Below are 53,729 nucleotides of genomic sequence, written 5' to 3' on the forward strand. Positions count from 1 at the left end.
GCTTACTTCTGGATGCTGGCCACCACGCCGGCGCCGACGGTGCGGCCGCCCTCGCGGATGGCGAAGCGCAGACCCTCGTCCATCGCGATCGGCGCGATCAGCTCCACCTCCATCGAGATGTTGTCCCCGGGCATCACCATCTCAACGCCCTCAGGCAGCTTCACCACGCCCGTCACGTCCGTCGTCCGGAAGTAGAACTGAGGACGGTAGTTCGTGAAGAACGGCGTGTGACGACCACCCTCCTCCTTCGTGAGAATGTACGCCTCAGCCTTGAACTTCGTGTGCGGCGTGATCGAGCCAGGCGCCGCAAGAACCTGACCGCGCTCCACGTCCTCGCGCTTCGTCCCGCGCAGCAGCGCCCCGATGTTGTCGCCAGCCTGCCCCTGGTCCAGCAGCTTGCGGAACATCTCCACGCCCGTCACCACCGTCTTCTGCGTGTCGCGAAGGCCAACGATCTCCACCTCGTCGCCCACCTTCACCACGCCGCGCTCCACCCGGCCCGTCACCACAGTGCCGCGGCCGGAAATCGAGAACACGTCCTCCACAGGCATCAGGAACGGACGGTCAATCGCACGCTCGGGCTGCGGAATGTAGCTGTCCACAGCATCCATCAGGGCAAGGATCGCCTGCTCCCCGATCTCGGGGTTCCGGTCCTCCAGCGCGCACAGCGCAGAACCCTTGATGATCGGAATGTCGTCCCCAGGGAACTGATAGGAGGACAGAAGCTCGCGAACCTCCATCTCCACCAGCTCGACCAGGTCGGGGTCCGCCATGTCCATCTTGTTCAGGAACACCACCAGCGCAGGAACGCCCACCTGACGCGCCAGCAGAATATGCTCCCGCGTCTGCGGCATCGGACCATCCGCCGCAGACACCACGAGAATGGCGCCGTCCATCTGCGCCGCACCCGTGATCATGTTCTTCACATAGTCCGCGTGGCCAGGGCAGTCCACATGCGCATAGTGACGGTTCGCCGTCTCGTACTCCACATGCGCCGTCGAAATCGTAATGCCCCGCGCACGCTCCTCAGGCGCCTTGTCAATCTGGTCGTACGCCGTGAACGTCGCACCACCCTTCTTCGCCAGCACCTTCGTGATCGCCGCAGTCAGCGACGTCTTGCCATGGTCCACATGGCCGATCGTCCCAATGTTGCAGTGCGGCTTGGTGCGCTCAAACTTCGCCTTGGCCATCGTGGTCCCGCTCCAAGAATGATCTGTTCCGAAGCCGCACCGTCGGGAGCGCAGCGCAAGGGAGCTTCCACCCTGGAGCGGGTGAGGGGAATCGAACCCCCATAGCCAGCTTGGAAGGCTGGAGCTCTACCATTGAGCTACACCCGCGCCGAGGCGGACGCTGCTTGCAGGAGCGCCACCCGCCTGGGCGGCACCCGCTTCCTGCACCGGAGATATGGAGGGGGTTGGATTCGAACCAACGTAGGCTCGCGCCAACAGATTTACAGTCTGTCCCCTTTAGCCACTCGGGCACCCCTCCGCACGCGGCCGGAAGCGCGGGCCGTAAAGCGGTTTCGCCCCGCCCTGTCAATCGCGCCCGGCGCGCACCGCGCATGGGCTCATGCCGTGGCGCGCGGCGCCGCCCGCGCGCGCCCTCGGCGGCCCGAGCAGGCCCCGGAGCGGCGCGCCGCGCGGGATGCCAGCCAGCCGGCGCGCGCCCGCGATCCGGCGTCTCCGCCGGCCGTGTCGACACCATTCGATTGTCAGGGACTGGTGCGGTCGAGAAGATTCGAACTTCCACGGGGTTGCCCCCACTAGCACCTCAAGCTAGCGCGTCTACCATTCCGCCACGACCGCGACGCGGCGAGGGCATTAGCGCATGATCCCGCCCGGTTCAACCGACCCTGTCACGAATCTCGAATGGGCCGTCTCCGAGGGGCTGACGCCCTATCCGGCCGCCCTGGAGGCGATGCAGGCGCGGGTGGCGGCCATCCGGGCGGGCGAGGCCCCGGAATGCGTCTGGCTGCTGGAGCATCCGCCGAGCTACACCGCCGGCACCAGCGCGAAACCCGAGGAGCTGGTCGAGCGCCGCTTCCCGGCCTACGCCGCCGGCCGCGGCGGGCAATGGACCTATCACGGCCCCGGCCAGCGCACCGCCTATGTGATGCTCGACCTCGCCCGCCCGCATGGGCGCGTGCCGGCCCGCGACATCCGCGCCTATGTCCATGCGCTGGAGGAATGGATGATCCGCGCGCTGGACCGATTCAACATCCGCGGCGAGCGGCGGGAGGGGCGCGTGGGCATCTGGGTCGCGCGGCGCGCGCCGGGGGGCGGGCTGCGCGAGGACAAGATCGGCGCCATCGGCGTGCGCGTGACGCGCTGGGTCTCCTGGCACGGAATCGCGCTCAACCTGGAGCCCGATCTCTCGCATTTCTCCGGCATCGTGCCCTGCGGCATCCGCGAGCATGGCGTGACCAGCCTGCACGACCTCGGCGTGCTCGCCAGCATGGAGGAGCTGGATTCGGCGCTGATGGCCGCCTGGGCCGAAGTCTTTCAGTAGCCCAGGGCCCGGTCCACCGCCTCGCGCAGCGGCTCTCCGGCCAGGAAGCGCCGCGCATTCTCCGCCAGCAGCGCCGCCACCGCCTCGTCGCGCTGCGGGTGCAGCCCGCCGATATGCGGCAGCACCACGCAGTTGGGCGCGGTCCAGAAGGGGTGGTCGGGGGGCAGCGGCTCCTCTCGGAACACATCGAGCACCGCGCCCGCGATGGTCCCGGCCTGCAGCGCCGCCACGAGATCCGCATCCACGATCGCGCCCCCGCGGCCGAAATTGATCAGCCAGGCCGTGGGCTTCATCCGCGCGAGCCGCGCGGCGTTGATCAGGTTGTCCGTCTCGGGCGTGGAGGGCAGCAGCAGCACCACGAAGTCGGACTGCGCGAGCACCTCCTCCGTCTCCCCGGGGCCGAAGACCCGCTCCACATGCGGCAGGGGCGCGGGGCCGCGCTTCGTGCCGATCACGCGCATCTCCAGCGCCGCGGCCTTGCGCGCGAGCTCCTGCCCGATGGCGCCGAGGCCGAGGATGCCGAGCGTCGTCCCCGCCAGGCTGCGCGAGACGCGCCGCGTCCAGCGCGCCTCGCGCTGGTCCAGCGCCGCCTGGTGATAGGGCTTGGTGATGTGGAACAGCGCGCCCAGGATGTTCTCGGGCATCTGCACGCGATGCGTCCCGCGCGCGCAGGCGAGCGCGATGCCCTCGCGCAGGTCGGGCCGGCCGAGCCAATGCTCCACCCCGGCCGTCATGGACTGGATCCAGCGCAGCCGCGGCATCGCCTCGAGCAGCCCGGGCGGCGCGCCCCAGCACATCATCGCCTCCGCCTCGGCGAGCTGCTCCACGCTCGGACGCTCGGCGCGCTTCACCTCCGCGATGCGGAACGCGTCCGCGACGCCCGCCGCCTCCAGCGCGCGCCGGTAGGGGCCGTTCTGGTCGTTCCAGAGGATCAGCAGCGGGGCGGGGGGCGTGGCGGCGGGCATGCGCTCTCGTCCTGTCTCGCCGCCAGCGTAACGGCCCCCTCAGCGCCGGTCGAGCAGCGCCACGCCGAAGCCGAGCGCGGCGAGCAGCCCCGCCGCCGCGAGCATCCAGATCGCCGCGTCGTAGCCGCCCGACCATTGCCAGGCGAGTGCGACGATCACGGGCGCGAAGGCGCGCATCGGCGCGGAGGCGAGGGCGAGCGCGCCCGTCACCGCGCCATAGCCCTCGCGCCCCAGGATCTCGGCCGGCGCGCCGGCCCGCACGATGGAGAGCAGCCCATCCGCCACCGCCCAGCCCAGGGTGAACACCAGCACCCAGCCGAAAAGCGGCGGCGCGAGCGCGAGCCAGGCGATGGCGAGCGGCATCAGCGTCACGCAGAACACCCCCACCGCGGCGAGCGGCGCGCGCGGCCCCGCGACGAAGAGCAGGCCGCGCGCCGCCACCTGGAAAGGCCCGTGCAGCGCGGCGAGCCAGATCACGCTGGCCTCGTCGAGGCCCCTCTCGCGCAGCAGCGGCACGAGATGCGCCGCGAGCCCCACCCCCACGAAGGAATGGGCCGAGAGCAGCAGCGCGAGCCCCCAGAAGGCCGGGCGGCGCAGCGCCTCGGCGAGCGGCGCGCGCCGCGCCCCCTCTCTCGGCGGCGGCGGGCGGGCCTCGGCGAACTGCCAGAGCGCGAGCAGCCCCGCCGCGCATTGCAGCGTGGCGAGCGCCCAGAGCGCGCCGCGCCAGCCGAGCGCGAGGATCAGCGCCTCGGTCAGCGGGATGAAGACGGTGGCGGTGAAGCCGGTGATGAAGGTGATGCCCGTGATCACCCGCATGGGCTGGCGCGCCAGCGCCACGACCACGGCCATGGCGGGGCTCCAGAGCGCCGTGGCGTGCACGAGGCCCATCAGGAACCAGAGCCCGTAGAACACCCGCAGGTCGGACACCATCGCCCAGGCGCCGAGCAGCGCCGCCCCCGCGAGCCCGCCCAGGCCCAGCGGCCAGCGCCCGCCGCGCGCGTCCACGAAACGCCCCACATGCACGGCGGCGAGGCCCGAGACGAGCAGCCCCAGCGTGAAGGCCGCGCTGATCTCGGCCCGGCTCCAGCCCAGCTCGCGCTCCATGGGCTGGATCAGCAGGGTGAAGGGCGTGAAGAGCGTGCCCCAGCCGATGAGCTGGTTCGCCGCGATGCCGAGGACGAGCCCCCGGTCGCTGGTGCGGGCCAGCGGCACGGCCTCAGCGGCCGTGCATCATCATGCCGCTGACGCTGCCGCCGATGGAGAGGCTGGGCCCCGAGGCGGCCGCGGGCGCGCTGCGCCCCCCCTCCGCGCGGGCGGCGAGCAGCAGCAGCGCCAAGATCGGAACCCATCGCCGCATGGACGCCTCCTCCGCTTCAGCCGATCAGGATGCCGCGCCCGGCATGGTAGCGCGCGAACTCCTCGGGGCGAAGGCGGGCGTCCCGCCGCGTCTCGGGCGAGTGGCCGGAGGGGTTGTGGAAGCGAAGCCGCCCCTCCCCGTCCCTTCCGAAGAGCAGGACGAGATGCCCCCCGCGGTGCGGCGGCGCGAGATCGGGCGTGCGGATGCGCGCATGCACCGAGGCGATGTAGAGCTGCCCCGGCGCCAGCGCGGGCAGCGGCGCATCGAGCAGGATGCGCGCGGGTATGCCCCGCCCGCGCAGCCAGGCCACCGCGCCGGCGTAGATCAGGCCGCGGATCGCCCCGTCCGGCTCCTCCACATAGCCGCCCAGCGCCTGCACGGCGCGGCGCAGCGCGTGGATGGTGAAATCCTCGCCGCGGGCCGCCATCGCCATGCGCAGGCAGGCCATGCCGCAGAGGTGATGCGCCCAGCGCGCGTATTCCTCCGCCGTCTCCGCGCCCGAATCCGCCCAGCGCGGGTCGCTCGCCGCGTCCCGCCCGGCCAGGAATTCGGGGATGAGCGCCTCGCTCTCCCACTGGGCGAAATAGGGCGGGGGCGGTTCGAGGCTCAGGCGCGCGGGCTCGGTGCGGGATGCGAGGAGGGGTGCGAGCATGGCGGCGCGCCACCGCAAGGCCAAGCCCCCGCCTGTTGCCGGCGGCCGCTGGCATGAGCCCCCCGCTCCCCGCAAGGGCGGCCAGCGCCCATGGCCACGCTTTCGCCGCGCGATCCGTGCTATGCAGCCCGCGATGACCGAGACCCCAGCGCCCCCGCCGCCGGGCGGGCCGGCTCCGGGCCCCGCGCCCTTCCAGCGCATGGCCGTGGACTCGCGCCCTGCCGAGAGGCCCCAGCGCCCCGCGAAGCCCGCGGCGCGGCGGCCCTTCCGCCTGTTCGGCGGCTTCCTGCGCAGCCTCGCCATCCTCGCCGCCGCCGGCCTGCTGGCCGCCGGGGTGGCGGGCTATGGCCTGTACCGGCAGCTCGCGGCCGATTTGCCGGATTATCGCTGGCTCGCGGACTACTCGCCGCCGCAGATGAGCCGCATCTACGCCGCGGATTCGCGGCTGATGGCCGAGCTCGCGCATGAGCGGCGCGTCTTCGTGCCCATCGAGGCCATCCCGCGCCGGCTGCAACAGGCCTTCATCTCGGCCGAGGACCAGAACTTCGAAAGCCACGCGGGGCTCGACCCGGCCGCCATCCTGCGCGCCGTGGTGACGAACCTGCAGAACTACGGCTCCGGCCGGCGGATGATCGGCGCCTCCACCATCACCCAGCAGGTGGCGAAGAACATGCTGGTGGGCAGCGACCGCACCGTGCTGCGCAAGGCGCGCGAGGCGCTGCTCGCGCTGCGCATCGAGCAGGCGCTGCCGAAATCCCGCATCCTCGAGATCTACCTGAACGAGATCTTCCTGGGCGCGCAGGCCTATGGCGTGGCCGCCGCCGCCCAGGCCTATTTCAACAAGGCGCTCGATGAGCTGACGCTCTCGGAGATGGCCTTCCTCGCCGCCCTGCCCAAGGCGCCCAACAACTACAACCCGCTGCGCTTCCCCGAGGCCGCGCGCGCCCGGCGCGACTGGGTGATCGAGCGCATGCTCGAGGACCGGGCGATCACCGCCGAGGAGGCCGCCGCCGCCCGCGCCGAGCCCCTCGTGGCCCGCCCCACCCGCCGGCCGGAGATGCTGCCCGTCGGCCAGTATTTCACCGAGGAGGTGCGGCGCGAGCTGCTCTCCCGTTTCGGGCAGGAGCAGACCCAGGGCGGCGGCCTCGTGGTGCGCACCTCGCTCGACCCGGGGCTGCAGGCGGCGGCGGATGCGGCGCTGCGCCGGGCGCTGCTCGATTTCGACCGGCGTCGCGGCGGCTGGCGCGGGCCCGTGGCGCGCATCGCGCATGGCCCGACCGAATGGCTGCCGGCGCTGGAGGCCACGCCCCGCCCGCCCGGCGCCCTGCCCGAATGGCGGCACGCCGTGGTGCTGGAGCTGCGCGAGCGCGAGGCGCGGGTGGCCTGGTTCGAGCGCGCCCATGCCCGCGCCCCGGCCGAGCCCCGCACGGGAACGCTGCTGCTCGAGGATCTCGGCTGGGCGCGTCCCCTCACCCCGGGGGCGAACCCGCAGCAGCCGCAGCGCCTGGGCGCCCCGCCGCGCCGCATGGCCGATGTGGTCCAGCCCGGCGATGTGGTGCTGATCGAGCCCGGCGCACCGCCCGCCCCGGTCGCCGCCGCCCCCGGCGCGCGCGCCCAGCCCGTCGCGCTGCGGGCGGACCGCGTGCAGCTCCGGCAATTGCCGGAGGTGGAGGGCGCGGTGGTGGCGCTCGACCCGCACACGGGCCGGGTGCTCGCCATGTCCGGCGGCTGGAGCTTCGAGCGGTCCTGGTTCAACCGCGCCACCCAGGCCCTGCGCCAGCCCGGCTCCTCCTTCAAGCCCTTCGTCTATGTCCCGGCGCTCGAGGCCGGCATCCCGCCCAACCAGCGTTTCCTGGACGCGGATGTGGAGGTGATGATCGGCAACCAGGTCTGGCGGCCGCAGAACAGCGACGGGCGCACCATGGGCTATGTCTCCATGCGCCGCGCCATGGAGCTCTCGCGCAACCTCGCCACCGTGCGCATCGCCCAGGAGGTGGGCATGGACCGGGTGAGCGAGACGGCCGCGCGCTTCGGCGTGATCGACAACATGCCGCGCTTCATGGCGATGAGCCTGGGCGCGGGCGAGACCACCGTGCTGCGCCAGGCCGCCGCCTACGCCGCCTTCGTCAATGGCGGCCGCCGCGTGGAGCCCACCCTAATAGACAGCGTGCAGGACCAGCGCGGCCGGGTGATCTGGCGCGCCTCGGCGCGAAGCTGCCAGGGCTGCGACGCCGGCCCCGAGGGCGGCCCGCCGCGCCTCACCGACAACCGCCGCCAGATCGTGGATCCCATCGTCGCCTACCAGATGACGTCGATCCTGCAGGGCGCGGTGGAACGCGGCACCGGCACCCGCGCGCGCGAAGGGCTGAACCGCCCCGTGGCGGGCAAGACCGGCACGACCAACGACTTCATGGACGCCTGGTTCGTCGGCTTCACGCCCGATGTCGTGATCGCCGTCTGGATCGGCTACGACGAGCCGCGCACGCTGCAGCGCGCCGGCGAGCAGGGCGTGGAGGTGACGGGCGGCCGCCTCGCCGCCCCCGTCTTCCGCGAGGTGCTGGCGGCGGCGCTGCAGGGCAGCCCGCCCGTGCCCTTCCGCGCCCCGCCCGGCGTGGCGCTGGTGCGCATCACCCACGACACGGGGCAGACCATCCTCGAGGCCTTCCGCCCCGGCACGGAGAACGCCGCCGTCGCGCCCGGCGAATGGGGCGCGGGCGGCGGGCCGGCCAATCCCGGCGCGGCGGCGCGCGTGGACAGCGGGCTGGGCGGGCTGTATTGAGCGCCTCCCATGCGTGCCGACGCCCTTTCGCTGCAAGAGCAGATCACCGCCTCGGTGTCCCTGCTGAGGAGGCATCTTTGACTGGGATGCCTCGACCGCCCGCCTCGCCGAGCTGAACGCCAGGGCCGAGGATCCGAACCTCTGGAACAACCCCGATGAGGCGCAGCGCGTGATGCGCGAGCGCACCCGCCTCGCCGACCAGATCGAGGGGGTGCGCAAGCTCGAACAGGCGGTGCGGGACGCGCTCGAGCTCATCGAGCTCGCCGAGGCCGAGGACGACACGGCCACCGCCGACGCCGCGGTCGCCGACCTGCAGCGCCTCGCCGCCGAGGCCAAGCGCCGCGAGATCGAGAGCCTGCTCTCCGGCGAGGCGGATGCGAACGACGCCTATGTGGAAGTGAACGCCGGCGCCGGCGGCACCGAGGCGCAGGACTGGGCGGAGATGCTGCTGCGCATGTACATGCGCTGGGCCGAGGCGCACGGCTACAAGGTGACGCTGACCGAGCAGAGCGACGGCGAGCAGGCGGGCATCAAATCCGCCACCATCCAGGTCTCCGGCCCCAACGCCTATGGCTGGCTCAAGACCGAGAGCGGCGTGCACCGCCTGGTGCGCATCTCGCCCTTCGACGCGGCGGCGCGGCGGCAAACGAGCTTCGCCTCGGTCTATGTCTATCCGGTGATCGACGACAAGATCGAGATCGAGATCAACCCGGCCGACCTCAAGGTGGACACTTTCCGCGCCTCCGGCGCCGGCGGGCAGCACGTGAACAAGACCGAGTCCGGGGTGCGCTTCACCCATATCCCGACCGGGATCGTGGCCGCCAGCACGCAGGACCGCTCGCAGCACCGCAACCGCGAGATCGCGCTGCGCATGCTCAAGGCCCGGCTCTACGAGCTCGAGCTGCAGAAGCGCGAGGCGGTGGCGGCGGCGACCGAGGCGGGCAAGACCGACATCGGCTGGGGCCACCAGATTCGCAGCTATGTGCTGCAGCCCTATCAGCTCGTGAAGGATCTCCGCACCGGCGTGGAGAAGGGCAACCCGGCCGCGGTGCTGGACGGCGATCTCGACGAGTTCATGGCCGCGGCGCTGGCCGCGCGCGTGGGCGCCACGCGCAGCGAGGCGAGCGCGGCGGCGCGATGATAGGGCTGGCGGTCACGCCGGACGGATCGCGCATGCCGGGTTGGCGGGCGGCGGCGCGCCGAAGCGAGGGCATGCCAGCGGCCGCGCCGTCTTCTCAGGGTTCGAATCAGCGGTCGCTGGCATGAGGTGGCTGCGCGCGCCGGCCAGCCTCCCGCCCGGCATGCGGGTCTACGCCATCGGCGACGTGCATGGCTGCGCCGATCGGCTGCGGGCGCTGCACGCCGCCATCGCCGAGGATCTGCGCGTCCACCCGCCGCGCGAGGCGCTGCTTGTCCATCTCGGCGACTACATCGACCGCGGGCCGGACAGCGCCGGGGCCATCGCGGCCGCGATGGGCTTCTCGGCCTGCCCCGTGGTGAACCTGATGGGCAACCACGAGGCCACGCTGCTCGCGGCGCTGGACGGCGACGCCCCTTCCGCGACCGACTGGCTCCATTATGGCGGGCGCGAGGCGCTGCGCTCCTGGGGCCTGCCGGACTGGACGCCGCGCGGCGAATGGGCGGCCGGGATTCCCGCCGCGCATCAGGGATTCCTGCGCGGCCTCGCGCTGTCGCACCGGGTGGGCCCCTATCTCTTCGTGCATGCCGGGGTACGGCCGGGCGTGCCGCTGGAGGCCCAGCGCGCCGATGACCTTCTGCGCATCCGCGGCGCCTTCCTCGACAGCGAGGCCGATCACGGCGCCGTCATCGTCCACGGCCACACCCCGGTGCGCGAGCGGGTGGCCGAGATCCGCGCGAACCGCGTGAACCTCGACACGGGCGCGGTCTATGGCGGCGTGCTGACCTGCGGCGTCTTCGAGGAGGACCGGATCGGGCTGCTCACAGCCTGACCCTCCCCCGCCCCGGATTGAGCCGCGTCGCGCGCGGGTCTATGCCGGCGCTCCATGAACATGGTGACGCGGTTGAGCGAAGGCCCCCTGCCCGCCTATCGGGCGCGCGTCGAGGCGGGCGCCTTGCGTCCCGACCCCGCGCAGGCCCATGCGGCGGAGCTGCTGCAGGGGCTGTGGCAGCGGCTGCGCGGCTATGCGCCCCCGCCCCTCGCCCCCGCCTCCGCCCGATCCGGGCTGCTCGGCAAGCTGTTCGGGCTGAAGAACGGCCCCGCCAAGCCGGCCCGCAAGGGCTCGGGCGACCTCGCTGCGCCGCCGCCGGGCACCCCGCAGGGCCTCTACCTCGTGGGCCAGGTGGGGCGGGGGAAGTCCATGCTCATGGACCTCTTCTTCGAGACGGCGGAGGTGCCGCGCAAGCGCCGCCTGCATTTCCACGCCTTCATGCAGGAGGCGCACCAGCGCATCCATGACTGGAAGCGCACCCACCCGGCGGGCGAGGATCCCATCCCGCCGCTCGCCGACTCCATCGCGGCCGAGGCCTCGCTGCTCTGCTTCGACGAGTTCCAGGTGCACGACATCGCGGACGCGATGATCCTGGGCCGGCTCTTCGAGGCGCTCTTCGCGCGCGGGGTGGTGGTGGTGGCGACCTCCAACACCGCGCCCAAGGATCTCTTCAAGGGCCGGCCGGGGCGCGACGCCTTCCTGCCCTTCATCGCGCTGATCGAGCGCCAGCTCGAGGTGATCGAGCTCGAATCCGCGCAGGACTACCGCCGCCACCGCATGCAGGGCGCCGCGCGCTGGCATGTCCCTGCCGATGGAAGGGCCGAACGCGCGCTGGACGCCGCCTTCCTCGAGCTCACCGGTACGGCGCATGGCGCGCCGGTGACGCTGACCGTGCATGGCCGCAACCTGGAGATTCCCGAGGCCGCGGGCGGGGTGGCGCGGATGGGCTTCGAGGCGCTCTGCGGCGCCCCTCTCGGCCCCGGCGACTATCTGGCGCTGGCGCGGCACTTCCACACGCTGATCCTGGACGGCATCCCCCGCCTCGGCCCGGAGAATTTCGACCGCGCGCGGCGTTTCATCACCCTGGTGGACGCGCTGTACGACCACCGCTGCCAGCTCTTCGCCTCGGCCGCCGCGCCGCCCGATCAGCTCTACGAGCGCGGCGAGAACGCGGCGATGTTCGAGCGCACCGCCTCGCGCCTCGTGGAAATGCAGAGCCTTGCGTATTTCGACTTGCCACACCTCCCCTGATTGTCATACGCCGTAACCTGTCGGGAGCGCGGCTCGCCCGGGAGGGGGCTGCCGCGGCGACCGTCCGGGATGGCCGAAGCGGGGCGATGAAGGACACCCGCGGGCGAGAGAGACAGACAAGGCAACGAGGGTGTTCGGCGCCGCGCGGCGGGGCCGTTGGGGAATGGGGGACAGGCGAATGGGCTTCTCGATGCGCGCGATCATGGCGGGGCTGCTCGGGCTCGGGCTGGCGGCGGCGGCGCCCGCGACGGCGGATGCCCGAAGCGAGGCGCGCCCCACCGCGCAATCCCAGCGCGCCACCGCGCCGGGCGCGCAGATGACGCGGCGCGGGGCCGCCCGGCCCGCCGCCCAGGCGCGCCGCCCGGCCTCCGCCGGCCAGCCGCGCGCCCAGGGGCAGGCGGCGCGCTCCGCCTCGGCCGTGCCCTATGCGACCGCCCGCGGCGGCGCGAACCCCGCCGCGTCAGGCGGCCAGCGCGTGGCGCAAAGCGCCATGGCCCATTGCGTGGTGCGCAACGGCCGCCGCGTCTGCGGCGCCCAGCCGCGCAACACGGCCTTCCGCTGGACCGGCGGCCTCGCGCCCGCCGCGATGAGCCAGACCTCCTGCCCCGACGGCACCATCGCGACCACCGCCATCGGGCACAGCAACGTCGTGCGCTGCATGCCGCTCTGATCCCGGCGGCGGCGACGCCGGGCGTCTCGCAGGGTCTCCGACGGGCGCGCGAGGGCGGGCGGGCCCGCCTTGCCGCACAACCGGGCGCGGGGTAACGATGCGCCGACCCGGAAGGCAAGCACAAAGGCACATCCATGGCCCGCAAGAAGATCGCCCTCGTCGGCGCCGGCAACATCGGCGGCACCCTCGCGCACCTCATCGGCCTGAAGGAGCTCGGCGACGTCGTGCTCTTCGACGTGTTCGGGGGCGTGGCCGCCGGCAAGGCGCTGGACATCATGCAGTCCGGCCCGGTGGACGGCTTCGATTCCCGCATGACGGGCGGGTCGGACTACGCGGCCATCGCGGGCGCGGATGTGGTGATCGTCACCGCCGGCTTCCCGCGCCAGCCGGGGATGAGCCGCGACGACCTGCTGACCAAGAACGCCGGCGTGATGGCGCAGGTGGCCGAGGGCATCCGCACCTACTGCCCCGACGCCTTCGTGATCTGCATCACCAACCCGCTCGACGTGATGGTCTGGGCGCTGCAGCAGAAGTCCGGCCTGCCGGCGCACAAGGTGGTGGGCATGGCGGGCGTGCTCGACTCCGCGCGCTTCCGCCTCTTCCTCGCGCAGGAGTTCAACGTCTCCGTCGAGGACGTGACGGCCTTCGTGCTCGGCGGCCATGGCGACACCATGGTGCCGCTGACGCGCTACTCCACCGTCGCCGGCATCCCGGTGCCCGACCTCGTGAAGATGGGCTGGACGACGCAGGAGAAGATCGACGCCATCGTGGCCCGCACGGCGAACGGCGGCGGCGAGATCGTGAAGCTGCTCGAGCGCGGTTCGGCCTATTACGCCCCGGCGGCGAGCGCGGTGCAGATGGCCGAGGCCTATCTCAAGGACAAGAAGCGCGTGCTGCCCTGCGCCGTGATGCTGAACGGCGAGTACGGGCTGCGCGACTTCTACGTGGGCGTGCCGGTGGTGATCGGCGCGGGCGGCGTGGAACGCATCGTCGAGGTGCAGTTCACCCCCGAGGAGAAGGCCGCCTTCGACAAGTCCTGCGACGCGGTGAAGAAGCTGATCGAGGACTTCAAGAAGCTCGGCGTCTGAGCGAAAGGCCCCGCCATGAACATCCACGAGTACCAGGGCAAGGAGTTGCTGCGCCGCTACGGCGTGGCGGTGCTCGACGGCCACCTGGCCACCACGCCGGAGGAGGCCGAGGCCGCGGCGCGCAGGCTGCCCGGGCCCGTGTATGTGGTGAAGAGCCAGATCCACGCGGGCGGCCGTGGGGCGGGGCGTTTCACGAACGACCCGAACGGCAAGGGCGGCGTGCGCCTCGCCCGCAGCCCGGAGGAGGTGAAGGCGGAGGCGGCGAAGATGCTCGGCTCCGTGCTCGTCACCAAGCAGACGGGCCCGGAGGGCAAGCAGGTGAACCGCCTCTACGTCGAGGCGGGCTGCGAGATCGCGCGCGAGCTCTACCTCGCCCTGCTGCTCGACCGCGACGTGGGGCGCATCGCCATCATGGCCTCCACCGAGGGCGGCATGGAGATCGAGGAGGTCGCGGAGAAGCACCCCGAGAAGATCCTGCGCGTGCATGTGGACCCGGCGACGGGCGTGCAGGGCTGGCACGGGCGCAAGCTGGCCTTCGGGCTCGGGCTCGAGGGGAAGCAGGTGCAGGCCTTCGTGGGCTTCGTCACCGCCCTCTACCGCGCCTACACGGAGCTCGACTGCGCCATCGTCGAGATCAACCCGCTGGTGGTGACGAAGGGCGGCGATGTGGTCGCGCTCGACGCCAAGGTCTCCTTCGACGACAACGCGCTGTTCCGCCACAAGGACCTGGAGGCGCTGCGCGACGACACCGAGATGGACCCGAAGGAGCTGGACGCCGTCCGCAACGACCTCAACTACGTGGCGCTGGACGGCGAGATCGGCTGCATGGTGAACGGCGCGGGCCTCGCCATGGCGACGATGGACATCATCAAGCTCTACGGCTCCTCGCCCGCCAACTTCCTGGACGTGGGCGGCACGGCCGACAGCGCGCGGGTGACGCAGGCCTTCCGCATCATCACCTCCGACCCGAACGTGAAGGCGATCCTGGTCAACATCTTCGGCGGCATCGCCAAGTGCGACATGATCGCGACCGGCATCGTCGAGGCGTCGAAGAACCTCTCCCTCTCCGTGCCGCTGGTGGTGCGGCTCGAGGGGACGAATGTGGAGCTGGGCAAGAAGATCCTCGCCGAGAGCGGGCTTGCGATCATCCCCGCCGACAACCTGGCCGACGCCGCGCAGAAGGCCGTCGCCGCCGTGAAGAAGGCCGCCTGACCATGGCGATCCTGGTGGACAAGAACACGCGGGTGATGACGCAGGGCTTCACCGGCGCGCAGGGCACCTTCCACGCGAGCCAGGGCATCGCCTACGGCTCGAACTACGTGGGCGGCGTGACGCCGGGCAAGGGCGGCACCATGCACCCCACGCTGAACCTGCCCGTGTTCAACACGGTGGCGGAGTGCAAGGCGGCGACGGGGGCGGACGCCTCCGTAATCTATGTGCCCGCGCCCTTCGCCGCGGATTCCATCCTCGAGGCGATCGACGCCGAAATCCCGCTCATCATCTGCATCACCGAGGGCATCCCGGTGCTGGACATGGTGAAGGTGAAGCGCGCGCTCGGCAGCTCGAAGTCCCGGCTCGTGGGCCCGAACTGCCCGGGCGTGATCACGCCAGAGGCGTGCAAGATCGGCATCATGCCCGGCCACATCCACCGGCGCGGATCGGTCGGCATCGTGTCGCGCTCGGGCACGCTGACCTATGAGGCGGTGGCGCAGACCACGGCGGCGGGCCTCGGGCAATCCACCTGCGTGGGCATCGGCGGCGATCCGGTGAAGGGGATGGACTTCATCGACGTGCTCGAACTGTTCCTCAAGGACGACGAGACGAAGTCCATCATCATGATCGGCGAGATCGGCGGCCAGTCCGAGGTGCAGGCGGCCGAGTTCCTGGCGCGCGAGAACTTCGCGCCCGGCAAGCCGAACAAGCCGGTGGTGGGCTTCATCGCGGGCGCCACCGCCCCGCCCGGCCGGCGCATGGGCCATGCGGGGGCGGTGATCTCGGGCGGCAAGGACACGGCGGCGGCGAAGATGGCCGCCATGGCCGAGGCGGGCATCCACATCGCCGACAGCCCGGCCTCGCTCGGCTCCACCATGCTTCGGGCGCTCGGGCGCTGAACCCGCGGGGGCGGCGCGATCCGCCCCCCTCCCCCCGCTGCCCTGCCGGCGCGTTTGGTCTATGCTGGGGTTTCCCGCCGCGGGAGGCTCGGCGGCGGGCACGGAAACAAGGGAAGGACGGGCGCGCGCCAAGCGGGCCCGGTGAAGCAACATGGCCGGTGTGGACATCCTCGCCAGCGCGATGAACGGGGCGAATGCCGCCTTCCTCGCGGATCTCTACGCGCGCTGGGTCGAGAACCCGAACAGCGTGGACGCCTCCTTCGCCGAGCTCTTCGCCGCGCTGAACGACGACGCGCGCGCCGTGCTGAGCGACGCCTCGGGCGCCTCCTGGGCGCCGCGGCCGCGCGGCGGCTTCGCGCCCGAGCCCGAGGCCGCCCCCGCCGCCAAGGGCGCCGCCCCGCAGCGCCGCACGACGGACCCGGAGGAAACCCGCCGCGCGGTGCTCGACTCCATCCGCGCGCTGATGCTCATCCGCAGCTACCGCGTGCGCGGGCACCTCGAGGCGAAGCTCGACCCGCTCGGCCTGCAGCAGCCGCCGGCGCATCCCGAGCTCTCGCCCGCCTTCTGGGGCTTCAGCGAGGCCGATCTCGACCGGCGCATCTTCATCGACAACGTGCTCGGCCTCGAGACGGCCACCATCCGCGAGATCGTGGAGCGCGTGCGCGCCACCTATTGCGGGCCCATCGGCGTGGAGTTCATGCATATCCAGGACCCGGGCCAGAAGGCCTGGATCCAGCAGCGGGTGGAGGGCGCGCCCTGGGCCACCGCCTTCGACCGCACGGCCAAGCGGCGCATCCTGGAGCAGCTCACCGAGGCGGAATCCTTCGAGGCCTTCTGCGCGAAGAAATACGTCGGCACCAAGCGCTTCGGCCTGGAGGGCGGCGAGAGCACCATCCCCGCCGTGCAGGCGGTGATCGAAACGGCCGCGATCCATGGCGCGCGCGAGATCGCGATCGGCATGGCGCATCGCGGGCGGCTCAACATGCTCGTGAACGTGGTGAAGAAGCCCTACGCGCAGGTCTTCGCCGAGTTCAAGGGCACGAGCTTCAAGCCCGACGACGTGCAGGGCTCGGGCGACGTGAAGTACCACCTGGGCACCTCGACGGACATCGAGATCGCGGGCCGCATGGTCCATCTCTCGCTGCAGCCCAACCCCTCGCATCTCGAGGCGGTGGACCCGGTGGTGGTGGGCAAGGTGCGCGCGCGCCAGGACATGGCGGGCGACACCAAGACGCGCAGCTCCGTCATGGGCATCCTGCTGCACGGCGACGCGGCCTTCGCCGGCCAGGGCCTGGTGTACGAGACGCTGGCGATGAGCCAGCTCATCGGCTACCGCACGGGCGGCACCGTCCATATCGTGACGAACAACCAGATCGGCTTCACCACGGTGCCGGCGCACGCCTATTCGGGCCTCTACTGCACCGATGTGGCGAAGGCGATCCAGGCGCCCATCCTGCACGTGAACGGCGACGATCCCGAGGCGGTGGTCTGGTGCGCGCGGCTCTGCGCCGAGTTCCGCATGCGCTTCCACGCGGACATCGTGCTCGACATCGTCTGCTACCGCCGCCACGGCCACAACGAGAGCGACGAGCCCGCCTTCACCCAGCCGCTGATGTACAAGCGCATCCGCGAGATGAAGACGACGCGCACCCTCTACGCCGAGCGGCTCGCCGCCGAGGGCAGCGTCACCGCCGAGGAGGCGAAGGCCATCCAGGACGCCTTCACCGCGAAGCTGGAGGAGGCATTCGAGGCGGCGCAGAGCTTCAAGCCCAACAAGGCCGACTGGCTGGAGGGCCACTGGTCCGGCCTCAAGCCGATCAGCGCCGGCGCCGAGGCGGAGCAGCTCCACGAGACCGCCGTCAGCCTCGACACGCTGCGCGAGGTGGGCAAGGCGCTCTGCCATGTGCCGGCCGACTTCAACGTGAACCCCAAGATCGCCCGGCAGCTCGAGCAGAAGAAGGCGGCGATCGAGGCGGGCGAGGGCATCGACTGGGCCACCGGCGAGGCGCTGGCCTTCGGCACGCTGCTGCTGGAGGGGCACCGCGTGCGCCTCTCGGGCGAGGACGTGCAGCGCGGCACCTTCAGCCACCGCCACTGCGTGCTGGTGGACCAGGTGAACCAGCAGGAATACGTGCCGCTGAACCGCCTGCACCCCGAACAGGCGCGCTTCGAGGCCTTCAACTCCCTGCTCTCCGAGGCCGGCGTGCTCGGCTTCGACTACGGCTATTCGCTGGCCGATCCGCGCACGCTGGTGCTGTGGGAGGCTCAGTTCGGCGATTTCGCGAACGGCGCGCAGGTGATCATCGACCAGTTCATCGCCTCGGGCGAGACGAAGTGGCTGCGCATGTCGGGCCTCGTCATGCTGCTGCCGCACGGCTACGAGGGCCAGGGGCCCGAGCACAGCTCGGCGCGGCTCGAGCGCTACCTTCAGCTCTGCGCCGAGCGGAACATGCGGGTGTGCAACTTCACCACGCCCGCGAACTACTTCCACGCGCTGCGCCGGCAGCTCAAGGCGAACTACCGCAAGCCGCTGGTGGTGATGACGCCCAAGAGCCTGCTGCGCCACAAGCTCTGCGTCTCCTCGCTGGCGGAGTTCGGGCCCGGCTCCTCCTTCAAATACGTCATCCCCGAGACGGACGCGATCGCGCCGGAGGAGAAGGTGCGGCGCGTCATCCTCTGCACCGGCAAGATCTACTACGATCTGCTGGAGGCGCGCCGGGCGCAGAACATCCAGGACGTGGCGATCGTGCGGCTCGAGCAGCTCTACCCCTTCCCGGCGAAGAGCCTGGCCTCCGCCATCGCGGGCTACCGCAACGCCGAGGTGGTGTGGTGCCAGGAGGAGCCCGAGAACATGGGCGCCTGGAGCTTCGTGGACCGGCGCGTGGAGAAGGTGCTGGCCGGGCTGGGCGGCAAGGCCTTCCGCCCGCGCTATGTCGGGCGCGAGGAGGCGGCGAGCCCCGCCACCGGCCTCGCCAAGGTGCATGAGCAGGAGCAGGCGGCCGTGGTGCGCGCGGCGCTGGCGGCCTGACCCCCCACTGAGGAACCCCCCGGGGGCGGCGCGCGCCGCCCCCGCCCTGGCCACATCCGGGTCGAGGAAAGCGAGAAGATGGCGACGGACATCCTGGTGCCCACCCTGGGCGAGAGCGTGAGCAGCGCCACCGTGGCGCGCTGGCTGAAGCAGGCGGGCGAGGCGGTCGCGGCCGATGAGCCCGTGGTGGAGCTCGAGACCGACAAGGTGACGGTGGAGGTGAACGCCCCCGCCGCCGGCGTGCTGGAGGCGATCGCCGCCAAGGAAGGCGCGGAGGTGGAGCCCGGCGCGGTGCTCGGCTCCATCGCGGCCGGCGCGGCCGCGGCCAAGCCCGCCGCCCCCCCCACCGCCGGGGCGAAGCCCGTGGGCACCGCGGGCGGCTCGGTGGCCCAGGCCGAGGCGCATGGCGCCCCGCCCGGCGGCCACGCCCCCGCCGCCCTGCCCGCCGCCGCGAAGCTGATGGCCGAGAACGGCCTCACGCCCGCGCAGATCGGCCCCGGCTCCGCCAAGGACGGGCGCATCGCCAAGGGCGATGTGCTGGACTTCCTGGCCCGCGCCGCCGCCGCCCCCGCCGCCGCGCCCGCGCCCAAGCCCGCCCGCGCCCTGGAGCCGGGCGAGGAGCGCGTGAAGATGACGCGGCTGCGCGCCACCATCGCCCGCCGGCTGAAGGAGGCGCAGAACACGGCGGCCATGCTCACCACCTTCAACGAGGTGGACATGAGCGCGGTGATGGCGCTGCGCGCGGAATACAAGGACCACTTCGAGAAGCGCCACGGCGTGAAGCTCGGCTTCATGAGCTTCTTCGTGAAGGCCTGCGTGGCCGCGCTGCAGGAGTTCCCCGCCGTCAACGCCGAGATCGAGGGCGAGGACATCATCTACAAGAACTTCGTCCACATGGGCATCGCGGTGGGCGGGCCGAACGGGCTGGTCGTGCCCGTGCTGAAGAACGCGCACGCCATGGGCTTCGCCGAGATCGAGAAGCGCATCGCCGATTTCGGCAGGCGCGTGCGCGACGGCCAGCTCAAGCTGGAGGAGATGGCGGGCGGCAGCTTCACCATCACCAATGGCGGCATCTACGGTTCGCTGATGTCCACGCCGATCCTGAACCCGCCGCAGTCGGGCATTCTCGGCATGCACAAGATCCAGGACCGGCCGATGGCGGTGGGCAAGTCCGTCGAGATCCGCCCGATGATGTATCTCGCGCTCTCCTACGACCACCGGATCGTGGACGGGAAGGAGGCCGTCTCCTTCCTCGTGCGCGTGAAGGAGGCGATCGAGGATCCGCGCCGCCTGATGCTGGGCGTCTGACCATGCGCTCCCGCGAAGGCCAGCTCAGCGACAACCGCCCCATCTCCCGCTCGCGCGCCGAGAAGGAGAAGCAGCTCCGCGAGTTGAAGGAGGTGCTGGCGGGGATGAAGCCCCACGCCACGCCCGCCCTGCGCGAGAGCGTGCGCAACAAGATCAAGGAGCTGGAGGCGGAGCTCTCCGTCCCGCCCCCGCCGCCGCGCGAGCGCCGGCCGCCCCGGCGCGAGGGCTGAACCGGCTTCACCGCCCAGGCGGCGTGCTGCGAGGGACGGGCGGGCCGCCCGGTGTCGGCGCCGGCGGGCGCGCCACGGGGCGGCCCGTGCCCGTGATGGGCCGCTGCTGCTGCGCCTGGCGCTGGGCCCGGCGCTGCGCGCTGGATGGCGCGGCCCGGCCGGGGCGCGCCGGGTTTTCGTTGCGGTGCAGATCCTGGCCCATGTGCCAGTTCTCGCCCTGACGGCGCATGTCCGGCGGGCCCACCGGCGCCGGCTGCGCCAGGGCGGGCGGGGCCAGCAGAAGGCCGCACAGCAGGAAAAGACCAGGGCGCATAGCGACAACCTCCTCTCGCGCCTTCCCGAAGGCGCGAGAGGGAGCCTATCCGCCGCACTCGCCGCCGCCTTGCGGCCCGTCAAACCGGCGGATGCTGGCGCTGATCGCCGGCGCTGCGGCGCAGCCGCCGGCATGGCCTCGTTTCGGCGCGCAGCCGCCACGCCGGGTCCCATCGAAGCAAAGCTTCGATGGGTGCCCGTCAACCCTGCGCGCGATACGTCCGGCGTGGCCGCCGTCCATATCACACGCTCTGCAGCAACCCCGCGAAGAGCTTCCCGCGCGAGGCCAGCGAGCTCACCTGCACATGCTCCTCCAGCGTGTGCGCCATGGCGCCCTGGATGCCCAGCCCGTCGAGGGTGGGGATACCCATGGCCCCGGTGAAGTTCCCGTCCGAGCCGCCGCCCGAGGACTGGTGCGGCAGCGCGAAACCCAGCCGCTTCGCCAGCGCCTCGGCGGTGGCGTGCAGCGCCAGCACCTTCTCGTCCGGCTCCCAGACGGGGCGCGTCACGCCGCGCGTCACCGTGAGCTGCACGTCGTTGCCGCTCGGCCGCAGGGCGAGCATCCGCGCCACCCCGGCGTCCAGATCCGCCTGGCGCTTGGCCATGGAGAGCACCTCGGCGTCGCAATGCGTCGCCACGCAGTTCACCCATTGCCCGGCGTGGACGACGCCGACGGAGAAGGTGCAGTCCTCCGTCGTCATCTCCTCGATGGCGAGGATCTGCTTCGCCATCTCGCGGATGGCGCTGCGCCCCTCCGCGAGCCGCGCGCCCGCGTGGCTCGGCCGGCCCGTCGTGCGCAGGTTGAAGCGCGCGATGGCGTAGCGGCCCGTCACCACGCCGCCATCGGGCCGCGCGGGCTCGGGCACGAGCACCACGGCATGCCGCGCCGCTTCGGCCTCGATGAGATCGCGCGTCGAGGGGCTGCCCACCTCCTCGTCGCTGGTCAGCAGCACGGTGACGGGCCGCGAGGTCGGGATGCCCGCCCTGATGAGCTGGCCGATCGCCTCGACGGCGAGGTAGGTGCCCCCCTTCATGTCCTGGATGCCCGGGCCGTAGGCGATGTCGCCCTCGCGCCGGAAGGGCAGGCCCTTCGCCAGCGTGCCGACGGGGTGCACCGTGTCGAGATGCGCGAGCACGAGGATGCCCTTCTCGCGGCTCTCGTGCGGGAAGCGCGCGCGCACGCAGTCGCCGAAGCCCATGCGGCCGGGGATGGTCTCGACCGTCGCGCCCATCAGCGCCAGGTGGCGCGCGGCCAGCGCCATCATGCGGTTCACCGCCGCGGCGTCGTGCGTGGGGCTCTCGCACTCCACCCAGGTCCGCAGGCCGGCGAGCATCTCCTCGGCGTCGAAGGGCAGGTCGAGCTTGGCTTCCATCGGGGTTCCCTCTTTGATGCGGGAACCATGCGCCTGCTCGTCGCCAACGCCAACACCACCGAGGCCATCACGCAGCTCTGCGCCGAGGCCGCGCGCGCGGCCGCCGCACCCGGCACGCGGATCATCCCCGCCACGCCGCGCTTCGGGCCGGAGGTGATCGCCACCCGCGCGGAGAACGTCATCGCGGGCCATGCGCTGCTCTCGCTGCTCGCCGAGCATGCGGGGCAGGTGGAGGCCTGCCTCCTGGCGGTGAGCCACGACACGGCGCTGGAGGCCGCGCGCCAGCTCATGCCCTGCCCCGTGGTGGGCATGACGGAGGCCGCCTGCTTCGCGGCCTGCCTGGTGGGCGCGCGCTTCGGCCTCGTCACCTTCGGCGGCGTCGAGACCTACCGCGAGCGCATCGCGCAGCACGGACTCGCCGGGCGCTGCGCCGCGCTGGTGGGCGTGGACGCGACGCCGCAGGAGGCGGTGCGCGACCCGGAGGGCGTGGCGCGCAAGGTGCAGGCGGGAATCGCCCGCGCCGTGGCCGAGGGCGCGGATGCGGTGGTGATGGGCGGCGCGGCGCTGGCCGGCATGGCGCCGCGGCTGCAGGGCGAGGCGGCGGTGCCGCTGCTCGACGGCATCGCCGCCGGGGTGAAGCTCTGCGAGATGCTGGTGGCGCTCAATCTGCCGAGGCCGCGCGCGGGCAGCCTCGCCCCGCCCCAGGGCCGCGCGAGCCTCGGGCTCGACCCCGCGCTGGCGGCGCTGCTCAAGGGAGGAACGCCGTGAGGGATCTCTCGCAGCCCGCGCTGCTCGAGGCCGTGATGGGCTGGGTGGCGATCGAAAGCCCCACCCAGCACGTGCCGGGCGTGAACCGCGTGGCCGACCATGCGGAGGCGCTGCTGCGCGGCCTCGGCGCGGCCATCGAGCGCACGCCCGGGCGCGAGGGCTTCGGCGACATTCTCATCGGCCGGGTTCCGGGCGCGGAGCAAGGCCCCGGGCTGCTCTTGCTCGGCCACATGGACACGGTGCACCCGCTGGGCAGCTTCGCCGCGCGCATGGACGGCGAGCGCGCCTATGGCCCGGGCATCTACGACATGAAGGGCGGCAACGCCATCGCGCTCGCTGCGCTGCAGCACCTGCAGGCGCGCGGCCTGCGCCCGCGCCTCTCCGTCAGCGTCATGATGATCCCGGACGAGGAGATGGGCAGCCCCAGCTCGCGCGCCGCCATCGAGGCGGAGGCGCTGCGGCACCGCGCCGTGCTGGTGGTGGAGCCCTCGGGCGAGGGCGGCCGCCTCACCGTGGCGCGGCACGGCATCGCGCGCTGGCATCTCTCCACCCATGGCCGCCCCGCCCATGCGGGCGCCTATCACGCCGAGGGCCGCAGCGCCGTGCGCGAGATGGCGCACCACATCCTGGCGCTGGAGGCGCTGACCGACCACGCGCGGAACTTCTGCGTGAACATCGGCGTGGTGCAGGGCGGCACGCACGAGAACATGGTGCCCGCCGAGTGCCGCGCCATCTGCTACGCGCTGGTGCCCACGGCGCGCGAGGAGGAGGCGCTGCGCGCGGCGGTGCTCGGCCTCGCGCGGCACGATGCCGATGTGCGCACGGAGGTGGCGCCCGGCCTCGGCCGCCCGCCCTATTCCAAGACCCCCGCCATCCAGGCGCTCTACGACCACGCCGCCGCGCTGGCGCGCGAGATCGGCTTCGAGGTGGCGGGCGAGCGCGTGGCCGGCGGCGGCAGCGACGGCAACTTCACCGGGGCGCTGGGCGTGCCCACCCTCGATGGGCTGGGCGTGATCGGCGGCGGGCCGCACACGCGCGAGGAGTTCCTCGAGATCGGCTGCCTCGTGCCGCGCACGCGGCTGCTCGCGCGGCTGTTCGAGACGCTGGGGCCGGGGGTGGCGGGGCTTTAGCCGCGCCGGAACGCCGCCGCCGGATGGGGCGGGGCGAGGCGGTCGCGCCCGAACAGCTTGCGCCGCAGCGTGCCCGGCGCGTAGCGCGTCTTGTAGCGGCCGCGCCGCTGCAGCTCGGGCACCAGGAACTCCACCACGCCCTCCAAGGTCTCGGGCATCACCGCCGAGGCGAGGTTCAGCCCGTCCACCCCCGTCCGGTCCACCCAGTCGAGAAGCTGGTCCGCCACGGCGGGCGCATCGCCCACCAGCACCGGGCCATTGCCGCCGATGGCGGTGAACTCCGCCACCTCGCGCACGGTCCAGGAGCGCGCGGGATCGGCGCGGGTGATGTTCTCGAGCGCGGTGCGGATGGCGTCCGTCTCCACCTGCTCCACCCGCGCCTCGGGGTCGAGCGCGCCGAAGTCGAGCCCCGTCCAGCCCGACATCAGCGCCAGCGCGCCCTCCAGGCTGCGGTGGCGCAGGCACTCGGCGTAGCGGTCCTCCGCCTCGGCGCGGGTGGCGGCGACGATGGCGGTGAGCGAGGAGAGGATGCGCAGATCCTCCGGCGCCCGGCCCGCCGCGGCGGCCGCCTCGCGCAGCGCCGCCACGCGCGGGGCGATCACCTCCACCGTCGGGCCGCTGACGAAAACGCATTCGGCATGCCGCCCGGCGAAGCGCCGCCCCGCGCTGGAGGTGCCCGCCTGGTAGAGCACGGGCGTGCGCTGCGGCGAGGGCTCGCAGAGATGGATCGCCTCGACGGAGAAATGCGCGCCCTGGTGGCGGATGGCGTGCACGCGCGCGGGGTCGGCGTAGAGGGTGCGCGCGCGGTCGCGCAGCACCGCGCCCTCCTCCCAGCTCTCCTCCCAGAGCCGGTAGGCCACCTCCATGTATTCCTCGGCGAGGTCGTAGCGCTCGTCGTGCGCGCGCAGCGCGGGCTGGCCGAGGGCGCGCGCCGCGCTGGCCAGGTAGCCGGTGACGATGTTCCAGCCGATGCGCCCCTCGGTCAGATGGTCGAGGGTGGAGAAGCGGCGCGCGAGCAGATAGGGCGGCTCATGGCTGAGGTTCACCGTGACGCCGAAGCCCAGATGCTCCGTCACCGCGGCCATGGCGGGGATGACGAGCAGCGGGTCGTTCGCCGGAACCTGGGTGGCGCGGGCGAGCGCCGTCTCCGGCCCGCCGCGGTGCACGTCGTAGAGGCCCAGCACATCGGCGAGGAAGACGCCGTCGAACAGCCCGCGCTCGCACAGCCGCGCGAGCCCGGTCCAGTGGCGCAGGTGGCGATACTCCGTGCTGTGGTCGCGCGGGTGCGTCCAGAGGCCGGGGGAGACATGCCCCACCGTGTTCATGGTGAAGGCGTGGAGCAGGATGTGGCGATCGGGCATGGGCCGACGCTCCCCGAGGCCGCGGCGCGCGTCAACGCCGCGGGGATTGAGCCCGGCGCGCAACCCGCGCGATGATGCGCCATGCCCGCATCCGCCCCGCCCCGCATCGCGCGCCTCGGATTCTTCACGCGGCTGCTGGACGAGGCGGCGCCCGCCGAGCGCTATCGCCTCGCCACCGAACAGATCCGCCATGCCGAGGCGGAGGGCTTCGACGCCGCCTGGGTCGCGCAGCACCACTTCAACGCCGATGAGGGCGGGCTGCCCGCGCCCTTCGTCTTCCTCGCGCAGGTGGCGGCGCGCACCCAGCGCATCCGGCTCGGCACGGGCATCGTGACCCTGCCCATGGAACTGCCCCTCCGCGTGGCCGAGGATGCGAGCGTGCTCGACCTGCTCAGCGGCGGGCGGCTCGAGCTCGGCGTGGGCCCGGGCGGGAATCCGGCCGCCTTCGCCGCCTTCGGCCTCGACAACGCGCAGCGGCGCGAACTGTTCGAGGCGAATCTGACCCTGCTGCGCGAGGCGCTGGCCGGGCGGCCCCTGCCGGGCGGGGACCGCCTCTACCCCGCCGCGCCCGGGCTGCTCTCTCGGCTGTGGTTCGCGACCTTCTCGGTCGAGGGCGCGCGCGCGGCGGGGGCCATCGGCGCGGGGCTGCTGCTCTCGCGCACCCAGCCGCGCCCGGCCCATGCGCCCGAGGCGCAGCTCGCCGACATCCAGCTCCCGATGATCGAGGCCTATCGCGCCGCGCTGCCCGAGGGCGTGGCGCCGCGCATCCTCGCCTCGCGCTCGGTCTTCGTGGCGGAGGAGCGCGCGCTCGCGCTGCGCTTCGCCGAACAGGGGCTGGGGCGCTTCCACCGCCGCCTCGTCTCGCTCGGCCGCGCGGAGGGCGAGCCGCCCCCGGTGGAGGAGATGATCCGCCGGCAGGACGTGCATCTCGGCACGCCCGAGGAGGTGATCGCCTCGCTCTCCGCCGACGCCACGCTGCGCCACGCCACCGAACTCGCCGTGCAGGTGCATTCGGTAGACCCGCCGCACCCCTTCATCCTGCGCTCCATCGAGCTGGTGGCGCGCGAGGTGGCGCCCGCCTTCGGCTGGCGCCCCGCCCCTGCCCTTCCCGCCGCCCGCGTGGCGTGATGCCCCCGCAAGGACCGAACCCGATGGACCTGCTCGACAGCCTTCTGGGCGTGACGCCCGGCTCCGCCATGGACCGCATCCGCGCGCGGCGGCCGATCGCCCGCACCCACACGCAGGAGAGCTATCGCGTCCTGCTCACCCCGGACTCGCCGGGCCGATTCACGGAGGCGGAGCGCTTCGCGGTGGCCGCCTATGTGGCCGCGCTGCACGGGGAAAGCCCGCTCGCCCGGCACTATGCGGCGGGGCTGGCGGCGCGCGCGCCCGAGCTGGCCGCGCCCGTCGCCGCCGCCGCCGCCGCGACGCGCGCCGATGGCCCGCACGGCGCCTATCCGCCCGGCCCGCTCAGCGCCGAGGACACGCCCGCCCGCGGCTTCGCCCTGCCGCCGGAGGCCGCGGGCGCGCTGGGCCCGCGCCTCGCCGCCGCCTTCGCCCACGCGCATTTCCTGGTGTTCCACCCGCGCGACGCCGCGCCGCAGCGCTTCGCCCCGCTGCTCGCGGCCGGCTGGACCACGCCCGAGATCGTCAGCCTTTCGCAGCTCGTCGCCTTCCTCGCCTATCAGCTTCGCGCCGCGCATGGCCTCGCCGTGCTCGCGCGCCATGTGGGAGACGCCGCATGACCGACGCGATCCTCACCCCCTCGGGCCACCAGGCGCCCGTCGCCTTCACGCGCGCGATGCTGGACTGGCTGCCCTGGCTCGAACCCCTCGCCGAGGAGGCGCTGACGCCGCGCCACATGGAAGCGCTGGTGGACAAGGCGCGCGCGAAATCGGCCTATTTCCGCCTTCTGGCGCATGACCCGGACGCGCTGGAGCACCGCACCCGCACCGACAAGGACATCTTCTACAACACCGAGGGCGGGCTGCCGCGCGCGGAGCGCGAGCTGGCCGCCGCCGCGGCCTCGCGCGTCAACGGCTGCATCTACTGCGCCTCCGTCCACGCGCGCCACGCCGTCACCTACTCGAAGCGCGAGGCGGAGGTGGACCGGCTGCTGGCCGAGGGTGTCGCGGCGGATCTCGGCGAGCGCTGGAACGCCATCGTCGAGGCGGCGGTGGATCTCACCGTCACACCCATCCGCTTCGGCGACGCGCATGTGCGGCGTCTGCGCGCGGCGGGGCTGGAGGACGAGGCGATCAGCGACCTGATCCACGCCGCCGCCTTCTTCAACTGGGCGAACCGGCTGATGCTCTCGCTGGGCGAGCCGGCGTTGTAGGACGAGCGGCCGTCACGCCGGAGGTCGCAGCGACGATGAGGGGGGCTTGAGCCACAGGCCGGTCTCTCCAGCCATCGCCCAGCAGAAGAAGCGCGTTCACCCGGCGGTGAGCCGCGCTCTGCCGCTGCCGGGGCAGCGCCGAAAGGGAACGGGCCCGCCCCTCAACCCAGCCGCCGCCCGTCACCGGGGCAGGCAGAGCGCGCGTCGCGACCACGGCGGATCAGGCCACGCCGCGTTGCTGTGAGCAGATGTCGGCGCTCGCGCCCGCCCGTGTCAGGCCCGCACGCCCACCTGCTCGATGCGCTCGATCCAGGGGTCGAGCGCGAGGGCGAAGCGCACCATCTCGCCCAGCAGTTCCACCGCCGTCTCGCGCGTGGGAGCCTCGGCCTCCACGGCCAGGCGATGATCGGGGGTGAGGCGCAGCCGCCAGCCCTTGGGCAGTTCCTGGGGCAGCCGGGCCGCGGCCTCGAAGACCATGCGCCGGTTCGCGCCGGGCTCGGCGGTGGAAGGGATCCGGCCGGCGATGGCGCGCAGGCGCAGCCGATCTCCCTGCCATTCCGCCTCGCAGCGGCGGCCACGCCAGTCGAAGCGCAGCGCGGGCCGCAGCCCGGGCTCACGCGGGGAAAGCCTGCCGTCGCGCGCGACGGCGAAGGGGCCGAGCGTCAACATGGGGCCAAGCTTGCCCCGCCTCGGTTAAGGGAGGATAAACCGCGCCCATGTCCCTCGGCCGCAGCCTCTCCCTCGTCCTCGCCCCGCCGCATCCGGCCGGGCGCGTGTTCATCTATGCCGGCGCGGGCGTGGCGGTGCTGGGCGGGCTGATCCTGGGCGCCTGGCTGTTCTGGCTGGGCGCGGCCTTCACCCTGTTCTGCCTCTATTTCTTCCGCGACCCCGAGCGCGTGCCGCCGCCCCGCCCGGGCCTCGTCCTCGCACCCGCGGACGGCAAGGTGGTGATGGTGAGCGAGGCCGCGCCCCCGCCCGAGCTCGAGATGGGAAGCGCCCCGCGCTGGCGCGTGGCCATCTTCCTCTCCGTCCTCGACGTGCATGTGAACCGCTCCCCGGTGGAGGGGCGCGTCGGGCGCATCGCCTACCGGCACGGCGCCTTCATCGACGCGAGCCTCGACAAGGCCAACGAGACGAACGAGCGCAACGCGCTGCGCCTCGATCTGCCCGATGGCCGCAGCCTCGGCTGCGTGCAGATCGCGGGGCTGGTGGCGCGGCGCATCGTCTGCACCGTGCGCGAGGGGGATCACCTCTCGGCCGGCGAACGCTTCGGCATCATCCGCTTCGGCAGCCGCGTGGACGTCTATCTGCCCGAAGGGGTGCGGCCGCTGGTGCTGGTGGGCCAGACCATGATCGGCGGCGAGACGATCCTCGCCGATCTGCGCGCGTGACCAGGGAGGGCCTGCGCACGCGGCTGAGGCGTCTGCGCCCGCGCCAGCGCCCGCGCTATCGCGGCCCCTCCTTCAACCGGGTCATCCCCAACCTGCTGACCATGGTGGGGCTCTGCGCCGGGCTGGTGGCCATCCGATTCGCGCTCGAGGGCCGTTTCCCCCAGGCGGCGGCCTTCATCGTCGCCGCCGGCGTGATCGATGGGCTGGACGGGCGAATCGCCCGGCTGCTCAAGGGCACCAGCCGCTTCGGGGCGGAGTTCGACAGCCTCTCGGACTTCCTGTGTTTCGGCGTCGCGCCCGCCCTCGTGCTCTATCTCTGGACGCTGCAGCATGCGGGGCCCATCGGCTTCATTCCCTGCGTGCTCTTCGCCGTGTGCAGCGCGCTCAGGCTCGCGCGCTTCAACGCTGCGAGCATCTCCGAGCCCGGGGCCCCCCCGGTGGTGAAGCCGGCCTATGCCTATAATTTCTTCACCGGCGTGCCGGCGCCGGCGGGGGCCGGGCTCGCTTTGTTTCCGCTCTTCGCCTGGCTCGCCTTCTCCGAATCGGGCTGGGCCGCCACGGCCGAGGCCATCCGCCACCCCGCGCTCGCCGCCGCCATGCTCTTCCTGGTGGGCGGGCTGATGGTGAGCACCCTGCCCACCTGGTCCTTCAAGAACTTCAAGATCCCGGCCGAACGGGTGCTGCCCCTCTTCCTCGGCGTGGGGGCCTATCTCGCCTTCCTCGTCACAGAGCCCTGGGCGGCGCTGGCGCTGGCGGGCGTGATCTATGCGGGGATGCTGTTCTTCTCCGTCCGCTCCTATCGCCGCCTCAAGCGGGAGGCGGAGCTGCTGCGCGGGCCGGAGGCGGTGGAGCAGCCGCGCGCCGCCGGATGATCCTGGCGGGCGTCCGGCTCGGGGCCGGGCCTTTCGCCGCGCTGCCGCCGGGTGCCTTCGGCCTCTGCCTCGATCCGCACGCGCCCAACCGCGCCGAGGCCGCGCTGACGCTCGACATCGAGGATTTCGGCCTGCCCGAGCCCGCGGCGCTGCGCGCCACGCTGGATGCGCTGAAGGCGGCGATGGCGCGCGAGCCGGAGCGCCTGTTCTACATCGGCTGCCGCGCCGGGCTGGGGCGCACCGGCACGGTGCTCGCCTGCCTCGCCGCCGAATGCGGCGTGCCGGGCGACCCGGTGGCCTGGGTGCGCGCGCGGCACGATCCGCGCGCGGTGGAAACGCCGGCGCAGGAGGCCTTCGCGCGCGCCTGGCTCAGCCCTTCTCGATGGTGAGATCGGGCGCGTCGGGGTTCTTCATGCCGACGATGTGATAGCCGCAATCCACGTGGTGCACCTCGCCCGTGACGCCGGTGCTGAGCGGGCTGAGCAGGTAGAGCCCCGCGCCCCCCACCTCGTCCAGCGCCACGTTGCGGCGCATGGGCGAGTTGTATTCGTTCCACTTCAGGATGTAGCGGAAATCGCCGATGCCGCTCGCCGCGAGCGTCTTGATCGGGCCGGCGCTGATGGCGTTGACGCGGATGCCCTCCCCGCCCAGGTCGGCGGCCATGTAGCGCACGCTGGCCTCCAGCGCCGCCTTGGCCACGCCCATCACGTTGTAGTGCGGCGTCCAGCGCTCGGCGCCGAGGTAGGTCAGCGTCAGCAGCGCCCCGCCCGGGCCCATCAGCGCCGCCGCGCGGCGGCCCGTGGCGGCGAAGGAGTAGCAGGAGATGTCCAGCGCCTGCAGGAAGGCCTCGCGCGGGGTGTCGAGGAAGCGGCCGCGCAGATACTGCTTGTCGGCGAAGCCGATGGCGTGGACGAAGAAGTCGAGCCGCCCCCAGCGCTCCTCGATGGCGCCGAAGGCGGCGTCCATGTCCTCGTCGCTCGCCACGTCGCAGGGCAGCACGATGTCGCTGCCCACGGATTCCGCCAGCGGCCGCACCCGCTTCTCCAGCGCCTCGCCCTGGTAGGTGAAGGCCAGCTCCGCCCCCTGCGCCGCCACGGCGCGCGCGATGGCCCAGGCGATGGAGCGGTTGTTGGCCACGCCCATGATCAGGCCCCGCCTGCCCTGCATCAGCGTTCCGGTCGGCAGGGCGGCTTCGGCGTCTTCCGTCATGGTCATCCGTGCGGGCGGTTGCGGGGCGGGGGGCGTGGTGGCACATGCCCCACAGGCGGGCAAGGCCCCCGAACCCCGGATGCGGACCCCATGACAGACCCCCACGCGCTCTTCGCCGACTGGATGGCGGAGGCGACGAAGACCGAGCCCAACGACCCCAACGCCATGTGCCTCGCCACAGCCACGCCCGATGGGCGGCCCTCGGCGCGCATGGTGCTGCTCAAGGGCCAGGACGCGCGCGGCTTCGTGTTCTACACCAACCTCGACTCCCGCAAGGGCGGAGAGCTGGCCGCCAACCCCCGGGCGGCGCTGTGCTTCCACTGGAAGACACTGGCGCGCAGCGTGCGCGTGGAGGGCCCGGTGGAGCCCGTCACGGCGGAGGAGGCGGACGCCTACTTCGCCACACGCGCGCGCCCCTCGCGCATCGGCGCATGGGCCTCGAAGCAGTCCCGCCCGCTCGAGGGGCGCTGGGCGCTCGAGAAGGCGGTGGCGGAGTACACGCTGAAGTTCGGCCTGGGCGAGATCCCCCGCCCGCCGCACTGGTCGGGCTTCCGCGTGCTGCCCGAGCGCATCGAGTTCTGGCGCGACATGCCCTTCCGCCTGCACGAGCGGCGCGTGTTCCACCGCACCGATGAAGGCTGGCGGGAGGAGCTGCTCTACCCCTGATGGAGATCCCGCCCGAACAGCAGGAGGTGGCCGCCTTCCTCGCCCGCCGCACGGGCGAGGGCGTGGTGCGGACGCACATCTCGGCCGTGTTCCTGGGGCGGGAGGAGGCGCTGAAGCTCAAGAAGGCCGTGGATCTCGGCTTTCTCGACTTCACCCGGCGCGAGGAGCGCGCGCGGCTGCTGCGCCACGAATTCGCGCTGAACGCGCCGAATGCGCCGGGCCTCTATCTCGGCGTCTCGGCCATCACCCGCGCGCCCGACGGCAGCCTCGCCCTCGACGGCCCGGGCGAGGCGCTGGACTGGGTGCTGCGGATGCGCCGCCTGCCGCGCGAGGCCTTCCTCGACGCGCATGGCCCGCTCGAGGAGGCGCTGCTCGACGCCACGGCCGATGCGGTCGCCGCCCTGCACGCGCGCGCGCCGCGGCGCGAGGGCGATGGCGGGATGGAGGCCATTCTCGCCGGCAATCTGCGGGCCGCGCTCTCCGCCGGGCTCGATCCCGACGCGGCGCGCGCCTGGCACGCGGCGGCGGCGGCGCGGCACGCGGCGCTCGGCCCCTGGCTCGCGGAGCGCGCGGCGGGGGGCTTCCTGCGCCGCTGCCATGGCGACCTGCATCTGGGCAATCTCTGCCTGCTGGACGGCGCGCCGCACGCCTTCGACGCGCTGGAGTTCGACGAGGCGCTGGCCACCATCGACGTGGGCTACGACCTCGCCTTCCTGCTGATGGACCTGGACCAGCGCCAGGGCCGGCGCGCGGCGAACCGGGTGCTGAACCGCTATGTGGCGCGCACGGGCGATGCGGCGCTGGTGCGCGGCCTGCCGCTCTGGCTCTCGCTGCGCGCCTTCATCCGCGCCCATGTGGCGGCGCGCAAGGAGGAGGATCCGCGCCCGCTGCTGGCCGCCGCGCGCGCCTATCTCGATCCGGCGCCGGCGCGGCTTCTCGCGATCGGCGGGCTGCAGGGCACGGGCAAGTCGCGCCTCGCGCGCGCGCTCGCCCCCGGGCTCGGCCCCGCGCCCGGCGCGCTGGTGCTGCGCAGCGACGAAATCCGCAAGCGGCGCGCGGGGCTCGCGCCCGAGCAGCGCCTGCCCGAATCCGCCTACAGCGCCGAGGAGAGCGCGGCCGTCTTCGCCGAACTCGCGGCCATGGCGCGCGCGGCGCTGCAGGGCGGCCACGCCGCCATCGCCGACGCGGCCTTCCTGCGCCCCGAGGAGCGCGCGCTGATCGAAGCCGCCGGCGCGCCCTTCACCGGAATCTGGCTCACCGCGCCGCTCGGCGTGCTGCGCGCGCGCATCGCCGCCCGCCGCGGCGACGCCTCGGACGCCACCGTGGCGGTGCTCGAGCAGGCGGCGCGGCGCGAGACGGGCCCCATCTCCTGGCATGTGGTGGATGCCGGCGACGACCCCCTGCCCGCGGTGCGGAAGTTGCTGGACTCCGAGCCCCCGCCCTCGCCATAACCACGCGCGAAACGAATGGGTTGAGGAACCGGGACCATGGCCTACCGACGCCTGCTCCTGCCGCTGACGGGCACCGCCGCCGGCGAGGCCGCGCTGGCCACCGCGCTCATGGTCGCGCGCATCTGGAACGCCCATGTGCATTGCCTGCATGTGCGGGTGGACGCGCGCGACGTGGCGCCGCTGGCGGGCGAGGGCCTCTCGGGCGCGATGATCGAGGAGATGATGGCCGCCACCGAGCGCGAGAGCGGCGAGCGCGCGGCGCGCGTGCGCGCGCTGTTCGAGCGCTTCGCCAGCACGGCGGGCGACGTGACCATCGCCACCTCCGCCGAGACGGCGCTGAAATCCGGCGGGCCCACCCTCTCCTTCGAATCCATCGCGGGGCGCGAGGAGGACGTGGTGGCGCAGCAGTCGCGCCTCTACGACATGGCCGTGGTGCCCCATCCCGACGCCGAGGAGGATGTGAGCAGCAGCGACGCGCTGCACGCCGTGCTCTTCGACAGCGGCCGGCCGGTGCTCATCGCCCCGCGCGTGGCGCCCGCCAGCATCGGCACGCGCGTCTGCTGCGCCTGGAACGGCACGGCCGAGAGCGCGGCCGCCATGGCCGCGGCCCTGCCCTGGCTGCACCGCGCCAGCGCGCGGCGCGTGCTCTACGCCGACGAATACCAGCGCCGCGGCCCGCCGGTGGAGGGCATCCTCGCCTATCTCCACTGGCACGGCATCACCGCCGAGGCCGTGCCCTTCAAGCCCATGACGAAGGACGTGGGCGCGGGGCTGCTGGGCGCCGCGCGCGACTTCCAGGCCGATCTGCTGACCATGGGCGCCTACAGCCACTCGCGCCTGCGCCAGCTCATCCTGGGCGGCGTGACGCGCCATGTGCTGGAGAACGCCGAGATCCCCGTGCTGATGTGCCGCTGAGTCCGGCGGCCGTCGGCGTGATCGTGGCCTGGCGCGCGATAGGCGCGGCTAGACGCCGAGCTCCTGCGCGCAGCCCGCGATGAATCCGCCCAGCGCGCGGTGGAACACGGGCTCGTCCAGCAGGAAGGCGTCGTGGCCCTTGTCGGTCGTGATCTCGATGAAGGACACCCGCGCCGCGGCGGCGTTGAGCGCGCGCACCAGGGCGCGGCTCTCGCTCGTCGGGAACAGCCAGTCGGAGGAGAAGGAGGCGACGAAGAAGCGCGTCGGCGTGTTGCGGAAGGCCGCGGCCAGGCCGCCATGCGCGCTCGCCAGGTCGAAATAGTCCATCGCGCGCGTGATGGTGAGGTAGCTGTTCGCGTCGAAGCGCCGCACGAAGGTGCTGCCCTGGTGGCGCAGATAGCTCTCCACCTGGAACACGTCCTCGAGGAAGGTCAGCGCCGAGGCGTCCTGCAGCTTGCGGCCGAACTTGCGCGTCAGCGCCGCCTCGCTGAGATAGGTGATGTGCGCCACCATCCGCGCCACCGACAGGCCGCGCGCGGGCACCGAGCCGTCCTCCCAGTAGCGGCCGCCCTTCCAGTCCGGGTCGGCGTGGATGGCCTGGCGGCCCACCTCGTGGAAGGCGATGTTCTGCGCGGAGTGGTGCGTGGCGCAGGCGATGGGCGCGGCGGCGAAGACGCTCTCGGGGTAGGAGGCGGCCCACTCCAGCACCTGCATGCCCCCCATGGAGCCGCCGATGACCGCGAGCAGGCGCGGAATCTCCAGATGCTCGATCAGCTTCTTCTGCGCGCGCACCATGTCGGCGATGGTGATGGCGGGGAAATCCGTCCCCCAGGGCCGGCCGAGGCCGCGCCCCTCCTCGTCCGTCATCTCCTCGCGCGGGCCGGTGCTGCCCATGCAGCCGCCCAGCACGTTCGAACAGATGACGAAGTAGCGCTCCGTGTCCACCGGCTTGCCGGGGCCCACGAGGTTCTCCCACCAGCCGGGCTTCCCGGTGACGGGCTGGCGCTCGGCCACGTACTGGTCCCCGGTCAGCGCGTGGCAGATCAGGATGGCGTTGCTGCGCGCGGCGTTCAGCCGCCCATAGGTGCGATAGGCGATGGCGAGCGGGCGGATCCAGGCGCCGGAGTCGAGGCGCAGCCCGTCGCGGATCACCGCGCGCTGGTGCTCGATCTGCGGAAAGGGGGCGATCCGGTTCATCCACGCCCGAGATAGGCCGGCGCCGGAAGCCCCGCAACCGGCGCGCCCGCCTTGGCGCAGGGGCCGGGCGCGGCTATGCGTCAGGCTTCATGTCCCAAGCCCCCACCACCCAGGAGACGCTGGAGGCGCTCCGCGGCCAGATCGACCGCCTCGACGACGCGCTGCACGATCTGCTCATGCGCCGCGCGGAGGTGGTGGAGCGCCTCGCGCAGAGCGCCGCCAAGCCCGCCGGCACCACGCTGCGCCCGGGGCGGGAGGCCGCGATCCTGCGCCGGCTGCTCGCCCGCCATGCGGGCCCGCTGCCGCGCGCGGTGGTGGTGCGGCTCTGGCGCGAAATCTTCGCGAGCTCCATCGCCCAGCAGGCGAGCTTCGCCGTGGCGCTGGCGGGCGAGGCGGGGCTCGCGCGCCTCGCCGCCGCGCATTTCGGGCTGGAGACGCCGCTGCGCCAGCACCCGAGCCCCGCCGCCGCCCTCGCCTCCGTCATGGCGCGCGAGGCGGCCATCGCCGTGCTGCCCTGGCCGCGCGAGAGCGACAGCGAGGCCGAGGCCTGGTGGACGCGCCTCGACGGCCAGGCGCTGCACGTCATCGCCCGGCTGCCCTTCCACGCCGAGCGCGCGCCGGTGCTGGAGGCCGCCGTGCTCGCCCTCTACCCGGCCGACGCCTCGGGGCGCGACGCCGCGCTCTGGCGGGCAGAGCGCCCCGGCGCGCCCGACCGCGCGAGCCTCGCCGCCGCCTTCCCCGGCGCGCGGCTGCTCGCACTCTGCCGCGCGGGCGGCGTGACGCAGGCCCTGCTGGAGACCGAGGGCGCGGCACCGCCGGGCGCCCTGCCGCTCGGCCGCTACGCCATCCCCGAACGAGGAGCCCCCCGCCCATGACGGCCCTCACGCCGCGCCCGTCCATCCTGACCATCGAGCCCTATGTGGGCGGCGAGTCGAAGATCCCGGGCGTGAACCGCATCATCAAGCTCTCCTCCAACGAGGGCGCCTTCGGCCCGCCGCCCGGGGCCATCGCCGCCATCGCGCGCATGGCCGCGGAGGCGCACCGCTACCCGGACGGGAACGCCACCCGGCTGCGCGAGGCCATCGGCGCGAAGTTCGGCCTCGACCCCGCGCGCATCCTCTGCGGCAACGGCTCGGACGAGCTGATCGCCTATCTCATTCTCGCCTATGGCGGCGAGGGCACGGAGCTGATCATGCCCGCCCACGGCTTCGTGATGTACGACCTGACGGGCCGCTACGCGGGCTGCCGCGTGATCAAGGTGCCCGAGCGCAACCTGATGGCCGATGTGGACGCGATGCTCGCCGCCGTGGGGCCGCGCACCAAGCTCGTCTGCCTGGTCAACCCCAACAACCCCACGGGCGCGCTGCTGCCGCGCGCGGAGGTGGAGCGGCTGCGCCGCGGGCTGCGGGACGATATCCTGCTCATCCTGGACGCGGCCTATGCCGAATACGTGACCGACCCCGACTACGACCCGGGCCACAGGCTCGTGGACGCCTCGGGCAACACGGTGATGACGCGCACCTTCTCCAAGATCTTCGGCCTGGGCGGGATGCGCGTGGGCTGGGCCTACATGCCGCCCGCGGTGGCGGACGTGATCGGGCGCATCCGCGGGCCCTTCAACGTGAACGCGGCCGGCATGGCGGCGGCCATCGCCGCGCTGGAGGAGCCGGGCTGGATCGAGCGCAGCGTGGCGCACAACACGGAATGGCGCGCGAAGCTCGCCGCCGGGCTGGAGGCGGCGGGCATCAAGGCCTGGCCCTCCGCCTGCAACTTCGTTCTGGCCGATTTCGGCACGCCCGAGCGGGCGCGCGCGGCGGATGCGGCGCTGCGCGCGCGCGGCGTCATCGCCCGCGGCGTCGCCGGCTACGGGCTGCCCTCCTGCCTGCGCATCACCGTCGGCACGGCCGAGGAGTGCATGCTGGTGATCGAGACGCTCGCGGCCTTCATGCGCGATGCCGGCTGAACCCGTTTTCGGCCGCCTCGCGCTCATCGGCGCGGGGCTGATCGCGGGCTCCATCGCCCGGCGCAACCGCGAGCAGGGCGGGCTCGCGCGCGAGGTGGTGGTGACCGCCCGCACGCCCGAGACGCGCGCGCGCGTGCGCGAGCTCGGCTTCGCCGACCATGTGGCCGAGGATCCGGCCGAGGCGGTGCAGGGCGCGGACGGCGTGATCCTCTGCGTGCCCGTGGGCGCCTGCCGGTCGGTGATGGAGCGCATCGCGCCGCACCTCGCGCCGGGCACGCTGCTCTCCGATGTCGGCTCCACCAAGGGCTCGGTGATCCGCGACGTCGCGCCGCTGCTGCCGCCGGGCGTGGTCTTCGTGCCCGCCCACCCCATGGCGGGCACCGAGCACACCGGGCCCGATTCCGGCTTCGCCAGCCTCTTCGAGGGGCGCTACACCATCCTCACCCCGCTCGAGGGCACGCCGCCCGAGGCGATCGAGCGGGTGCGCGAATTCTGGCGCCGCTGCGGCTCCATGATCGAGACGATGGACGCCACGACGCACGACAAGGTGGTGGCCATCGTCTCGCACCTGCCGCACCTGATCGCCTTCACCATCTGCGGCACGGCGGACGATCTGAGCGAGGAGACGCGCGAGAGCGTGCTGAAATTCGCCGCTTCCGGCTTTCGCGACTTCACGCGCATCGCCGCCAGCGACGTGGCGATGTGGCGCGACGTCTTCCTCAACAACCGCGAGGCGGTGCTGGAGATGCTGGCCCGCTTCACCGAGGACGCGCAGGCCTTCGGCCGCGCCATCCGCTGGGGCCAGGAGGAGTTCATCGTGGACCGCATCGCGCGCGGCCGGAAGATCCGGCGCGGGCTGATCGAGCGCAAGCAGGCCTGAGCGCGGACGAGGGGCGGCGAGGCCGCGCGCTACCCTTCCAGCTCCTCGCGCAGCATCTCGAGGCGCAGCCACTCCTCCTCCGCCTCGGCGAGTTTCGCCTCGCGCTCGGCCAGCGCCGCGCTCTTCGCGGCGAAGCCCTTGGGATCGCGCGCGTAGAGTTCGGGGTCAGACAGCCAGCGGCGCAGCACGGCGATCTCCTGCCCGAGGCGCTCCATGGCGGCGGGCAGCGTCTCCAGCGCGTGCCGCTCCTTGAAGCCGAGCTTGCGCGCGGGGGCGGCGCGCGGAGCCTCGGCGGGCCGCGCGGGCGCGGGAGCGGGAGCGGACGGGGGGCGCGGCGGCGCCGTCACGCCTGCGCCTCGCTGCGCCAGCATGTCCGTGTAGCCGCCGGCGTATTCCTGCCAGCGCCCCTCGCCCTCGCTCATGACCACGCTGGTGCAGACGCGGTCGAGGAAGTCGCGGTCATGGCTCACCACCAGCACCGTGCCGGCATAGTCGGCCAGCATCTCCTCGAGCAGGTCGAGCGTCTCGAGGTCGAGGTCGTTGGTCGGTTCGTCCAGCACCAGCAGGTTGGAGGGCGCGGCCAGCGCGCGCGCCAGCATCAGCCGCCCGCGCTCGCCGCCCGAAAGCCGGCCCACCGGCGTGCGCGCCTGCTCCGGCGCGAACAGGAAATCCTGCATGTAGCCGATGACGTGGCGCGGCCGGCCGCCCACCCAGACCTGGTCGCCGCGGCCTTCCGTCAGCGTCTCCGCCAGCGTGGCCGCGGGGTCGAGCGTGGCGCGCATCTGGTCGAGGCTCGCCATGGCGAGGTTCGCACCCAGCCGCACGCTGCCGGAATCCGGGGCGAGCGCGCCCGTCAGCAGCTTGAGCAGCGTGGTCTTGCCCGCGCCGTTGCGGCCGACGATCCCCACCCGGTCGCCCTTGAGGATGCGGGTGGAGAAGCCGCGCACCACCGCCCGCCCGCCCCAGGATTTCGTCACCGCCTCGGCGGCGATGACGAGGCTGCCGCCGCGCTCGGCCTCCGCCGCCTCCAGCTTCACCTGGCCCTGCGGCTTCACCCGGGCGCGCCGGGCCGCGCGCAGCGCCTCGAGCTCCGCCACGCGGCGCATGTTGCGCTTGCGCCGCGCGCTGACGCCATGGCGCAGCCAGTGTTCCTCGCGCGCGATCTGCCGGCCGAGCTTGTGCGCCTCGCGCTCCTCCTCGGCCAGGAGGCGCTCGCGCCACTCCTCGAAGGCGGCGAAGCCCTGCTCCAGCCGCCGCGTCGCGCCGCGGTCGAGCCAGAGCGTGGCGCGCGAGAGGCGTTCGAGGAAGCGCCGGTCATGGCTGATCATCACCAGCGCGCCGCGGAAGGCCGCAAGCTCCGCCTCCAGCCACTCGATGGCCGGAAGGTCGATGTGGTTGGTGGGCTCGTCCAGCAGCAGGATGTCCGGCTGCGGGGCCAGCGCCGCGGCCAGCGCCGCGCGCCGCGCCTCGCCGCCCGAGAGGCGCGCGGGGGCCTCCTCGCCCGTCAGGCCGAGCTGCTCCAGCAGCCAGCGCGCGCGGTGCGGGTCGTCCGCGGGGCCGAGCCCGGCCTGCACCGCATCCCACACCCGCGCATGGGCCGAGAGGTCGGGCTCCTGCGGCAGGGTGCGCAGCGTCGCGCCGGGCTGAAGGAAGCGCGTGCCGCCCTCGGGCTCCAGCTCGCCCGCGGCGATGCGCAGCAGGGTGGACTTGCCGCTGCCGTTGCGCCCCACGAGGGCGAGCCGCTCGCCGGGCGAGACCTGCAGCGCCGCGCCCGCGAGCAGCGGCGCGTTGCCGAGGGTGAAGCGGATGTCCTCCAGGATCAGCAGGGGCGGCGCGGGCATGGCGCGCGCATGGGCCGCGCCGCGCGCCGGGTCAAGGCTGGACAGGCGCGCCCCGCCCGCCTTCGATGCGCCGGGCAGGAGGAACGATCCATGTTCGACTTCACCGGCAAGCGCGTCGTGGTCTGCGGCGGCTCCAAGGGCATCGGGCGCAGCGCCGCGCTCGGCTTCGCGAAGGCAGGCGCCGCCGTCTCCATCTGCGCGCGCGGCGCCGAGGCGCTGGCCGCCACCCGGGCCGAGCTCGGCCCCCAGGGCCATGCCGCGCCCTGCGACCTCGGCGACGCCGCGCAGATCGCGCGCTACATCGCCGAGGCCGAGGCGGCGCTCGGCGGCATCGACGTGCTGGTGAACAACGCCTCCGGCTTCGGCATGGCCGACACCGAGGAGGGCTGGGCCGCCAGCCTGAACGTGGACGTGCTCGCCACCACGCGCGCGAGCCGCGCGGCGCTGCCGGCGCTGAAGGCCGCGCGGGGCTGCATCGTGAACATCAGCTCCATCTCCGGCTATCGGCCTTCCGTGCGCGGGCCGGCCTATGCGGCGGTGAAGGCGCTGCTGATCAACTACACGCAGAGCCAGGCCGCGACGCTGGCGCCCGATGGCGTGCGGGTGAACGGCGTGGCGCCCGGCTCCATCGAGTTCCCCGGCGGCGTGTGGGAGCAGCGCCGCGACAGCCACCCGGAGCTGTATCGACGCACCCTCGCCTCCATCCCCTTCGGCCGCTTCGGCACGCCGGAGGAGGTGGCGAACGTGATCCTCTTCCTCGCCTCGCCGCTCGCGGGCTGGATCACCGGCCACACGGTGGTGGTGGATGGCGGGCAGATGCTGAGCTGATGCGGGCGGCGGTCACGCCGGCCGTATCGGGCACGCCGGGTTGGCGGGCGGCTCAGCGCGGCGGCGGCGCGGCGGGCGGCGTGTCGGGGAAGAGCTGGCGCGCCGCCTCGGTGATGCGGCCCAGATAGGCCTCGTGCCGGGCGGGGGTGCGCGAGTGGTAGTCGCCCACCGCCGCCACCACGTCGCCGCGCCGGCGGTCCAGCTTGTGGCGGAAGATCGCCCCCGCGGCGGCGATGTTGTAGCAGGCGTCGTGGATCAGCCGGTGGCGCACCACCGCCACGCTCTCGCCCGTGTAGGCGGCCAGCGCCGGGATCCAGCGCGTGTTCACCTGCATCACGCCGAGATCCTCCGAGCCGTCCCGGTTGCGGCTGACGCTGCCCACCTGCCCGCCCTCGACGCGCTGAATGGCCGGCAGCACCCGCGGCGGGATGCCGTAGAGGTTCGCCACCAGCGTCATGCAGGCGAGGTAGGGGATGCTCATCGGCGCGCGGGGGCCCAGTGCTTCCGGCGGAGCGAGGATAGCGCCCCAAGCCCCCCGGGCAAGCCTGGGATCAACGGCAGCCCGCGCGCTGCCGCGCCTCCTGCGCGCGCTGGGCCTGCGGCCCCTGGAGGTTGGGGAACTGACTGCGCAGGTCGTTCAGCGTGTCGCAGGCCTCGCGCCGGTTGCCGAGGGCGGTGAGCGCATTGGCGAGCCCCACCAGCGCCTCCGGCGCGCGGGGCCCGGTGCGGGCCCGCACGAAGGCCTCGTTGTAGGCCAGGGCGGCGTTGCCATGGTCCCGCCGGCCCATCAGCGCATCGCCGAGCAGAATGTGCGCGGCCACCTGCTGGGCGGCGTTGCGGCTGGCGATCACCTCGCGCGCGGCGGCCTCGGCGGCGGCGAAGTCGCGCCGGGCGAGGGCCGCCTGGCCCTCCTGCAAGGCGCGCTCGGGGGTGCGGGGCGGGGCGGCGGCCGGAGCGGCGGCGGCGGGCGCGGCGGGGCGCGCGGCGGGCGCGGGGGCCGCGCCCTGGCCGGTGCGGAACTCGAGGTCGCCCTGCAGCTTCTCCATGTCCTCGCGCAGGCGGCGGTTCTGGTTCTCCAGCACCTCGACACGGCCGCGCAGGCGGCGCACCTCCTCCTCCAGCGTGCCCACGCGCTCGAGGAGCTGGCCCACCACCTCGCCGCCCGCCGCGGGCGCGCGGCCGCTGACCGGGGGCGGCAGCGCGGCCCCGCCCGAGCGGCGGAGCTGCTCCATCTCCTGCCGGAGCTGGAGGATCTGGTTCTGCAGCGCGATCGCCTCGCGCGAGTCCATCTGCGCCCGGGCCGGCCCGGCCAGGGCGAGGGCCAGAACCAGCGCGGCGGCGAGCGGCTGTCGCATCACTCCCTCCCTCCTCCGGCGGCGCGGAGGCGCCTTACCGGACGACGGTGACGGCGCGGCGGTTGCGGGCCCAGGCCTCCTCGTTGGAGCCGAGCGCGTCCGGCCGGTCCTTGCCGTAGCTGATGGTCTGGATGCGCGCGCCGGCCACCCCGTTGGCCACCAGCACGTCGCGCGCCGCATTGGCGCGGCGCTGGCCGAGGGCGAGGTTGTACTCGCGCGTGCCGCGCTCGTCGGCGTGGCCCTCCACGATCACCTGCACGGCGCTGTGCTGCTGCATCCAGCGCGCCTGGCGCTCCAGGGTGGGGCGCTGGTCGGCGCGGATGGTGCTGCGGTCGGTGTCGAAGAACACGCGGTCGCCGACATTGGCGACCAGATCCTCCTGGCTGCCAGGGCGGATCGCGCCGGCGCCGCCCGCGCCGCCGGTGGCCGCCGTCTCCTCCGTGCTGGAGCAGGCGGCGAGCAGGCTGGCGGCGGCGAGCGCGGCGAGCAGGGTCTTGGTGGCGGCCATCGTCATCTCCTTGAACACGGCCCGGGGCGCGGGGCCACGGGGCGGGGGCGAGGCGCCCTTCGCAGGCGCAGCATCGCCGGTCGAACCCCTGCCCTAGCGGCAGGCCATGGCGCAATCAAGGCGCGAGCGCCCCGCCCGGCGCGGCCGAGCCTTGCCCCGCGCGCAGGGATCCTGCGAGCGGCCGCCGAATACGGGCGGCATCGAGCCCCGCCCTGTCAGCCCAGCAGGCCGGACCAGGAAGGCTCGGTCGCGTCGGTGGGGGTGGGCACCGGGCGCTCGTTGAAGCCCGCGATGTCGATGGAGGAGAGCCGCGCCGAATACCCCGCCCCGCGCCCGTCCCGCGCCGGCGTCTCGCGCTGGAAGGCCAGCACGCGGCCATTCGGGGCGAAGGTGGGGCTCTCCATCGCCCAGCCCTCGGAGAGGATGCGCTCGCCCGAGCCGTCGGGGCGCATCACGCCGATGGCAAACTGGCCGCGGCTGATCCGGGTGAAGGCGATCAGATCCCCCCGCGGCGACCAGACGGGCGTGGCATAGCGCCCGTTGCCGAAGCTGATGCGCCGCACCGAGCCGCCATTGGCGTCCATCACGTAGAGCTGCTGGTCGCCGCCGCGGTCGGAGTTGAAGACGATCTGCTGCCCGTCCGGCGAGAAGCAGGGCGAGACGTCGAGCCCGGCGGCGGAGGTGAGCTGCCGCTCCCGCCGCGAGGCGAGGTCCACGACGAAGATGTTGGCATCCCCGCCCCGCACGGCCGAGAGCACCACGCTGCGCCCATCGGGCGAGAAGCGGGGCGAGAGCGTCATGCCGCCGAAATTGCCCAGCACCTCCTGCCGCCCGGTCTGGAGGTTGAACAGGAACACGCGCGGCTGGTTGTTGAGGTAGGACATGAAGGCGATCTGCTGCGCGTTCGGGTGGAAGCGCGGCGTGAGCGCCTGGAACTGCCCGTCGGTGAGGAAGCGGTTGTTCTCGCCGTCCTGGTCCATGATGGCGAGGCGGCGGGTGCGCCGGTCGCGCGGGCCGCTCTCGGCGATGTAGGCGATGCGGGTGTTGAAGTAGCCCTCCTCGCCCAGCATCCGCTTGTAGATGTCGTCGGAGATGATGTGCGCGATCTGCCGCCAGTTCGCGGCGGTGGTGTTGTACACCGTGCCCAGCGCCTGCTGTTCGGGGATCACGTCCCAGAGGCGGAACTCGACGCGCAGCCGGTCCCCGGTCGCGTCCACGCGGCCGGTGACGAGGGCGACCGCGCCGATCACCCGCCAGTCCTGGAAACGGGGCGTCTGCGCCGCCTGCTCGGCCGACTGGATGAAGGCCGCACGCTCCACCGGCCGGAACAGGCCCGAGCCGCGCAGATTCTGGGTGATGACGGCGGCGATCTGCTGGCCGAGCCGCGCGCCGTCGCCGCCAATCCCGGCCATGGCGGGAATGGCGATGGGGATGGGATCGGTGCGGGCGCGGGTGATGTCCACCACCGTGCCGCCGGCGGCGCCTTGCGCGGCGGCGGGCAGGGGCGCGGTCCAGATGCCGGGGGCGACCAGCGTCGCCGCGCCGCCCGCGAGCAGGGAGCGGCGCTGCAGGAAGGGGGTGTTCACGGGGCTGTCTCTCCCACCGCGATTCGTCTGGGGCGCACCTTGGCTCCTCGCGCCCCCGGGTCAAGGGCGCTGTGCGTGACGGCGCTCACCGCAGCCCGATGTCGCGCGGGTTGAAGCGGTAGGTGGCGGCGTTGAGCGCGGCCACCCCGCCGCGCGGGATGGGCAGCGGGTTGCAGCGCGCATCGAGCAGGGCGCGGCGCGCCGCCTCGAACACCATGCGCGCGCGCGGGTCGCTGGGCGGGGCGCCCACGGGCATGACGCGCCGCACGACGCCCTGCGCATCCGCCTCGATGCGGAACTCCACCACGATGTCGCGCAGGTTGGGCGCGCCGGCGTCCACCGCCCAGCACTCGCCGATGCGCTCGGCGATGCCCGCGCGCTCGGCGGCGGTGAGCTGCCCCGCGCCGGCGGGCGCGCCGCCGCCCTGGGCCGGGGTGGCGGGGGCGGGGTTGGGGCGCGCGGTGGGCGGCTGCTGCTGTTGCTGCTGCTGGCGCAGCCGCTCGAGGGTGTTCAGCACGCTCTGGCTGCGCTCCTCGGGCCGCTGCACGGGCGGCGTCTGCCCCGTGCCCGGGGTGGGCGCGGGGGTGGGGGGCGGCGGCGTGGGCGGGGGCGGCAGGGGCAGCGGCGGCTGCGGGCGCGGCGGCTGGGGGCGCGGCGGGGTCGGGCTCGGCGGGCTCGGCGCCTCCGCCTGCTGCTGCGGGCGCGGAACGGGCGTGGGCGCGGGCGCGGCCGCGGGCGGCGGCGGCGTGGGCTCGGCACGCGCCACGGGCGGCGTGGGGCTCGGCGCGGGGGCCGGGGCGGGCGGGGGCGGCGGCGGCGGCAGCAGCGGCTGCACCTGGGCCTGGGTGCGCGGCAGCTCCGGCTGCGGCGGCTCCGGCCGGGGCGGCTGCGGCACGGGATCGGGCGCCGGGCGGGGCGCGAGCTGCTCGCCCTGCGCCATCTCGGCGGGGCCGACCAGCTCCACCGCGATGCCGATCTCCGGCGGCTCCTCCAGCCGACGGCGGTCGAACTCCAGCAGGATGGCGAGGAGCAGCGCCAGATGCAGGCCGAGCGAGACGCCGACCCAGAGGCGGAATCGCCGCTCCTCCATGCTCCCCGGGGGCCTCCTCAGCGCGCGGGCTGGCCCCGCGCGGGCGCGGCGGGTGCGGGCGCGGCCGGGCGCGGGCCGGGCGCGGCTTGCTGCTCGGCCAGCAGGGCGACGCGGGTGAAGCCCCCCTGGCTGATGACGCCCATCACCTCCATCACCCGGCCGTAGGAGATGCCGCGATCCCCGCGCACGAAGATGCGCCGCTCGGGCGCGCCCGGCGGCTGGTTCTGCGCGATGGCGCGAAGCTGCTCGACCAGGCCCTCGAGCTGCACCTCGGTGTTCTGCAGGAAGATGCGGCCCTGCGCGTCCACGCTGACGGTCAGCGGCTCCTGCTCCTGGTTCAGCGGCTGGGCGGCGGTGCGCGGCAGATCCACGGGAACGCCCGAGGTCATCATCGGCGCCGCCACCATGAAGATGATGAGCAGCACCAGCATCACGTCCACGAAGGGGGTGACGTTGATCTCCGACATCGGGCGGTAGCGGCCGCCCACGCCGCGCTTCATCAGCGGCCCGGCCATCGCCTCACTCCGCCGCCGGCATGGGCTGGGCGGCGCGCGCCTGGGCCGCGGCCTCGGTCTGGCGCTGCAGGATGGCGCCGAACTCGGCGGCGAAGCCCTCGAGCCGCCCGGCGAACTTGGCGAACTGGCTGGCCAGCATGTTGTAGAGCAGCACCGCCGGGATGGCGGCGACCAGGCCGATGGCGGTGGCCAGCAGGGCCTCGGCGATGCCCGGCGCCACCACGGCGAGGTTGGTGTTCTGCATCCCCGCGATGGCGGTGAAGCTGTTCATGATGCCCCAGACCGTGCCGAACAGCCCCACGAAGGGCGCGGCCGAGCCGGTGGAGGCGAGGAAGGTCATGCGCTTTTCCATCCGTTCCATCTCGCGCTGGATGGTGACGGACATGGCGCGCTCCACCCGCTCCTTCGTGCCGGCGACGAGGAAGCTGCCCGGCCCCGCCTGGGTGCTGATCTGCCATTCGCGCATCCCGGCGGAGAAGACGGCGGCCAGCGGGTGCGTCGGCGCCTCGCCATGGCGGCGGTAGAGCTCCTCCAGGCTGCCGCCCTTCCAGAACTCGTCCTCGAAGGCGTCCGCCTCGCGCCGGGCGCGGCGAAGCTGGCCGAACTTGTCGAAGGCGACCGCCCAGACCACGACCGAGGCGAGGAACAGCGCGATCATGACGGCCTTCACCACCCAGTCGGCCATCAGGAACAGGCTGAGCAGCGACATGTCGTGCGCGGCGCCGAGGGGGGCGGTGGTGACGGGATTCACGGCGCGGGGCCTCCTTCCGCAAGAGGGGCAGCAACTGGGGCGGCGATCCGGGCGCGCAGCGCGCCGAGCCAGGGTTCGGGCAGCCGGCGCGGCGTCAGCGTGCCCTGGTCCACGCAGACCAGCGTCACCTCCACCATGGCCAGCCTTTCCTCCCCGCGCCGCAGCTCCTGCTCCAGCAGCAGCGTGGCGGCGACGCGGCGAATCCGGGTCCGGACCGTGACCTCGTCATCGAGCCGCGCGGGGCGCTCATACTCCACCGCCGCGCGTTTCACCACCAGGAAGCAGCCATGCTTCGCCTGCATGTCGGCGTGTGGAAGGCCCATGGCGCGCAGCGCCTCGGTGCGCGCGCGCTCGGCGAAGCGCAGGTAGTTGGCGTGATAGACGATGCCGCCCGCATCCGTGTCCTCGAAATAGACGCGCAGCGCGTGGTCGTGGAAGGGCGCGTCACTCATCGAGCAGATCCGGCTGGATGGCGGCGCCCCCGGGCGGCGTGAGCCCCCCCGGCGGCTGCGGCGGCGGTTCGAGACCGAGGTGCCGCCAGCCCGCCTCGCCCAGCACGCGCCCGCGCGGGGTGCGCAGCACGAAGCCCTCCTGGATCAGGAAGGGCTCGATCACGTCCTCCAGCGTGTCGCGGCTTTCGGCCAGCGCGGCGGCCAGCGTCTCCACGCCGACGGGGCCGCCGCCATGGTGCTCGGCGATGCGGCGCAGATAGCGCCGGTCCATCGCGTCGAGGCCGCGCGCATCCACCTCCAGCCGCGCCAGCGCGGCATCCGTCAGCGCGCGGTCGGCCACGCGGCCGGCCACCGCCGCGAAGTCGCGCACGCGCCGCAGCAGCCGCCCCGCGATGCGCGGCGTGCCGCGCGAGCGGTGGGCGATCTCGAGGGCGCCCTCCTCGCTCAGCGCGAAGCCGAGCTTCTCCGCCCCGCGCTTCACGATCAGCAGCAGCTCCTCCGGCGCGTAGAGGTTGAGGCGCAGCGGGATGCCGAAACGGTCGCGCAGCGGGGTGGAAAGCAGGCCCGAGCGCGTGGTGGCGCCCACCAGGGTGAAGGGCGGCAGGTCGATGCGCACGGTGCGCGCCGCCGGGCCTTCGCCGATGATGAGGTCGAGCTGGAAATCCTCCATCGCCGGGTAGAGGGTCTCCTCGATGGCCGGCTGCAGGCGGTGGATTTCGTCCACGAACAGGACGTCGCGCGGCTGGAGGTTCGTCAGGATCGCGGCCAGATCCCCCGCGCGCTGCAGCACGGGGCCGGAGGTGGCGCGGAAGCCCACGCCCAGCTCCCGCGCCACGATCTGCGCGAGCGTGGTCTTGCCCAGGCCCGGCGGGCCGTGCAGCAGCACGTGATCGAGCGCCTCGCCGCGCGCGGCGGCGGCCTGGATGAACACCGAGAGATTCTCGCGCAGCCGCTGCTGGCCGGTGAAGTCGGCGAGGCGCTGCGGGCGCAGCGCGGCCTCGCCCGCATCCTCCTCCTGGCGCCGGCCGCTGGTGAGGCGTTCGGTCATCGCGCGCTCTCCCGGAGCGCGAGCGTGATCAGCGCGTTCAGCTCCGCGCCCTCGCCCAGCGCCTGCCTGGCGCGCGCCACGGCGCGCTCCGCCTCGGGCCGCTTGAGGCCGAGATTGGTGAGCGCGCTGATCGCATCCGCCTCGGCTCCGCCGGGGGCCGCGAGGGCGGGCGGCGCGCCGCCGCCATCCTCCTCGGGCAGCACGCGGCCCACCGCCCATTTCTGCATCGCGGGTTCGTCCACGATGCGGTTCGCGGTGGCCGCGCCCAGACCCTTCACCTCGGCCAGCCGCTTGCGCTCCTTGCCCGCGATGGCGCGCGCGAGCTGCTCGGGCGAGAGGCCCGAGAGCACCAGCAGCGCCTTCTGCGGCCCCACCGTCTTGACCTCGATCAGCGCGCGGAAGGCCTCGCGCTCGGCGGCGTCGAGGAAGCCGTAGAGGGTGATGGCGTCCTGGCTCACCCGCGTCTCGATCAGCAGGCGCTGCGCGCCCTCGCGCGCGGCGAGCCGGTCCAGCGTGCGGCGCGAGCAGGCGACGAGATAGCCCACCCCGTTCACGTCCAGCACGCAGACGCCCTCGCCGGTGGATTCCACCACGCCGCGCAGCGAGCCGATCATGCCCGCATCAGCCTGGCGAGCGCGGCGCCGGTGCCGCGGTGATGCGCGTGGCAGATGGCGATGGCCAGCGCATCGGCCGCATCCGCACGGCGCAGCTCCGCGCCGGGCAGCAGGCGCTTCACCATCTCCTGCACCTGCTGCTTGTCCGCATGGCCGGTGCCGACCACGGCGCGCTTCACCTCCATCGCCTGGTATTCCGCGACCGGCAGCCCGGCGAGGGCGGGCGCCAGCAGCACCACGCCGCGCGCCTGGCCGAGCTTCAGCGCCGCGGCGGGGTTCTTGTTGACGTAGGTGTGCTCCACCGCCGCCTCGTCCGGCGTCCATTGGCCGATGAGCTGCGACAGCGCCTTGTGCAGCGCGACGAGCCGCGCCGAGAGCGCCTCCGCCGGCGCGGTGCTGACGGCGCCGGCGGCCAGGAAGCGCAGGCGCGAGCCCGCGCTTTCGATCAGCCCCCAGCCCGTATGCGTCAGGCCGGGATCAAGGCCCAGGATGCGGACCGCCCCGCTCACGCCGCGGAGAGCTTGGCCATCACGGCGTCGCTCACCTCGAAATTGGCGTAGACCTGCTGCACGTCGTCATGGTCCTCGAGCACGTCGATGAGCTTGAGGACCGCCGCCGCCCCCTCCTCGTCGAGGCTGACGGTGAGGTTGGGCCGCCACTCGAGCTTCGCGCCCGCCGCCTCGCCGAAGCGGGCTTCCAGCGCGTCGCGCACGGCGTTCAGCTCCTCGGGCGCGGTGAGGATCTCGTGGCCGTCCTCGCCGCTCGTCACGTCCTGCGCGCCGGCCTCGATGGCGGCCTCGAGCATCGCATCCGCGCTCGCCGCCGCGGGCGGGTAGCGCAGCACGCCCAGACGGTCGAACTGGAAGGCCACCGTCTCGCCCAGCGCGCCGCCATGCTTGGCGAAGATGGAGCGCAGATCGCCCGCGGTGCGGTTGCGGTTGTCGGTCAGCGCCTCGACGATCAGGGCCACGCCGCCGGGGCCGCGGCCCTCGTAGCGCACCTCGGCGTAGTCCTCGCCGCCGCCGCCGCCCGTGGCCTTCTTGATCGCGCGCTCCACCGCGTCCTTCGTCATGTTCGCCTGGCGGGCGGCGGCCAGCGCCGCGCGCAGGCGCGGGTTGAAGGCGGGGTCGGGCTGGCCCTGCTTCGCGGCCACGGTGATCTCGCGGGCGAGCTTGGCGAAGATGCGGGCGCGCTTCGCGTCCTGCGCGCCCTTGCGGTGCATGATGTTCTTGAACTGGGAATGGCCGGCCATGGCATGATTCTGCGAGCGGTTCGGGCCGCGGATATAGCCGCCGGGGCCGGATTCCGCCAATCGCGCGGGGCGGCGGCCGTGGGCGGGGCCGCCTCACACGCCCGGGCTCATGTCTTGACCCGTGCGTATGGTCGCGCGGCGATGGCGGCGATGCGCTCGATGCGTCCCGGCCGCCTCAGGACAGGAAATCCGCCACCAGCGCGATCTGGGCGGCGTCCATCAGCGCCGGGGCATGGCCGCAGCCGGGGATGGTGGCCAGCCGCACCGAGGGGTGTTCGGCCATGCGCGCGGCCGTTTCGGGCAGCAGCAGATCCGAGCTCTCGCCGCGCAGCACCAGCACGGGGCGCTGGACCACGCCGGGCCAGAGCGCCCAGAGGTCGAGATCGGCGAGCGGCCCCAGCATCGGCTGCACGATGGCCGGGTCATAATGCAGGGCGAAGGCGCCGGACGCCGTGGCGCGGGCGGAATGCAGGGCCAGATGCCGCCATTCGGCGTCGGAGAGAGGCCCGAAGGGCGCGTGCACCCGGCGCAGATAGGCCTCGAGCGCCTCGAGGCTGCCGAAGCGCTGCGGCGTGCTCAGATAGTCGCGGATGCGCTCCAGCGCCGCCAGCGGCACGAAGGGGCCGATGTCGTTGATCACGAAGCGGCGCATCCGCGCGCCCGGCGTGGCGCAGAGGCCCATGCCGATGAGCCCGCCCATCGAGGTGCCCACCCAGTCATGCTCGCCCAGCGCCTCCAGCAGCGGCGCCAGCGCGGCGAGATAGGCGGGAACGGCGTAGAGCGCGCCCTCGGGCAGCCAGGAGGAATGGCCGCGCCCCGGCATGTCGGGGCAGAGCACGCGCCGCCCGCGCCGGGCGAGCTCCATGGCCAGCGCGTCGAAGTCGCGCCCGTTGCGGGTCAGGCCGTGGACGCAGAGCACGGGGGCCCCCTCGGGCGGTCCCCATTCCGTCCAGCGCAGCATCGCCGGCCCGCAGGGCAGCTCCGCCCGAAGCTGCCCGATGCGCGGGCTCACAGCACGCCCTTCTCGCGCAGGGCCGCGATCTCCGCCTCGCCCATGCCGAGCAGCCCGCGCAGCACCGCCTCGGTGTGTTCGCCCAGCACCGGCGGCGGCGAGCGGTAATCGGGCGGCGTGGCCGAGAGCTTCACCGGGTTGGCGATCACCTCGATCTCCGCACCCGAGCCGTGCGGCATCTTCACCACCATGCCCCGCGCCTGCACATGCGGGTCGGCGAACACGTCCTTCAGCGTGTTGATGGGCCCGCAGCCGATCTTCTCGCGCTCCAGCGCCTCGACCCATTCGGCGGTGGTGCGCGAAGTCATGACGGGGGTGAGCGTGGCGGTCACGAGGTCGCGGTTCTCCACCCGCTTCGCGTTGGTCTGGAAGCGCGGATCCTCGAGCAGATGGGGCACGCCGAAGGCCCTGCAGAAGCGCTCGAAGGTCGGGTCGTTGCCGATGGCGAGGATGATGTAGCCGTCCTTCGTCGGAAACTCCTGGTAGGGGCTGATGTTGGGGTGCTGGTTGCCGAGCCGCGGCGGGTTCTCGCCGGTGGCGAGGTAGTTCATCCCCTGGTTGGCGAGCCAGGCCACATGCGTGTCCAGCATGCCGATGTCGATGTGCTGGCCTTCGCCGGTGCTGTGGCGGTGGTTCAGCGCGGCGAGGATGCCGATGCAGCCGTAGAGCCCGGCGAAGAGGTCCGCCACCGGCACGCCCACCTTCTGCGGGCTGCCCTTGGGCTCGCCGGTGAGGCTCATCACGCCGCCCATGGCCTGGATCAGCGCGTCATAGCCCGGGCGCGGCGCGTAGGGGCCGGTCTGCCCGAAACCGGTGATGGAGCAGTAGATCAGCCGCGGGTGCTTCGCCTTGAGCTGCTCCCAGCCCAGCCCGTATTTGGCCAGCGCGCCGACCTTGAAGTTCTCCACCAGGATGTCGCAATGCGGCAGCAGCCGGTGGATCACCGCCTGCCCCTCGGGCTTGGCGATGTCGAGCGTGACCGACTGCTTGTTGCGGTTCACGCCGAGGAAATAGGCGCTCTCCTTCGTCTCGGGCCAGAAGGGCGGCGCGAAGCCGCGCGTGTCGTCTCCCGCCTCGGGGCGCTCGATCTTGATCACCTCGGCGCCGAGGTCGCCCAGCATCTGCGTGCAGGTGGGCCCCGCGAGGACGCGGGTGAGGTCGAGGACGCGCAGCCCCTTCAGCGGGCCGGTGGACGTGGTCATGGCAAGGCTTTCCGAGTGTTCCGCCCCTTCGGTATCCGCCAGCCGGGCCGGGCGGACAAGCCCGCGGCGCGGGCGGCTTCATCCCTCCGTCATGCCGCCGTCGCGCGGCCGACATGCCTGGCCGATAGGCGCGAGGGGCGTCCCAGCCGGAGCCCGCCATGCCCCTCGCCCGCCGCGCCCTTTTCGCCCTGCCCGCGCTGCTGCCCGCCCCGCTGCGCGCCCAGCCGCGCGGCGTCACGCTGATCGTGCCCTTCGCGCCGGGCGGCACCACCGACATCGCCGCGCGGCTGATCCAGGAGGCGCTGGGCCGCGCGCTCGGCGCGCCGGTGGTGGTGGAGAACCGGCCCGGCGCGGGCGGGGCTGTGGCGGCGGAGCAGGCGAAGCGCGCGCCGGCCGATGGCGGCGTCATCCTGCTCGCCACCGCCTCCACCCATGGGGTGAACCCGGCGGTCTTCCCCGACCTGCCCTACGACGCGGAGCGCGATTTCGCGCCCGTCGCGCTGCTCGGCGTCACGCCCCAGGCGCTGGCGGTGAACCCGCGCCTGCCCGTCACCGATGTCGCGGGCTTCATCGCCCTGCTGCGCGCCGAACCGGGGCGGCACAATTTCGCCTCCGCGGGCGTGGGCTCCATCACGCATCTCGCGGGCGAGTGGTTCCGCCAGGCGGGCGGCGGGCTCGATTTCGTGCATGTCCCCTACCGCGGCGGCGGGCCCGCCCTGCAGGCGGTGGTGGCGGGCGAGGCGAGTTTCACCATCGAGACCACGGCCACGCTGGCGGGCGCCATCCGCGACGGGCGCGTGCGCGCGCTCGCGGTGGCGACGCGCGAACCTTCCCGCGCCTTCCCCGACCTGCCCACCCTGCACGAGAGCGGGCTCGCGGGTTTCAACGCCGGTTCCTGGACCATGGCGGTGGCGCCCGCCGCCACCCCCGCGCCCGTCGTGATGCGCCTCAACGCCGCCTTCAACGCCGCGCTGGCCGAGCGCGAGGTGGCCCGGCGCCTGGCCGAGATCGGCACCGAGCCGGTGACGACCAGCACGCCCGAGAGCGCGGCCGCGCATATCCGCGCAGAGATCGCCCGCTGGCGGGAGGTGGTGCGGGCCGGCAACCTCCGCCTCGAGCGGGGCTGAGCTTTTCGCCCCGCGGCGGCGGGTGTAGGCAGGCGGGGACGGAGGATCGCCCCATGCTCGACACGCCCCACCCCACCCCCGCCGGCGTCACCCTCGACGAGCGGAAACTCGCCGCCGCCCTCTCCGGGCTGCACTTCATCGGCGGGCGCTACGTTCCCGCCCTCTCGGGCAAGACCTTCGAGGTCGTGAACCCCGCCACCGGCGAGCCCGTGGCCAAGGCCGCCGAGGGCGACGCCGCCGATGTGGACGCCGCGGTGCGCGACGCCGCGCGCGCCCAGAAGGAATGGGCGAAGATGCCCGCGCGCAAGCGCGGCGCGCTGGTGCATCAATGCGCCGCCCTGCTGAAGGAGCACCAGGAGGAGCTCGCGCGCCTCATCGCGCTCGAGACCGGCAAGGCGCTGCGCACGGAAAGCCGCGTCGAGGCGGGCGTGGTGGCCGACATCTTCGAGTTCTACGGCGGCCTCGGGAGCGAGCTGAAGGGCGAGAGCGTGCCCTTCGCGCCAAACGTGCTCAGCGTCACGGTGCGCGAGCCGCTCGGCGTGGTCGGCGCCATCATCCCCTGGAACGTGCCGATGCTGCTGATGGCGCTGAAGGTCGCGCCGGCGCTGGTGGCGGGGAATACGGTGGTGGTGAAGTCGGCCGAGGAGGCGCCGCTCGCCGTGCTGCGCATCTGCGAGCTGATGAACCGCGTGCTGCCGCCGGGCTGCTTCAACATGCTCTCGGGCTTCGGCCCCGAGTGCGGCGCGCCGCTGGTGGCGCACCCCCTGGTGCGCAAGGTGACCTTCACGGGTTCCGTCGAGACGGG

55 protein-coding genes and 3 tRNA genes (1 of these 58 running past the window's edge) are annotated in these 53,729 nt (G+C 73.4%); 29 read left to right on the forward strand and 29 right to left on the reverse strand.

The genetic code is table 11. The features are described 5' to 3' along the window. Positions 1-2: 2 nt before the first annotated feature. The 4 genes from tuf to H596_RS0111475 all read right to left on the reverse strand — a co-directional run bounded on the left by tuf (position 3) and on the right by H596_RS0111475 (position 1,805). Positions 3-1,190 (reverse strand): elongation factor Tu, encoded by a 1,188-nt coding sequence (tuf, locus tag H596_RS0111460; RefSeq protein ID WP_027285015.1) that lies wholly within the window; start codon positions 1,188-1,190, stop codon positions 3-5. A 73-nt stretch (positions 1,191-1,263) separates the two neighbouring features. Continuing rightward, a tRNA-Gly gene (locus tag H596_RS0111465) sits at positions 1,264-1,337 on the reverse strand. Positions 1,338-1,405: 68 nt separating this feature from the next. Continuing rightward, positions 1,406-1,488 (reverse strand) — tRNA-Tyr (locus H596_RS0111470). Positions 1,489-1,719: 231 nt separating this feature from the next. Then, positions 1,720-1,805, reverse strand: a tRNA-Leu gene (locus H596_RS0111475). A gap of 22 nt (positions 1,806-1,827) precedes the next feature. Between H596_RS0111475 and lipB the strand changes: the two genes are divergently transcribed. Beyond that, positions 1,828-2,508, forward strand: a complete 681-nt coding sequence (gene lipB, locus H596_RS0111480; protein WP_027285016.1) for a lipoyl(octanoyl) transferase LipB — start codon at positions 1,828-1,830, stop codon at positions 2,506-2,508. Here the strand turns inward: lipB and H596_RS21205 are convergent. From H596_RS21205 to H596_RS0111500, 4 genes are read right to left on the reverse strand one after another with little or no spacing between them, the layout of a single operon-like run. Continuing rightward, positions 2,502-3,473 (reverse strand): D-2-hydroxyacid dehydrogenase, encoded by a 972-nt coding sequence (locus H596_RS21205; protein ID WP_051212851.1) that lies wholly within the window; start codon positions 3,471-3,473, stop codon positions 2,502-2,504. The two genes, lipB and H596_RS21205, sit on opposite strands and share 7 nt — an antisense overlap. 39 nt (positions 3,474-3,512) lie before the next feature. After that, positions 3,513-4,685, reverse strand: a complete 1,173-nt coding sequence (locus H596_RS21210) for an MFS transporter (protein ID WP_051212852.1) — start codon at positions 4,683-4,685, stop codon at positions 3,513-3,515. 4 nt (positions 4,686-4,689) lie between these two features. Beyond that, positions 4,690-4,830 (reverse strand): hypothetical protein, encoded by a 141-nt coding sequence (locus H596_RS23815; RefSeq protein ID WP_156910097.1) that lies wholly within the window; start codon positions 4,828-4,830, stop codon positions 4,690-4,692. Between the two features lie 16 nt (positions 4,831-4,846). Next, positions 4,847-5,482 (reverse strand): hypothetical protein, encoded by a 636-nt coding sequence (locus tag H596_RS0111500; RefSeq protein ID WP_245584000.1) that lies wholly within the window; start codon positions 5,480-5,482, stop codon positions 4,847-4,849. Positions 5,483-5,615: 133 nt separating this feature from the next. On the opposite strand from H596_RS0111500, the gene H596_RS0111505 reads away from it, so the two are divergent. The 11 genes from H596_RS0111505 (at position 5,616) to H596_RS21215 (ending at position 19,917) form a co-directional block, all read left to right on the forward strand. Then, positions 5,616-8,261 carry a penicillin-binding protein 1A gene (locus H596_RS0111505; RefSeq protein WP_027285018.1) on the forward strand — a complete coding sequence of 882 codons (2,646 nt, stop codon included), beginning with the start codon at positions 5,616-5,618 and terminating at the stop codon, positions 8,259-8,261. A gap of 9 nt (positions 8,262-8,270) precedes the next feature. Further along, positions 8,271-9,402 (forward strand): peptide chain release factor 2 gene (prfB, locus tag H596_RS0111510; protein WP_156910098.1). Its coding sequence is split into 2 segments (ribosomal slippage): positions 8,271-8,339 and positions 8,341-9,402, totalling 1,131 coding nucleotides; the frame shifts between segments, so codons are not numbered across the junction. A 121-nt stretch (positions 9,403-9,523) separates the two neighbouring features. Further along, positions 9,524-10,231, forward strand: coding sequence for a metallophosphoesterase family protein (locus H596_RS0111515; RefSeq protein ID WP_027285020.1), 708 nt, complete (start codon positions 9,524-9,526; stop codon positions 10,229-10,231). 54 nt (positions 10,232-10,285) lie between these two features. After that, on the forward strand, positions 10,286-11,482 hold the full coding sequence (gene zapE / locus H596_RS0111520; protein WP_027285021.1) for a cell division protein ZapE: 1,197 nt from the start codon (positions 10,286-10,288) through the stop codon (positions 11,480-11,482). 190 nt (positions 11,483-11,672) lie between these two features. Beyond that, a complete protein-coding gene (locus H596_RS23820) occupies positions 11,673-12,152 on the forward strand; it encodes a hypothetical protein (RefSeq protein ID WP_156910099.1) in 480 nt (159 codons plus the stop codon). A 134-nt stretch (positions 12,153-12,286) separates the two neighbouring features. Further along, a complete protein-coding gene (gene mdh / locus H596_RS0111530; protein WP_027285023.1) occupies positions 12,287-13,240 on the forward strand; it encodes a malate dehydrogenase in 954 nt (317 codons plus the stop codon). Between the two features lie 15 nt (positions 13,241-13,255). Then, positions 13,256-14,452: an ADP-forming succinate--CoA ligase subunit beta gene (gene sucC / locus H596_RS0111535; RefSeq protein ID WP_027285024.1), complete on the forward strand. Its 1,197-nt coding sequence runs from the start codon at positions 13,256-13,258 to the stop codon at positions 14,450-14,452. A gap of 2 nt (positions 14,453-14,454) precedes the next feature. Then, on the forward strand, positions 14,455-15,351 hold the full coding sequence (gene sucD / locus H596_RS0111540; RefSeq protein ID WP_027285025.1) for a succinate--CoA ligase subunit alpha: 897 nt from the start codon (positions 14,455-14,457) through the stop codon (positions 15,349-15,351). Positions 15,352-15,502: 151 nt separating this feature from the next. Then, complete coding sequence (locus H596_RS0111545) at positions 15,503-18,379, forward strand: 2-oxoglutarate dehydrogenase E1 component (protein ID WP_027285026.1); 2,877 nt, start codon at positions 15,503-15,505, stop codon at positions 18,377-18,379. Positions 18,380-18,457: 78 nt separating this feature from the next. After that, positions 18,458-19,687: a 2-oxoglutarate dehydrogenase complex dihydrolipoyllysine-residue succinyltransferase gene (odhB, locus tag H596_RS0111550; RefSeq protein ID WP_027285027.1), complete on the forward strand. Its 1,230-nt coding sequence runs from the start codon at positions 18,458-18,460 to the stop codon at positions 19,685-19,687. A 2-nt stretch (positions 19,688-19,689) separates the two neighbouring features. After that, positions 19,690-19,917 (forward strand): hypothetical protein, encoded by a 228-nt coding sequence (locus tag H596_RS21215; protein WP_037301082.1) that lies wholly within the window; start codon positions 19,690-19,692, stop codon positions 19,915-19,917. Between the two features lie 7 nt (positions 19,918-19,924). On the opposite strand, the gene H596_RS0111560 is transcribed toward H596_RS21215, so the two are convergent. Together H596_RS0111560 and H596_RS0111565 are read right to left on the reverse strand one after the other, a co-directional pair. After that, complete coding sequence (locus tag H596_RS0111560; RefSeq protein ID WP_027285028.1) at positions 19,925-20,230, reverse strand: hypothetical protein; 306 nt, start codon at positions 20,228-20,230, stop codon at positions 19,925-19,927. Between the two features lie 241 nt (positions 20,231-20,471). After that, on the reverse strand, positions 20,472-21,602 hold the full coding sequence (locus H596_RS0111565; RefSeq protein ID WP_037301085.1) for a M20/M25/M40 family metallo-hydrolase: 1,131 nt from the start codon (positions 21,600-21,602) through the stop codon (positions 20,472-20,474). A 27-nt stretch (positions 21,603-21,629) separates the two neighbouring features. On the opposite strand from H596_RS0111565, the gene H596_RS0111570 reads away from it, so the two are divergent. Further along, the gene (locus H596_RS0111570) at positions 21,630-22,370 is read left to right on the forward strand and encodes an aspartate/glutamate racemase family protein (RefSeq protein WP_027285085.1); all 741 of its coding nucleotides are present in this window, start codon (positions 21,630-21,632) and stop codon (positions 22,368-22,370) included. After that, positions 22,367-23,500, forward strand: coding sequence for a M20 family metallopeptidase (locus tag H596_RS0111575; protein WP_027285030.1), 1,134 nt, complete (start codon positions 22,367-22,369; stop codon positions 23,498-23,500). The genes H596_RS0111570 and H596_RS0111575 overlap by 4 nt, the downstream gene beginning before the upstream one ends. On the opposite strand, the gene H596_RS0111580 is transcribed toward H596_RS0111575, so the two are convergent. Further along, on the reverse strand, positions 23,497-24,861 hold the full coding sequence (locus H596_RS0111580; protein ID WP_027285031.1) for an LLM class flavin-dependent oxidoreductase: 1,365 nt from the start codon (positions 24,859-24,861) through the stop codon (positions 23,497-23,499). The genes H596_RS0111575 and H596_RS0111580 overlap by 4 nt on opposite strands. An 81-nt stretch (positions 24,862-24,942) precedes the next feature. On the opposite strand from H596_RS0111580, the gene H596_RS0111585 reads away from it, so the two are divergent. The 3 genes from H596_RS0111585 to H596_RS0111595 are packed head-to-tail and all read left to right on the forward strand — an operon-like array spanning position 24,943 to position 27,199. Beyond that, on the forward strand, positions 24,943-25,989 hold the full coding sequence (locus tag H596_RS0111585) for a putative FMN-dependent luciferase-like monooxygenase (protein ID WP_027285032.1): 1,047 nt from the start codon (positions 24,943-24,945) through the stop codon (positions 25,987-25,989). Positions 25,990-26,012: 23 nt separating this feature from the next. Beyond that, positions 26,013-26,606 (forward strand): CMD domain protein, encoded by a 594-nt coding sequence (locus H596_RS0111590; RefSeq protein WP_211225271.1) that lies wholly within the window; start codon positions 26,013-26,015, stop codon positions 26,604-26,606. Next, a complete protein-coding gene (locus H596_RS0111595) occupies positions 26,603-27,199 on the forward strand; it encodes an alkylhydroperoxidase domain protein (protein ID WP_027285034.1) in 597 nt (198 codons plus the stop codon). Before H596_RS0111590 ends, H596_RS0111595 begins: the two co-directional genes overlap by 4 nt. Before the next feature lie 273 nt (positions 27,200-27,472). Here H596_RS0111595 and H596_RS0111600 read toward each other — a convergent pair whose 3' ends face one another. Continuing rightward, entirely contained in the window at positions 27,473-27,868 is a 396-nt protein-coding gene (locus H596_RS0111600) for a hypothetical protein (RefSeq protein WP_027285035.1), read from the reverse strand. Between the two features lie 47 nt (positions 27,869-27,915). Here H596_RS0111600 and H596_RS0111605 point away from each other — a divergent pair, with 47 nt between their 5' ends. Genes H596_RS0111605 through H596_RS21225 form a run of 3 tightly spaced genes read left to right on the forward strand, consistent with a single transcriptional unit; the run spans position 27,916 to position 29,851 of the window. Continuing rightward, positions 27,916-28,590 carry a phosphatidylserine decarboxylase gene (locus H596_RS0111605; RefSeq protein WP_027285036.1) on the forward strand — a complete coding sequence of 225 codons (675 nt, stop codon included), beginning with the start codon at positions 27,916-27,918 and terminating at the stop codon, positions 28,588-28,590. Then, a complete protein-coding gene (locus H596_RS21220; RefSeq protein WP_245584001.1) occupies positions 28,587-29,462 on the forward strand; it encodes a CDP-alcohol phosphatidyltransferase family protein in 876 nt (291 codons plus the stop codon). The genes H596_RS0111605 and H596_RS21220 overlap by 4 nt, the downstream gene beginning before the upstream one ends. Continuing rightward, on the forward strand, positions 29,459-29,851 hold the full coding sequence (locus H596_RS21225) for a protein-tyrosine phosphatase family protein (RefSeq protein WP_051212854.1): 393 nt from the start codon (positions 29,459-29,461) through the stop codon (positions 29,849-29,851). The genes H596_RS21220 and H596_RS21225 overlap by 4 nt, the downstream gene beginning before the upstream one ends. Here the strand turns inward: H596_RS21225 and fabI are convergent. After that, the gene (gene fabI, locus H596_RS0111620; RefSeq protein ID WP_027285037.1) at positions 29,832-30,671 is read right to left on the reverse strand and encodes an enoyl-ACP reductase FabI; all 840 of its coding nucleotides are present in this window, start codon (positions 30,669-30,671) and stop codon (positions 29,832-29,834) included. The two genes, H596_RS21225 and fabI, sit on opposite strands and share 20 nt — an antisense overlap. Before the next feature lie 90 nt (positions 30,672-30,761). Here fabI and pdxH point away from each other — a divergent pair, with 90 nt between their 5' ends. Genes pdxH through H596_RS0111635 form a run of 3 tightly spaced genes read left to right on the forward strand, consistent with a single transcriptional unit; the run spans position 30,762 to position 33,703 of the window. After that, positions 30,762-31,337: a pyridoxamine 5'-phosphate oxidase gene (gene pdxH / locus H596_RS0111625; RefSeq protein ID WP_027285038.1), complete on the forward strand. Its 576-nt coding sequence runs from the start codon at positions 30,762-30,764 to the stop codon at positions 31,335-31,337. Further along, entirely contained in the window at positions 31,337-32,788 is a 1,452-nt protein-coding gene (locus H596_RS0111630; RefSeq protein WP_027285039.1) for a bifunctional aminoglycoside phosphotransferase/ATP-binding protein, read from the forward strand. Before pdxH ends, H596_RS0111630 begins: the two co-directional genes overlap by 1 nt. A gap of 36 nt (positions 32,789-32,824) precedes the next feature. Beyond that, entirely contained in the window at positions 32,825-33,703 is an 879-nt protein-coding gene (locus tag H596_RS0111635; RefSeq protein WP_027285040.1) for a universal stress protein, read from the forward strand. A 48-nt stretch (positions 33,704-33,751) separates the two neighbouring features. Here H596_RS0111635 and metX read toward each other — a convergent pair whose 3' ends face one another. Next, a complete protein-coding gene (gene metX / locus H596_RS0111640) occupies positions 33,752-34,900 on the reverse strand; it encodes a homoserine O-acetyltransferase MetX (RefSeq protein ID WP_027285041.1) in 1,149 nt (382 codons plus the stop codon). Between the two features lie 89 nt (positions 34,901-34,989). Between metX and H596_RS22950 the strand changes: the two genes are divergently transcribed. From H596_RS22950 to H596_RS0111655, 3 genes are read left to right on the forward strand one after another with little or no spacing between them, the layout of a single operon-like run. Further along, positions 34,990-35,775 (forward strand): chorismate mutase, encoded by a 786-nt coding sequence (locus tag H596_RS22950; protein ID WP_051212856.1) that lies wholly within the window; start codon positions 34,990-34,992, stop codon positions 35,773-35,775. Beyond that, positions 35,772-36,863, forward strand: coding sequence for a histidinol-phosphate transaminase (gene hisC, locus H596_RS0111650; protein WP_027285042.1), 1,092 nt, complete (start codon positions 35,772-35,774; stop codon positions 36,861-36,863). Before H596_RS22950 ends, hisC begins: the two co-directional genes overlap by 4 nt. Next, complete coding sequence (locus H596_RS0111655; RefSeq protein WP_027285043.1) at positions 36,853-37,743, forward strand: prephenate/arogenate dehydrogenase family protein; 891 nt, start codon at positions 36,853-36,855, stop codon at positions 37,741-37,743. Before hisC ends, H596_RS0111655 begins: the two co-directional genes overlap by 11 nt. 29 nt (positions 37,744-37,772) lie before the next feature. On the opposite strand, the gene H596_RS0111660 is transcribed toward H596_RS0111655, so the two are convergent. Continuing rightward, a complete protein-coding gene (locus H596_RS0111660; RefSeq protein WP_027285044.1) occupies positions 37,773-39,584 on the reverse strand; it encodes an ABC-F family ATP-binding cassette domain-containing protein in 1,812 nt (603 codons plus the stop codon). Positions 39,585-39,674: 90 nt separating this feature from the next. Between H596_RS0111660 and H596_RS0111665 the strand changes: the two genes are divergently transcribed. Next, on the forward strand, positions 39,675-40,412 hold the full coding sequence (locus H596_RS0111665) for an SDR family NAD(P)-dependent oxidoreductase (protein ID WP_027285045.1): 738 nt from the start codon (positions 39,675-39,677) through the stop codon (positions 40,410-40,412). 52 nt (positions 40,413-40,464) lie between these two features. On the opposite strand, the gene H596_RS0111670 is transcribed toward H596_RS0111665, so the two are convergent. The 14 genes from H596_RS0111670 to H596_RS0111735 form a co-directional block, all read right to left on the reverse strand. Further along, positions 40,465-40,893, reverse strand: coding sequence for a lytic transglycosylase domain-containing protein (locus H596_RS0111670; protein ID WP_027285046.1), 429 nt, complete (start codon positions 40,891-40,893; stop codon positions 40,465-40,467). 70 nt (positions 40,894-40,963) lie between these two features. After that, positions 40,964-41,767: a tol-pal system YbgF family protein gene (locus H596_RS23825; protein ID WP_037301092.1), complete on the reverse strand. Its 804-nt coding sequence runs from the start codon at positions 41,765-41,767 to the stop codon at positions 40,964-40,966. A 34-nt stretch (positions 41,768-41,801) separates the two neighbouring features. Beyond that, complete coding sequence (gene pal / locus H596_RS0111680; protein WP_027285048.1) at positions 41,802-42,275, reverse strand: peptidoglycan-associated lipoprotein Pal; 474 nt, start codon at positions 42,273-42,275, stop codon at positions 41,802-41,804. 215 nt (positions 42,276-42,490) lie between these two features. Further along, a complete protein-coding gene (gene tolB, locus H596_RS0111685) occupies positions 42,491-43,861 on the reverse strand; it encodes a Tol-Pal system beta propeller repeat protein TolB (RefSeq protein WP_051212858.1) in 1,371 nt (456 codons plus the stop codon). 85 nt (positions 43,862-43,946) lie between these two features. Further along, a complete protein-coding gene (locus H596_RS22955) occupies positions 43,947-44,951 on the reverse strand; it encodes a hypothetical protein (protein WP_051212860.1) in 1,005 nt (334 codons plus the stop codon). 17 nt (positions 44,952-44,968) lie between these two features. Next, positions 44,969-45,466 (reverse strand): protein TolR, encoded by a 498-nt coding sequence (tolR, locus tag H596_RS0111695; protein WP_027285050.1) that lies wholly within the window; start codon positions 45,464-45,466, stop codon positions 44,969-44,971. A gap of 4 nt (positions 45,467-45,470) precedes the next feature. Further along, the gene (tolQ, locus tag H596_RS0111700; protein WP_051212881.1) at positions 45,471-46,175 is read right to left on the reverse strand and encodes a protein TolQ; all 705 of its coding nucleotides are present in this window, start codon (positions 46,173-46,175) and stop codon (positions 45,471-45,473) included. A gap of 38 nt (positions 46,176-46,213) precedes the next feature. Then, entirely contained in the window at positions 46,214-46,669 is a 456-nt protein-coding gene (gene ybgC / locus H596_RS0111705; RefSeq protein WP_027285052.1) for a tol-pal system-associated acyl-CoA thioesterase, read from the reverse strand. Further along, positions 46,662-47,717 carry a Holliday junction branch migration DNA helicase RuvB gene (gene ruvB / locus H596_RS21240; protein ID WP_051212862.1) on the reverse strand — a complete coding sequence of 352 codons (1,056 nt, stop codon included), beginning with the start codon at positions 47,715-47,717 and terminating at the stop codon, positions 46,662-46,664. Before ruvB ends, ybgC begins: the two co-directional genes overlap by 8 nt. Continuing rightward, positions 47,714-48,331, reverse strand: a complete 618-nt coding sequence (gene ruvA / locus H596_RS0111715; protein WP_027285053.1) for a Holliday junction branch migration protein RuvA — start codon at positions 48,329-48,331, stop codon at positions 47,714-47,716. Before ruvA ends, ruvB begins: the two co-directional genes overlap by 4 nt. Next, positions 48,328-48,840 carry a crossover junction endodeoxyribonuclease RuvC gene (gene ruvC / locus H596_RS0111720; RefSeq protein ID WP_027285054.1) on the reverse strand — a complete coding sequence of 171 codons (513 nt, stop codon included), beginning with the start codon at positions 48,838-48,840 and terminating at the stop codon, positions 48,328-48,330. Before ruvC ends, ruvA begins: the two co-directional genes overlap by 4 nt. Continuing rightward, positions 48,837-49,583: a YebC/PmpR family DNA-binding transcriptional regulator gene (locus tag H596_RS0111725; protein ID WP_027285055.1), complete on the reverse strand. Its 747-nt coding sequence runs from the start codon at positions 49,581-49,583 to the stop codon at positions 48,837-48,839. Before H596_RS0111725 ends, ruvC begins: the two co-directional genes overlap by 4 nt. A gap of 175 nt (positions 49,584-49,758) precedes the next feature. Next, positions 49,759-50,595, reverse strand: coding sequence for an alpha/beta fold hydrolase (locus H596_RS0111730; protein ID WP_037301095.1), 837 nt, complete (start codon positions 50,593-50,595; stop codon positions 49,759-49,761). Beyond that, on the reverse strand, positions 50,592-51,797 hold the full coding sequence (locus tag H596_RS0111735; protein WP_027285057.1) for a CaiB/BaiF CoA transferase family protein: 1,206 nt from the start codon (positions 51,795-51,797) through the stop codon (positions 50,592-50,594). Before H596_RS0111735 ends, H596_RS0111730 begins: the two co-directional genes overlap by 4 nt. 158 nt (positions 51,798-51,955) lie before the next feature. Between H596_RS0111735 and H596_RS0111740 the strand changes: the two genes are divergently transcribed. Continuing rightward, positions 51,956-52,924, forward strand: coding sequence for a Bug family tripartite tricarboxylate transporter substrate binding protein (locus tag H596_RS0111740; protein WP_027285058.1), 969 nt, complete (start codon positions 51,956-51,958; stop codon positions 52,922-52,924). Positions 52,925-52,977: 53 nt separating this feature from the next. Continuing rightward, a protein-coding gene (locus H596_RS0111745) for an aldehyde dehydrogenase family protein (RefSeq protein WP_027285059.1) crosses the window boundary here: on the forward strand, positions 52,978-53,729 show its 5' end (the start). Its footprint extends 760 nt past the window's final position; only the first 752 of its 1,512 coding nucleotides appear in the window; it begins with the start codon at positions 52,978-52,980; the stop codon falls past the right edge of the window.

It is taken from the genome of Rubritepida flocculans DSM 14296 (assembly GCF_000425365.1).
Classification (GTDB): domain Bacteria; phylum Pseudomonadota; class Alphaproteobacteria; order Acetobacterales; family Acetobacteraceae; genus Roseococcus; species Roseococcus flocculans.

What these genes read in the sequence shown, in the direction of transcription:
- H596_RS0111580 (WP_027285031.1), bottom strand. Translation starts at nt 24,861, where the DNA reads ATGCCCGATCGCCACATCCTGCTCCACGCCTTCACCATGAACACGGTG.
- H596_RS23815 (WP_156910097.1), bottom strand. Translation starts at nt 4,830, where the DNA reads ATGCGGCGATGGGTTCCGATCTTGGCGCTGCTGCTGCTCGCCGCCCGC.
- H596_RS0111595 (WP_027285034.1), top strand. Translation starts at nt 26,603, where the DNA reads ATGACCGACGCGATCCTCACCCCCTCGGGCCACCAGGCGCCCGTCGCC.
- metX (WP_027285041.1), bottom strand. Translation starts at nt 34,900, where the DNA reads ATGAACCGGATCGCCCCCTTTCCGCAGATCGAGCACCAGCGCGCGGTG.
- H596_RS0111585 (WP_027285032.1), top strand. Translation starts at nt 24,943, where the DNA reads ATGCCCGCATCCGCCCCGCCCCGCATCGCGCGCCTCGGATTCTTCACG.
- mdh (WP_027285023.1), top strand. Translation starts at nt 12,287, where the DNA reads ATGGCCCGCAAGAAGATCGCCCTCGTCGGCGCCGGCAACATCGGCGGC.
- tuf (WP_027285015.1), bottom strand. Translation starts at nt 1,190, where the DNA reads ATGGCCAAGGCGAAGTTTGAGCGCACCAAGCCGCACTGCAACATTGGG.
- tolQ (WP_051212881.1), bottom strand. Translation starts at nt 46,175, where the DNA reads ATGTCGCTGCTCAGCCTGTTCCTGATGGCCGACTGGGTGGTGAAGGCC.
- H596_RS0111735 (WP_027285057.1), bottom strand. Translation starts at nt 51,797, where the DNA reads ATGACCACGTCCACCGGCCCGCTGAAGGGGCTGCGCGTCCTCGACCTC.
- H596_RS0111600 (WP_027285035.1), bottom strand. Translation starts at nt 27,868, where the DNA reads ATGTTGACGCTCGGCCCCTTCGCCGTCGCGCGCGACGGCAGGCTTTCC.
- H596_RS0111605 (WP_027285036.1), top strand. Translation starts at nt 27,916, where the DNA reads ATGTCCCTCGGCCGCAGCCTCTCCCTCGTCCTCGCCCCGCCGCATCCG.
- H596_RS0111655 (WP_027285043.1), top strand. Translation starts at nt 36,853, where the DNA reads ATGCCGGCTGAACCCGTTTTCGGCCGCCTCGCGCTCATCGGCGCGGGG.
- tolR (WP_027285050.1), bottom strand. Translation starts at nt 45,466, where the DNA reads ATGGCCGGGCCGCTGATGAAGCGCGGCGTGGGCGGCCGCTACCGCCCG.
- H596_RS23825 (WP_037301092.1), bottom strand. Translation starts at nt 41,767, where the DNA reads ATGCGACAGCCGCTCGCCGCCGCGCTGGTTCTGGCCCTCGCCCTGGCC.
- odhB (WP_027285027.1), top strand. Translation starts at nt 18,458, where the DNA reads ATGGCGACGGACATCCTGGTGCCCACCCTGGGCGAGAGCGTGAGCAGC.
- H596_RS0111630 (WP_027285039.1), top strand. Translation starts at nt 31,337, where the DNA reads ATGGAGATCCCGCCCGAACAGCAGGAGGTGGCCGCCTTCCTCGCCCGC.
- ybgC (WP_027285052.1), bottom strand. Translation starts at nt 46,669, where the DNA reads ATGAGTGACGCGCCCTTCCACGACCACGCGCTGCGCGTCTATTTCGAG.
- H596_RS0111590 (WP_211225271.1), top strand. Translation starts at nt 26,013, where the DNA reads ATGGACCTGCTCGACAGCCTTCTGGGCGTGACGCCCGGCTCCGCCATG.
- pal (WP_027285048.1), bottom strand. Translation starts at nt 42,275, where the DNA reads ATGGCCGCCACCAAGACCCTGCTCGCCGCGCTCGCCGCCGCCAGCCTG.
- sucC (WP_027285024.1), top strand. Translation starts at nt 13,256, where the DNA reads ATGAACATCCACGAGTACCAGGGCAAGGAGTTGCTGCGCCGCTACGGC.
- H596_RS0111565 (WP_037301085.1), bottom strand. Translation starts at nt 21,602, where the DNA reads ATGGAAGCCAAGCTCGACCTGCCCTTCGACGCCGAGGAGATGCTCGCC.
- H596_RS0111505 (WP_027285018.1), top strand. Translation starts at nt 5,616, where the DNA reads ATGACCGAGACCCCAGCGCCCCCGCCGCCGGGCGGGCCGGCTCCGGGC.
- ruvB (WP_051212862.1), bottom strand. Translation starts at nt 47,717, where the DNA reads ATGACCGAACGCCTCACCAGCGGCCGGCGCCAGGAGGAGGATGCGGGC.
- H596_RS0111545 (WP_027285026.1), top strand. Translation starts at nt 15,503, where the DNA reads ATGGCCGGTGTGGACATCCTCGCCAGCGCGATGAACGGGGCGAATGCC.
- ruvA (WP_027285053.1), bottom strand. Translation starts at nt 48,331, where the DNA reads ATGATCGGCTCGCTGCGCGGCGTGGTGGAATCCACCGGCGAGGGCGTC.
- fabI (WP_027285037.1), bottom strand. Translation starts at nt 30,671, where the DNA reads ATGACGGAAGACGCCGAAGCCGCCCTGCCGACCGGAACGCTGATGCAG.
- H596_RS0111635 (WP_027285040.1), top strand. Translation starts at nt 32,825, where the DNA reads ATGGCCTACCGACGCCTGCTCCTGCCGCTGACGGGCACCGCCGCCGGC.
- H596_RS0111660 (WP_027285044.1), bottom strand. Translation starts at nt 39,584, where the DNA reads ATGCCCGCGCCGCCCCTGCTGATCCTGGAGGACATCCGCTTCACCCTC.
- H596_RS0111725 (WP_027285055.1), bottom strand. Translation starts at nt 49,583, where the DNA reads ATGGCCGGCCATTCCCAGTTCAAGAACATCATGCACCGCAAGGGCGCG.
- H596_RS21215 (WP_037301082.1), top strand. Translation starts at nt 19,690, where the DNA reads ATGCGCTCCCGCGAAGGCCAGCTCAGCGACAACCGCCCCATCTCCCGC.
- pdxH (WP_027285038.1), top strand. Translation starts at nt 30,762, where the DNA reads ATGACAGACCCCCACGCGCTCTTCGCCGACTGGATGGCGGAGGCGACG.
- H596_RS0111665 (WP_027285045.1), top strand. Translation starts at nt 39,675, where the DNA reads ATGTTCGACTTCACCGGCAAGCGCGTCGTGGTCTGCGGCGGCTCCAAG.
- H596_RS22950 (WP_051212856.1), top strand. Translation starts at nt 34,990, where the DNA reads ATGTCCCAAGCCCCCACCACCCAGGAGACGCTGGAGGCGCTCCGCGGC.
- H596_RS23820 (WP_156910099.1), top strand. Translation starts at nt 11,673, where the DNA reads ATGCGCGCGATCATGGCGGGGCTGCTCGGGCTCGGGCTGGCGGCGGCG.
- lipB (WP_027285016.1), top strand. Translation starts at nt 1,828, where the DNA reads ATGATCCCGCCCGGTTCAACCGACCCTGTCACGAATCTCGAATGGGCC.
- sucD (WP_027285025.1), top strand. Translation starts at nt 14,455, where the DNA reads ATGGCGATCCTGGTGGACAAGAACACGCGGGTGATGACGCAGGGCTTC.
- H596_RS0111570 (WP_027285085.1), top strand. Translation starts at nt 21,630, where the DNA reads ATGCGCCTGCTCGTCGCCAACGCCAACACCACCGAGGCCATCACGCAG.
- H596_RS0111515 (WP_027285020.1), top strand. Translation starts at nt 9,524, where the DNA reads ATGAGGTGGCTGCGCGCGCCGGCCAGCCTCCCGCCCGGCATGCGGGTC.
- hisC (WP_027285042.1), top strand. Translation starts at nt 35,772, where the DNA reads ATGACGGCCCTCACGCCGCGCCCGTCCATCCTGACCATCGAGCCCTAT.
- H596_RS22955 (WP_051212860.1), bottom strand. Translation starts at nt 44,951, where the DNA reads ATGGAGGAGCGGCGATTCCGCCTCTGGGTCGGCGTCTCGCTCGGCCTG.
- zapE (WP_027285021.1), top strand. Translation starts at nt 10,286, where the DNA reads ATGAACATGGTGACGCGGTTGAGCGAAGGCCCCCTGCCCGCCTATCGG.
- H596_RS0111500 (WP_245584000.1), bottom strand. Translation starts at nt 5,482, where the DNA reads ATGCTCGCACCCCTCCTCGCATCCCGCACCGAGCCCGCGCGCCTGAGC.
- H596_RS21205 (WP_051212851.1), bottom strand. Translation starts at nt 3,473, where the DNA reads ATGCCCGCCGCCACGCCCCCCGCCCCGCTGCTGATCCTCTGGAACGAC.
- H596_RS21225 (WP_051212854.1), top strand. Translation starts at nt 29,459, where the DNA reads ATGATCCTGGCGGGCGTCCGGCTCGGGGCCGGGCCTTTCGCCGCGCTG.
- H596_RS0111560 (WP_027285028.1), bottom strand. Translation starts at nt 20,230, where the DNA reads ATGCGCCCTGGTCTTTTCCTGCTGTGCGGCCTTCTGCTGGCCCCGCCC.
- H596_RS0111670 (WP_027285046.1), bottom strand. Translation starts at nt 40,893, where the DNA reads ATGAGCATCCCCTACCTCGCCTGCATGACGCTGGTGGCGAACCTCTAC.
- H596_RS0111740 (WP_027285058.1), top strand. Translation starts at nt 51,956, where the DNA reads ATGCCCCTCGCCCGCCGCGCCCTTTTCGCCCTGCCCGCGCTGCTGCCC.